General features: G+C 60.4%; 54 protein-coding genes, 1 other RNA gene and 1 pseudogene (1 of these 56 running past the window's edge). 24 read left to right on the forward strand and 32 right to left on the reverse strand.

The genetic code is table 11. The annotated features are described in order from the left end of the window. Positions 1-197 precede the first annotated feature (197 nt). From ACPYOI_RS10245 to coxB, 7 genes are all read right to left on the reverse strand, one after another. Positions 198-1376, reverse strand: a complete 1179-nt coding sequence (locus tag ACPYOI_RS10245; protein ID WP_481415895.1) for a phosphoserine transaminase — start codon at positions 1374-1376, stop codon at positions 198-200. Between the two features lie 188 nt (positions 1377-1564). Then, complete coding sequence (locus ACPYOI_RS10250) at positions 1565-2401, reverse strand: outer membrane beta-barrel protein (RefSeq protein WP_481415894.1); 837 nt, start codon at positions 2399-2401, stop codon at positions 1565-1567. A 209-nt stretch (positions 2402-2610) separates the two neighbouring features. Then, positions 2611-2943 (reverse strand): cytochrome C oxidase subunit IV family protein, encoded by a 333-nt coding sequence (locus ACPYOI_RS10255; RefSeq protein WP_168831584.1) that lies wholly within the window; start codon positions 2941-2943, stop codon positions 2611-2613. 8 nt (positions 2944-2951) lie between these two features. Beyond that, positions 2952-3674 carry a heme-copper oxidase subunit III family protein gene (locus ACPYOI_RS10260; protein WP_481415893.1) on the reverse strand — a complete coding sequence of 241 codons (723 nt, stop codon included), beginning with the start codon at positions 3672-3674 and terminating at the stop codon, positions 2952-2954. Positions 3675-3684: 10 nt separating this feature from the next. After that, a complete protein-coding gene (locus tag ACPYOI_RS10265) occupies positions 3685-4392 on the reverse strand; it encodes a cytochrome c oxidase subunit 3 (RefSeq protein WP_481415892.1) in 708 nt (235 codons plus the stop codon). Then, positions 4389-6167: a cytochrome c oxidase subunit I gene (gene ctaD, locus ACPYOI_RS10270; RefSeq protein WP_481415891.1), complete on the reverse strand. Its 1779-nt coding sequence runs from the start codon at positions 6165-6167 to the stop codon at positions 4389-4391. Before ctaD ends, ACPYOI_RS10265 begins: the two co-directional genes overlap by 4 nt. Positions 6168-6198: 31 nt before the next feature. Next, positions 6199-7023, reverse strand: coding sequence for a cytochrome c oxidase subunit II (coxB, locus tag ACPYOI_RS10275; RefSeq protein WP_481422846.1), 825 nt, complete (start codon positions 7021-7023; stop codon positions 6199-6201). A gap of 403 nt (positions 7024-7426) precedes the next feature. On the opposite strand from coxB, the gene ACPYOI_RS10280 reads away from it, so the two are divergent. Then, positions 7427-8035, forward strand: coding sequence for a class I SAM-dependent DNA methyltransferase (locus tag ACPYOI_RS10280; protein WP_481422847.1), 609 nt, complete (start codon positions 7427-7429; stop codon positions 8033-8035). A 48-nt stretch (positions 8036-8083) separates the two neighbouring features. On the opposite strand, the gene glmM is transcribed toward ACPYOI_RS10280, so the two are convergent. The 11 genes from glmM to ybgC form a co-directional block, all read right to left on the reverse strand. Continuing rightward, the gene (glmM, locus tag ACPYOI_RS10285; RefSeq protein ID WP_481422848.1) at positions 8084-9436 is read right to left on the reverse strand and encodes a phosphoglucosamine mutase; all 1353 of its coding nucleotides are present in this window, start codon (positions 9434-9436) and stop codon (positions 8084-8086) included. A gap of 242 nt (positions 9437-9678) precedes the next feature. Continuing rightward, on the reverse strand, positions 9679-11610 hold the full coding sequence (gene ftsH / locus ACPYOI_RS10290; protein ID WP_168831576.1) for an ATP-dependent zinc metalloprotease FtsH: 1932 nt from the start codon (positions 11608-11610) through the stop codon (positions 9679-9681). A gap of 98 nt (positions 11611-11708) precedes the next feature. Further along, positions 11709-13112 carry a tRNA lysidine(34) synthetase TilS gene (gene tilS, locus ACPYOI_RS10295; protein WP_481415887.1) on the reverse strand — a complete coding sequence of 468 codons (1404 nt, stop codon included), beginning with the start codon at positions 13110-13112 and terminating at the stop codon, positions 11709-11711. Between the two features lie 11 nt (positions 13113-13123). Further along, on the reverse strand, positions 13124-14143 hold the full coding sequence (gene ybgF, locus ACPYOI_RS10300; protein ID WP_481415886.1) for a tol-pal system protein YbgF: 1020 nt from the start codon (positions 14141-14143) through the stop codon (positions 13124-13126). Positions 14144-14305: 162 nt separating this feature from the next. After that, positions 14306-14836, reverse strand: coding sequence for a peptidoglycan-associated lipoprotein Pal (gene pal, locus ACPYOI_RS10305; protein ID WP_168831573.1), 531 nt, complete (start codon positions 14834-14836; stop codon positions 14306-14308). A gap of 158 nt (positions 14837-14994) precedes the next feature. Then, positions 14995-16305 carry a Tol-Pal system beta propeller repeat protein TolB gene (gene tolB, locus ACPYOI_RS10310; protein ID WP_168831572.1) on the reverse strand — a complete coding sequence of 437 codons (1311 nt, stop codon included), beginning with the start codon at positions 16303-16305 and terminating at the stop codon, positions 14995-14997. A 21-nt stretch (positions 16306-16326) separates the two neighbouring features. Then, entirely contained in the window at positions 16327-17460 is a 1134-nt protein-coding gene (locus ACPYOI_RS10315) for a hypothetical protein (protein WP_168831571.1), read from the reverse strand. Positions 17461-17468: 8 nt separating this feature from the next. Continuing rightward, positions 17469-17921 (reverse strand): protein TolR, encoded by a 453-nt coding sequence (gene tolR / locus ACPYOI_RS10320; RefSeq protein WP_168831570.1) that lies wholly within the window; start codon positions 17919-17921, stop codon positions 17469-17471. Positions 17922-17938: 17 nt separating this feature from the next. Continuing rightward, positions 17939-18658, reverse strand: coding sequence for a protein TolQ (gene tolQ, locus ACPYOI_RS10325; protein ID WP_481415884.1), 720 nt, complete (start codon positions 18656-18658; stop codon positions 17939-17941). 407 nt (positions 18659-19065) lie between these two features. After that, positions 19066-19719 (reverse strand): flavin reductase family protein, encoded by a 654-nt coding sequence (locus tag ACPYOI_RS10330; protein ID WP_481415883.1) that lies wholly within the window; start codon positions 19717-19719, stop codon positions 19066-19068. Between the two features lie 87 nt (positions 19720-19806). After that, the gene (gene ybgC, locus ACPYOI_RS10335) at positions 19807-20268 is read right to left on the reverse strand and encodes a tol-pal system-associated acyl-CoA thioesterase (RefSeq protein ID WP_481415882.1); all 462 of its coding nucleotides are present in this window, start codon (positions 20266-20268) and stop codon (positions 19807-19809) included. Positions 20269-20383: 115 nt separating this feature from the next. Between ybgC and ACPYOI_RS10340 the strand changes: the two genes are divergently transcribed. The 6 genes and pseudogenes from ACPYOI_RS10340 to ACPYOI_RS10365 form a co-directional block, all read left to right on the forward strand. Further along, complete coding sequence (locus ACPYOI_RS10340; protein WP_481415881.1) at positions 20384-21604, forward strand: NAD-dependent epimerase/dehydratase family protein; 1221 nt, start codon at positions 20384-20386, stop codon at positions 21602-21604. Positions 21605-21812: 208 nt separating this feature from the next. Next, positions 21813-22628, forward strand: coding sequence for a glycosyltransferase (locus ACPYOI_RS10345; protein WP_481422849.1), 816 nt, complete (start codon positions 21813-21815; stop codon positions 22626-22628). Beyond that, a complete protein-coding gene (locus ACPYOI_RS10350; protein ID WP_481415879.1) occupies positions 22625-23518 on the forward strand; it encodes an NAD-dependent epimerase/dehydratase family protein in 894 nt (297 codons plus the stop codon). Before ACPYOI_RS10345 ends, ACPYOI_RS10350 begins: the two co-directional genes overlap by 4 nt. A 108-nt stretch (positions 23519-23626) precedes the next feature. Further along, positions 23627-24223, forward strand: coding sequence for a 5-formyltetrahydrofolate cyclo-ligase (locus ACPYOI_RS10355; protein ID WP_481415878.1), 597 nt, complete (start codon positions 23627-23629; stop codon positions 24221-24223). Between the two features lie 3 nt (positions 24224-24226). Further along, complete coding sequence (locus ACPYOI_RS10360) at positions 24227-25051, forward strand: TIGR00282 family metallophosphoesterase (protein WP_168831563.1); 825 nt, start codon at positions 24227-24229, stop codon at positions 25049-25051. Between the two features lie 112 nt (positions 25052-25163). Beyond that, a pseudogene (locus ACPYOI_RS10365) lies at positions 25164-25709 on the forward strand (MBL fold metallo-hydrolase); the annotation flags it as partial. Positions 25710-25745: 36 nt separating this feature from the next. Here the strand turns inward: ACPYOI_RS10365 and ACPYOI_RS10370 are convergent. After that, entirely contained in the window at positions 25746-26249 is a 504-nt protein-coding gene (locus ACPYOI_RS10370) for a pyridoxamine 5'-phosphate oxidase family protein (protein ID WP_481422850.1), read from the reverse strand. A 175-nt stretch (positions 26250-26424) separates the two neighbouring features. Between ACPYOI_RS10370 and ACPYOI_RS10375 the strand changes: the two genes are divergently transcribed. The 3 genes from ACPYOI_RS10375 (at position 26425) to ACPYOI_RS10385 (ending at position 28546) form a co-directional block, all read left to right on the forward strand. Beyond that, entirely contained in the window at positions 26425-27171 is a 747-nt protein-coding gene (locus tag ACPYOI_RS10375) for a YebC/PmpR family DNA-binding transcriptional regulator (protein ID WP_481415875.1), read from the forward strand. Positions 27172-27480: 309 nt separating this feature from the next. Next, complete coding sequence (locus ACPYOI_RS10380; protein WP_481415874.1) at positions 27481-27972, forward strand: invasion associated locus B family protein; 492 nt, start codon at positions 27481-27483, stop codon at positions 27970-27972. Positions 27973-28018: 46 nt separating this feature from the next. Continuing rightward, complete coding sequence (locus ACPYOI_RS10385; protein WP_481415873.1) at positions 28019-28546, forward strand: SH3 domain-containing protein; 528 nt, start codon at positions 28019-28021, stop codon at positions 28544-28546. 45 nt (positions 28547-28591) lie between these two features. Here ACPYOI_RS10385 and ACPYOI_RS10390 read toward each other — a convergent pair whose 3' ends face one another. The 5 genes from ACPYOI_RS10390 to ACPYOI_RS10410 all read right to left on the reverse strand — a co-directional run bounded on the left by ACPYOI_RS10390 (position 28592) and on the right by ACPYOI_RS10410 (position 36725). Beyond that, the gene (locus tag ACPYOI_RS10390) at positions 28592-29971 is read right to left on the reverse strand and encodes a virulence factor family protein (RefSeq protein WP_481415872.1); all 1380 of its coding nucleotides are present in this window, start codon (positions 29969-29971) and stop codon (positions 28592-28594) included. After that, complete coding sequence (mprF, locus tag ACPYOI_RS10395; protein ID WP_481415871.1) at positions 29968-32571, reverse strand: bifunctional lysylphosphatidylglycerol flippase/synthetase MprF; 2604 nt, start codon at positions 32569-32571, stop codon at positions 29968-29970. Before mprF ends, ACPYOI_RS10390 begins: the two co-directional genes overlap by 4 nt. A 282-nt stretch (positions 32572-32853) precedes the next feature. Beyond that, on the reverse strand, positions 32854-34974 hold the full coding sequence (locus ACPYOI_RS10400; protein ID WP_481415870.1) for a mechanosensitive ion channel family protein: 2121 nt from the start codon (positions 34972-34974) through the stop codon (positions 32854-32856). A gap of 106 nt (positions 34975-35080) precedes the next feature. Further along, positions 35081-36100 carry a phosphogluconate dehydrogenase (NAD(+)-dependent, decarboxylating) gene (gene gnd, locus ACPYOI_RS10405; protein ID WP_481415869.1) on the reverse strand — a complete coding sequence of 340 codons (1020 nt, stop codon included), beginning with the start codon at positions 36098-36100 and terminating at the stop codon, positions 35081-35083. 130 nt (positions 36101-36230) lie between these two features. Next, positions 36231-36725 (reverse strand): SRPBCC domain-containing protein, encoded by a 495-nt coding sequence (locus ACPYOI_RS10410; RefSeq protein ID WP_481415868.1) that lies wholly within the window; start codon positions 36723-36725, stop codon positions 36231-36233. Between the two features lie 56 nt (positions 36726-36781). On the opposite strand from ACPYOI_RS10410, the gene ACPYOI_RS10415 reads away from it, so the two are divergent. After that, positions 36782-37108, forward strand: coding sequence for an ArsR/SmtB family transcription factor (locus ACPYOI_RS10415; RefSeq protein ID WP_481422851.1), 327 nt, complete (start codon positions 36782-36784; stop codon positions 37106-37108). 37 nt (positions 37109-37145) lie between these two features. Here ACPYOI_RS10415 and ACPYOI_RS10420 read toward each other — a convergent pair whose 3' ends face one another. Then, the gene (locus ACPYOI_RS10420; protein ID WP_481422852.1) at positions 37146-38342 is read right to left on the reverse strand and encodes an MFS transporter; all 1197 of its coding nucleotides are present in this window, start codon (positions 38340-38342) and stop codon (positions 37146-37148) included. 276 nt (positions 38343-38618) lie between these two features. Here ACPYOI_RS10420 and ACPYOI_RS10425 point away from each other — a divergent pair, with 276 nt between their 5' ends. After that, entirely contained in the window at positions 38619-39020 is a 402-nt protein-coding gene (locus tag ACPYOI_RS10425) for a hypothetical protein (protein ID WP_168831645.1), read from the forward strand. A 71-nt stretch (positions 39021-39091) separates the two neighbouring features. On the opposite strand, the gene ACPYOI_RS10430 is transcribed toward ACPYOI_RS10425, so the two are convergent. Further along, a complete protein-coding gene (locus ACPYOI_RS10430) occupies positions 39092-40021 on the reverse strand; it encodes a LysR substrate-binding domain-containing protein (protein ID WP_481422853.1) in 930 nt (309 codons plus the stop codon). Positions 40022-40104: 83 nt separating this feature from the next. Here ACPYOI_RS10430 and ACPYOI_RS10435 point away from each other — a divergent pair, with 83 nt between their 5' ends. After that, the gene (locus tag ACPYOI_RS10435; protein WP_481422854.1) at positions 40105-40275 is read left to right on the forward strand and encodes a hypothetical protein; all 171 of its coding nucleotides are present in this window, start codon (positions 40105-40107) and stop codon (positions 40273-40275) included. Position 40276: 1 nt separating this feature from the next. On the opposite strand, the gene ssrS is transcribed toward ACPYOI_RS10435, so the two are convergent. The 3 genes from ssrS to ACPYOI_RS10450 form a co-directional block, all read right to left on the reverse strand. Next, positions 40277-40435, reverse strand: a non-coding RNA gene (gene ssrS, locus ACPYOI_RS10440) — 6S RNA. Positions 40436-40497: 62 nt separating this feature from the next. Then, positions 40498-40875: a cell division protein ZapA gene (locus ACPYOI_RS10445; protein WP_168831549.1), complete on the reverse strand. Its 378-nt coding sequence runs from the start codon at positions 40873-40875 to the stop codon at positions 40498-40500. Positions 40876-40890: 15 nt separating this feature from the next. Further along, positions 40891-41166 carry a DUF4164 domain-containing protein gene (locus ACPYOI_RS10450; protein ID WP_086995076.1) on the reverse strand — a complete coding sequence of 92 codons (276 nt, stop codon included), beginning with the start codon at positions 41164-41166 and terminating at the stop codon, positions 40891-40893. Positions 41167-41507: 341 nt separating this feature from the next. Here ACPYOI_RS10450 and tkt point away from each other — a divergent pair, with 341 nt between their 5' ends. The 7 genes from tkt (at position 41508) to ACPYOI_RS10485 (ending at position 50911) form a co-directional block, all read left to right on the forward strand. Then, positions 41508-43481 carry a transketolase gene (gene tkt, locus ACPYOI_RS10455; RefSeq protein ID WP_481422855.1) on the forward strand — a complete coding sequence of 658 codons (1974 nt, stop codon included), beginning with the start codon at positions 41508-41510 and terminating at the stop codon, positions 43479-43481. A gap of 60 nt (positions 43482-43541) precedes the next feature. Beyond that, a complete protein-coding gene (gene gap, locus ACPYOI_RS10460) occupies positions 43542-44552 on the forward strand; it encodes a type I glyceraldehyde-3-phosphate dehydrogenase (RefSeq protein WP_481422856.1) in 1011 nt (336 codons plus the stop codon). Positions 44553-44691: 139 nt separating this feature from the next. Further along, on the forward strand, positions 44692-45189 hold the full coding sequence (locus ACPYOI_RS10465; RefSeq protein WP_481415861.1) for an N-acetyltransferase family protein: 498 nt from the start codon (positions 44692-44694) through the stop codon (positions 45187-45189). 289 nt (positions 45190-45478) lie between these two features. After that, complete coding sequence (locus ACPYOI_RS10470) at positions 45479-47350, forward strand: potassium/proton antiporter (protein WP_481422857.1); 1872 nt, start codon at positions 45479-45481, stop codon at positions 47348-47350. 71 nt (positions 47351-47421) lie between these two features. After that, positions 47422-48621, forward strand: coding sequence for a phosphoglycerate kinase (locus ACPYOI_RS10475; RefSeq protein WP_481419988.1), 1200 nt, complete (start codon positions 47422-47424; stop codon positions 48619-48621). A 216-nt stretch (positions 48622-48837) separates the two neighbouring features. Further along, positions 48838-49863 carry a class I fructose-bisphosphate aldolase gene (locus tag ACPYOI_RS10480; RefSeq protein ID WP_481419987.1) on the forward strand — a complete coding sequence of 342 codons (1026 nt, stop codon included), beginning with the start codon at positions 48838-48840 and terminating at the stop codon, positions 49861-49863. Positions 49864-49993: 130 nt separating this feature from the next. Further along, positions 49994-50911, forward strand: coding sequence for a PhzF family phenazine biosynthesis protein (locus tag ACPYOI_RS10485; RefSeq protein ID WP_481419986.1), 918 nt, complete (start codon positions 49994-49996; stop codon positions 50909-50911). Here ACPYOI_RS10485 and ACPYOI_RS10490 read toward each other — a convergent pair. After that, a complete protein-coding gene (locus tag ACPYOI_RS10490; protein WP_481419985.1) occupies positions 50908-51072 on the reverse strand; it encodes a hypothetical protein in 165 nt (54 codons plus the stop codon). The two genes, ACPYOI_RS10485 and ACPYOI_RS10490, sit on opposite strands and share 4 nt — an antisense overlap. A 105-nt stretch (positions 51073-51177) precedes the next feature. Here ACPYOI_RS10490 and ACPYOI_RS10495 point away from each other — a divergent pair, with 105 nt between their 5' ends. The 3 genes from ACPYOI_RS10495 (at position 51178) to rcdA (ending at position 53629) form a co-directional block, all read left to right on the forward strand. After that, the gene (locus ACPYOI_RS10495) at positions 51178-52524 is read left to right on the forward strand and encodes an MFS transporter (RefSeq protein WP_481422859.1); all 1347 of its coding nucleotides are present in this window, start codon (positions 51178-51180) and stop codon (positions 52522-52524) included. 21 nt (positions 52525-52545) lie between these two features. Next, entirely contained in the window at positions 52546-52737 is a 192-nt protein-coding gene (locus ACPYOI_RS10500) for a DUF1192 domain-containing protein (RefSeq protein ID WP_481419984.1), read from the forward strand. A gap of 376 nt (positions 52738-53113) precedes the next feature. Next, on the forward strand, positions 53114-53629 hold the full coding sequence (gene rcdA / locus ACPYOI_RS10505; protein WP_168831538.1) for a protease adaptor protein RcdA: 516 nt from the start codon (positions 53114-53116) through the stop codon (positions 53627-53629). Positions 53630-53774: 145 nt separating this feature from the next. Here the strand turns inward: rcdA and rpmE are convergent, their stop codons facing one another. Beyond that, positions 53775-53996: a 50S ribosomal protein L31 gene (gene rpmE, locus ACPYOI_RS10510; protein ID WP_168831537.1), complete on the reverse strand. Its 222-nt coding sequence runs from the start codon at positions 53994-53996 to the stop codon at positions 53775-53777. Between the two features lie 191 nt (positions 53997-54187). On the opposite strand from rpmE, the gene ACPYOI_RS10515 reads away from it, so the two are divergent. Next, complete coding sequence (locus ACPYOI_RS10515; protein WP_481422858.1) at positions 54188-55990, forward strand: ABC transporter transmembrane domain-containing protein; 1803 nt, start codon at positions 54188-54190, stop codon at positions 55988-55990. A gap of 4 nt (positions 55991-55994) precedes the next feature. On the opposite strand, the gene ACPYOI_RS10520 is transcribed toward ACPYOI_RS10515, so the two are convergent. Beyond that, positions 55995-56423, reverse strand: partial view of an adenylate/guanylate cyclase domain-containing protein gene (locus ACPYOI_RS10520; protein ID WP_481416090.1) — the 3' end only. The gene runs 789 nt beyond the window's last position; the window shows 429 of its 1218 coding nt (coding positions 790-1218); the start codon falls outside the window, past its right edge; the stop codon is at positions 55995-55997.

The raw sequence follows: 56423 nt of genomic DNA on the forward strand, positions 1-56423 counted from the left end.
CCTTGTCCTTGCCGAGCTGCGGCTGGAAATCGACTTCGACGCCGCGATCACGGAAGATCTGGACGGCGGTTTCCGACAGTTCGTCGGATACGAGAACGCGAGGTGCCATTGGAGGGCTTCCTTCAAAAGTGTTCAGCGATAGATGAAAATCGGGAATGCTGGGCTCCGCTCAGCGAGCGGAGCCGGATGCGATCACATCAGGCAGCAGCCTGGGAAAGCGCCGCCTTCTGCGTTTCGAAGGCCCAGGATAGCCAAGGCATCAGCTTCTGCATGTCGGCGGTCTCGATAGTGGCACCCGCCCAGATGCGCAGACCCGACGGCGCGTCGCGATAATGGCCGATGTCGTAGGCGACACCTTCCTTCTCGAGCAGCGAGACGAGGCCCTTGGCGAAGTTCGCCTGCTCGTCGTCGGAAAGCGCAGTAATGTCCTTGTCGACGATCTTCAGGCAGATCGACGTGTTGGATGCCGTTTCCGGCTTGACGGCGAGATTGGCGATCCAGTCGTTGGCTGCGATGAAGTCGGCAATTACCTTGGCGTTCGCATCGGCGCGCGCCATCAGAGCCTTTAGGCCGCCGAGCTGCTTGGCCCAGAGGAGCGCATCGATATAGTCCTCGACGCAGAGCATCGAAGGCGTATTGATCGTCTCGCCGGTGAAGATGCCTTCGATCAACTTGCCACCGGATGTCATGCGGAAAATCTTCGGCAGCGGCCAGGCCGGCGTGTAGGTAACAAGGCGCTCGACGGCCCTCGGCGAAAGGATGATGATGCCATGCGCACCCTCGCCGCCCAGGACCTTCTGCCAGGAGAAGGTGACGACGTCGAGCTTGGCAAAATCGAGGTTCTGCGCGAAAGCGGCAGAAGTCGCATCGCAGATCGTCAGACCCTTGCGATTATCAGGAATGAAATCGCCGTTCGCAACGCGAACGCCGGAAGTGGTGCCGTTCCAGGTGAAGACCACGTCGCGGTCGAAATCCACGGTGGAAAGGTCGGGAAGCTCGCCATAGCCGGCTTCAAGCTTGCGCACGTCCTTGAGCTTCAGCTGCTTCACCACGTCGGTGACCCAGCCTGCGCCGAAGCTTTCCCAGGCGAGCATGTCGACGCCGCGCTCGCCGAGCAGCGACCAGAGCGCCATCTCAACGGCGCCGGTATCCGATGCCGGAACGATGCCGATGCGGTAATCCGCCGGCACTTCCAGAACTTCGCGGGTAAGATCGATGGCCTGCTTCAGCTTCGCCTTGCCGACCTTCGCACGGTGCGAACGCCCGAGAGGCGCGTCGGAAAGAGCGTCGAGCGTCCAACCAGGGCGCTTCGAGCAGGGGCCAGAAGAAAAGTGGGTATTTTGCGGACGTACGTCCGGCTTTGCGGTCTTCGCCATGTGCTATCCTTCCAGATAGATAGCTCCTCGTTGGGGAGGAGTGTCCCGCCGCCGTGGATATAGAGGGTCGCGACCGTAGTCAACTGGGAAGTGTCGCAGCTGGAGGATTTTTTGACGCAGGCACGATGAGACGAAAACGAAAAAGCCGCCCCGAAGGGCGGCTTTCAAATGGTTCGCGGAGATCGCTCTTACTTGTAGACCGGCTGCTGCAGCGGGATTTCCGGCGGCGGTTCGTAGGAGGCCTGCTGGCAACCGCCGAAAAGATAGCGAGCGCCGATGCGGGCTTCGTGCACATTGAAGCCCTTGTCACGACCGGGACCGCCATTTTCCGCAAAACCGAACATGTTGCCGCCGTTCACATGCAGGAAACGATAACCGACATCGGCCTTGACGTTGCAGGTGACATCGATCGAGGCGCCGGCCATGAGTCCGTAGCTGAACCGCCAGCCGCTGCGGCCATGATGGGTGACTTCGTCGTCGCATCCCGAACCGTCGTCGGCGCAAGACGTGTTATGCAGGTCCTTCCACTTGACGTAGGTGCCGCCGATACCGGCGCCGACGTAGGGCGTGAAATAGCCATAAGTCCCGAGATCGACATAGGCATTGGCCATCAGCGACCAAGCCGTGAGCGAAGATACGTCGCTCGAGGTGCAAGCAACAGCTGCAAAGCCGCACGTGCCTTTGGTCGAGCCACGGAAATCAGCCTCACCCAGATAGTCAAGCGTAAGGTCCGTGCGGAAGTAGTTGTTTACCTGGTAACCAACACCGCCGCCCGCCGTGAAGGCATCGCGCAGATCGGCGGTAGTGAAGTCGACCTCATTGCCGTTGCTACCCTGGAAGTAGCGCGCCCCACGCAGATCGGTCCAGCCATATCCCACGTCGCCACGAAGATACCAGCCCGTGGCTTCGGTGACAGTGACTTCCGGCGGGATTTCCGGAACCGGCTCGACAGGAGCGAGATCGGCCGCGAACGCATTTGATGTGACAAGCAATGCGGCAAGGATGCCGGACAAGCTTCTTTTCATGATCCACTCCAAGATCCGGTTGCATCGGCAGAGTGGACACCCCCGCCAATGTGATACGCTTTTCATGGATAATGAATGGGAAATGTTAAAAGCCACTTAACTGTAAACATTAACTATGACTATTGCCAATCGACGGGACTCTCCGCTGTTAGACTAGCGGAAATTCGTTGCTGCTGAAGTGTTGAAGCCCGGTGACTTCCGGCAGGACCCTAAAGCCCCGCACTGGAAAACGTTAGCCGCGTAAAGATCGTATAGTGCGATTCCGAGACCATCATCGCGACGAAAACGAGCACGAGGACGGGCGGGACGAGAATTGCGTAGACGAGTGCCAACCGCTCCCAGGCCATGTGCATGAAGACGGCAACGATCAAACCGGCCTTCAGCATCATGAACAATATGATCAGGAACCACCGCGGATAACCCTGGATGCCGAAATAATCGACAAGGTAGGAAAAGGTGCTGAGAACGAAGAGCAGCCCCCAGACCAGGAGATAGAGCTTGACGGGGTGCTGCTGTCCAGAATGCGTTTGCGCCTGTGCCATGGCAATCCTCACCACAGATAGAAGAATGCGAAGATGAATACCCAGACGAGATCGACGAAGTGCCAGTAGAGGCCCATGATCTCGACGCTCTCGTAGTTGCCCTTGCGGCTGGTGAAAAAGCCACGCCGCTCCGTGTCGAAATCACCCCGCCAGACCTTGCGGGCAATGATGAGGAGGAAAATCACGCCTATTGTGACGTGGGTGCCGTGAAATCCGGTAATCATGAAGAAGGAGGAGCCGAATTGCGCCGCGCCCCACGGGTTCCCCCAGGGCCGCACACCCTCCATAATCAGTTTCGTCCATTCGAACGCCTGCATGCCGACGAAAGTCGCGCCGAGGGCAGCCGTGAGCAGCATGAGGGCCGCGGTGCGGCCGCGCTCGCGGCGATACCCGAAATTGACGGCCATCGCCATGGTGCCGCTGCTGCTGATGAGGACGAAGGTCATGATCGCGATCAGGATCAGCGGAACGTCCTGCCCTCCGATGTGAAGCGCGAAGACTTCGCTCGGATTGGGCCACGGAACCGGCGTCGACATGCGCGCGGTCATGTAAGCAAGCAGAAAGCAGCCGAAGACGAAGGTATCGCTGAGGAGGAAGATCCACATCATGGCCTTCCCCCAGGAGACGCGCTTGAACGCCCGCTGGTCCGAGGAGATATCCGCCACAACCCCACGCAACCCCTCGGGTTGTTCGAGCGTTTCTCCGGTTTGTACTTGCGTGAACTGAGCCATCTTTCATTCCTCACGAAATCAACTGGCGGCAAAGGTCGACGAAGTCATTCGCCCAGCCTGCAAAGAGTGCGAAGAGAACCAGCCAGACGAAGAGCATGAAGTGCCAGTAGATGGCGCACAGATCGAGGCTGAGGAGCAATCTTCGACGAGGAAAGCGACCGTCGAAGGCGTGCGCCGTCGTGCGGCCGAGCACCGCCAGGCCGCCCAGGATGTGGAGCCCATGCAGGCCGGTCAGCATGTAGAAGAAACTGTTCGCCGGATTGTCGGCAAGCACGTAGCCTGCCGCCACAAGCTCCCGCCATGCCATGACTTGCCCGGCAATAAAGAGCACCGCCGTCGACAGTCCCAGGAGAAGCGCAACCAGCATGACGTCGGTCCGGCCACGCCTTGCCTCGAATTTGGCCCATTCGACTGATGCACTGCTGAGCGCGAGCGCAGCGGTATTCACCCAAAGCAGGCGGGGAACTGGCGTTGCCCACCAGTCGGCGGCCGTCATGCGCATGAAGTAGGCGCTGATGAGCAGCGCGAAGAGGGCTCCCACGACGCCAAGGAAAACACCGAGGCCGACCCTGGCGGGCTCGATCGGCAGCCGGCCTGCACCGCGCGTGTCGGGCGAGAGGCCCACTTCCAGCCACGGTTTGGATGCCAGCCGGTGGTGCGCCGACCACCAGAGTACAATGACGGCGATGATCGCCAGGAAGATGACGATGACGGTCATGAGGCTGCTCCGTGCGCCATCCTGCCAGTGCCCGGGTCGTTCTGCGCAAGGAAATCCTGGCCGCTGCCCGGCACGCTGTAGTCATAGGCCCAGCGATAGACCACCGGCAGTTCCTTGCCCCAGTTGCCATGGACCGGAGGGGTTTGCGGTGTCTGCCACTCGAGCGTCGTCGCATGCCACGGATTGCCGCCGGCCTCCCGGCCCCTGAAAAGGCTCCAGACCAGGTTGAACAGGAAGACGATCTGCGCCGCCCCGACGATCAGCGCCATGACGGTGATGAAGATATTCAGGGTATGGGCGGATGGTGGAACGAATGCCGTTTCGCCGAGCTCGTAGTAGCGGCGTGGCACACCGATCAGCCCGAGATAGTGCATCGGGAAGAAGATCGCATAGGTGCCGACGAACGTGGTCCAGAAATGAATATGTCCCATCGTCTCGTCCAGCATGCGTCCGGTCACCTTCGGATACCAATGATAGATCGCACCGAAGATGACGAGGATCGGCGCCACGCCCATGACCATGTGGAAATGCGCGACGACGAACATCGTGTCCGACAGCGGCACATCCACGACGACATTGCCGAGAAACAGTCCCGTTAGGCCGCCGTTGACGAAAGTCACGATGAAGGCGAGCGCAAAAAGCATCGGCAGCGTCAGGTGAATATCGCCCCGCCAGAGCGTCAGCACCCAGTTGTAGACTTTGATCGCGGTCGGCACTGCGATGATCAGCGTCGTCGTGGCGAAGAAGAAGCCGAAGTTCGGGTTCATGCCGCTGACATACATGTGGTGCGCCCAGACGATGAAGCTGAGTCCCCCGATGATCAGGATCGCCCAGACCATCATGCGGTAGCCGAAGATATTCTTTCGGGCATGCGTGCTGATGAGATCGGAAACGATGCCGAAGGCGGGAAGCGCCACGATATAGACCTCGGGGTGGCCGAAGAACCAGAAGAGATGCTGGAACAGGATCGGGCTGCCGCCGGCATGCGGGAGCTGCTCGCCCATCTCCACGATGGCCGGCATGAAAAAGCTCGTCCCGAGCACCCGGTCGAACAGCATCATGACTGAGGCGACGAAAAGTGCGGGAAAGGCAAGGAGCGCCATCACCGTCGCGGTGAAAATCCCCCAGACCGTCAGCGGCATGCGCATCAGTGTCATGCCACGCGTGCGGCCCTGCAGCACGGTCACGACATAATTCAGGCCGCCCATCGTGAAGCCGATGATGAACAGGATCAGCGACGACAGCATCAGGATGATGCCCCAGTCCTGCCCGCCGGGCGTTCCAGAGAGAATGGCTTGCGGCGGATAGAGCGTCCAGCCAGCCCCGGTCGGTCCGCCCGGAGCGAAGAAGCTCGCGACCAGCACCAGCACGGCCAGTAGATAGACCCAGTAGCTCAGCATGTTGGCGTAGGGAAACACCATATCCCTCGCCCCGAGCATCAGAGGAATGAGGTAGTTGCCGAAGCCGCCGAGAAACAACGCAGTGAGGAGATAGATCACCATGATCATGCCATGCATGGTGATGAACTGGTAATAGTGCTCCGGATCGATGAAGGCGAAGTAGCCGGGAAAGGCGAGCTGGATGCGCATCAGCCAGGACAGCACGAGCGCCACAAATCCGATCGACATGGCCGTCACGGAATATTGGACGGCGATAACCTTGGCATCCTGGCTGAAGACATACTTCGTCCACCAGCTCCTCGGATGATAGAGTTCCACATCCTCGACTTCCGCAGGCGGGATGATCTCCCCGGCGCCCGATCGAATATCGACCATGATATCTATATCCTCCCTGTTCCTCCGGTAGCTATTGCGGCTGTTCGGCCGGCTGCGTCTCTCCCGATGCGAGCATCTGCGTGAAGGTCGGCTGCTGCTGCAGCCATGCCTGGTAGGCCGTCTCCTCATCGACCATGACCGTGCCGCGCATCTGCGGATGCCCGACGCCACAGAGCTCGGCACAAAGAATCTCGAACGTCCCGGTGCGTGTCGGCGTGAACCAGAAATAGGTCACCATGCCGGGGATCATATCCATCTTGGCCCGGAACTCCGGCACGTAGAAGTCGTGGAGGACGTCGGTCGAGCGAAGCAGGACCTTGACCGGCTTGCCGATGGGCAGGTGCAGTTCACCTCCCTCGACGATCACGTCATCAAGACCCGCAGCGTCGCTCTTGGTCAGGCCAAGGGGATTGTCCGGGCTGATATCACGGGTGTCGAATTTCCCCAGCTTTCCGTCTGTCCCCGGCAGGCGGAAACTCCACTGCCACTGCTGGCCGACCACCTCTATCTGCTGCGCATCGGCCGGCACGGTGATGAACTGCTTCCAAACGAAGAGACCGGGAGCAAGCATGGCGGCAACGCCGACGGACGTTACCACCGCAAGCCATATCTCCAGCCGCCGGTTTTCCGGCTCATACATCGCCCGGTTTCCTGGCCTGTGCCGGAACCGGAAAACGCAATAGGCCATGAACGACACCACTGCGACGAAGACGATGCCGGTGATGATGAAGGTGATGGTAAGGGTGCTGTCGATGTAGCTCCAGTTGGACGCGATCGGCGTCGACCACCACGGGCTAAGCAGGTGGAACGCGACGGATCCTACGACAATCAGAACCAGAACCAGCACGATAGCCATTGCCTGCTCCTTGAACCGCGATCCCGCCACCAATGAGCGAAATCCGCAATCCACCGCTGTATTTTTCAGCATTATCTCATGAACACGTCACGCCGACAATGACAACGGCGAAGCGATCCTGTGGGCGATCCCCTGCAGCATCCACCACATCCGTTCTGACCTATTGGGAAAATTGCTTCAGATCGGAGAAACGATTGTTGATCTCGCTGTCGTCCTTCAGCCCCGCAAACATCATTTGCGATCAAGAAAAAAGTTATGTTTCCCATCCGATAAGTCAATTCATCCTATCAGGTGGTACGACTTTTGGGATTGGAGCGCCGCAACCCCCTCTTTACTCCTTCGCTCGGACCGGTACGTGATGTATTTGACCAGCGAACATTCTCTTGAGGGCTTGCCTGAATAAATGAGTGACCCGAATCCTGCCGAAAATATCTCAGCGCTTTACGAGCGGCATGCTGCCGTGTGGGATGCGAGCCGCGGAAAAAACCTGTTCGAGCGCAGCTGGCTGGATCGATTTTCCAGCCTGCTACCGCACAGCGGCACGATCCTCGATATGGGCTGCGGCTCCGGCGAGCCTCTCGCAAGGCATTTCATCGAAAGCGGCTATGCCGTGACGGGAGTCGATAGTTCGCCCTCGCTGATTGCCATGTGCAAGGAACGTTTTCCCACCCACACGTGGCACGTCGCCGATATGCGCGCCCTGTCGCTCAGAGCGAGATTCGACGGGCTGATTGCCTGGGACAGCTTCTTCCACTTGAAGCCAGAGGATCAGCGGCGGATATTTGCCGTCTTCGCGGCGCATGCGGCGGATGGCGCGGCGCTGATGTTTACCAGCGGGCCTGCCTATGGCGAGGCGATGGGAACGTTCTGCGGCGAGCCGCTCTATCACAGCAGCCTCGACGGTGCGGAGTATCGCAGCCTGCTGCCGGAACACGGCTTCTCGGTCGTTGATCACATGGTCGAAGACCCGGCTTGCGGCGGCCAGACCGTCTGGCTCGCAAGGCGGACATGAAAAAGCCGGCGACCGAGCGCCGGCTCTCCCTCAACAATCGCAAACGATTCAAGCCGCCGTTCTGACGCCCGAGATCGTGCCGATCAGTTCGTTGACGATGCGCTCGATCTGCGCCCTGTCGTCGCCTTCCGCCATCACGCGGATCAGCGGCTCGGTGCCCGAAGGACGGATAACGAGGCGGCCGTTCTTGGCAAGTTCGGCTTCCGCATCGGCGATCGCCTGCTGCACCTGCACGTCTTCCAGCGGCTTGCCGCCGGAAATGCGGACATTGCGGAGAAGCTGCGGCACCGGCTCGAAACGGCGGCAGACTTCGCTGACGGTCTTGCCGGTTCGCTTGACAGCAGCGAGGATCTGCAACGCAGCAACCAACCCGTCCCCGGTCGTGCCGTAGTCCGAAAGCACGATATGGCCGGACTGCTCGCCGCCAACGTTGAAATTGTTCTGGCGCATATGCTCGACGACATAGCGGTCGCCGACCTTGGTGCGGGCAAGGCCCATTCCCTTGCCTCTGAGGAAGCGCTCCAGGCCAAGGTTCGACATGACGGTCGCCACGATACCGTTGCCGCGAAGCTGCTGGCTTTCCGCCCAGGTTTCGGCGATCACCGCCATCAGCTGGTCGCCATCGACCAGCGCACCGTTTTCGTCCACGATAATAACCCGGTCGGCATCACCATCCAGAGCGATACCGATGTCCGCCCGCACCTCATCGACCTTCTTTTGCAGAGTGACGGGGCTGGTGGAACCGCAATTCAGATTGATGTTAACGCCATTCGGCTCGTTGCCGATGGTGACGACGTCGGCACCGAGTTCCCAGAGCACCGCCGGTGCGACCTTATAGGCGGCGCCATTGGCGCAGTCGATCGCAACCCTCAGCCCCTGCAGCGTCACATCACGCGGCAGCGTGCGCTTTGCATGCTCGATGTAACGGTCGTGCACGCCATCGACTCGCTTGGCGCGGCCGATGTCGTCAGACTTTGCGAGCTGGGTATAAAGATCCTTCTCCAACAGTTCTTCGATCTGCGATTCGATATCGTCGGAGAGCTTGTATCCGTCGGGACCGAAGAGCTTGATACCGTTGTCCTCGTAAGGATTGTGCGAAGCGGAGATCATTACGCCCACATCGGCGCGCAGCGAGCGGGTGAGCATGGCAACGGCGGGCGTTGGGATCGGGCCAAGCAGGAAGACGTCGAGGCCAGCGGCCGTGAATCCAGCAACCATGGCGTTTTCCAGCATGTAGCCGGAAAGGCGCGTATCCTTGCCGATCACGACCCGGTGGCGATGATTGCCATTGCGGAAGATCGTGCCGACAGCAATGCCGACGCGCATCGCCAGATCCGGCGTCATCGGGAACACGTTCGATTGCCCGCGAATACCGTCGGTGCCGAAGTAACGTCTTTTCATATGTACCTCTATATTGTTTTTCAGCGAGCCAAATAAGGCCGCGGAACCTCCCGCAAAATCAGCCGAGGACTATCAGTCCCAATACAAAGCGAAATTGCGGCTTCCCATGATAGCGGCATGCCATAAATCGTAGGCGCCATCACGTAAATTACAAAGAAAATTGATTATATCCCGTTACCAATAGAAAAAGGCCGGACCTCTTGCTGGAGAATCCGACCTTTGTCCATTCGAGTTACTTCGCGTCAGTGCGGCTGGGGCTCGAGGCCACCTTCCGCCTCGTCGCCCTTGGACGCGGGGCGCGCACCAGCCTTCGGCACGGCCGAACCGCGGCTCGGAGGCGCATCGTCGCCGAGATCGCGAGCGGGCTTTTCGCCGCGCAGCAGCGCCTTGATTTCTTCGCCGGTCAGGGTCTCGTATTCGAGCAAGCCTTCGGCAAGCGCTACGAAATCATCGTGCTTTTCGGTGAGGATATCGCGGGCCTGCGTGTATGCCTCGTCAATCAGCCGGCGGACTTCGTTATCGATCTTCTGGGCCGTCGCTTCCGAAACATTCTTCGTCTGCGAAACGGAGTGGCCGAGGAAGACTTCCTGCTGGTTCTCGCCGTAGGACACCTGACCAAGCTGATCGGAGAAGCCCCACTGCGTGACCATGGCGCGGGCAAGCTTGGTGGCCTGCTCGATATCCGAAGATGCGCCGGAGGTGATGTTCTCCTTGCCGAACGTCAATTCTTCGGCGACGCGGCCGCCCATCATGATGCAGAGGCGCGAGACCATCCACTTGTAGCTCATCGAATAGCGGTCGCCCTCGGGAAGCTGCATGACCATGCCGAGAGCCCGGCCACGCGGGATGATCGTCGCCTTGTGCAGCGGATCGGCAACGGCAACGTTGAGCGCCGTGATAGCGTGACCGGCTTCGTGGTAGGCCGTCAGCTTCTTTTCCGCCTCGGTCATTGCCGAAGAGCGGCGCTCGGCGCCCATCATGATCTTGTCCTTGGCGTCTTCGAACTCCTGCATGGTGACGACGCGCTTGTTGCGGCGTGCGGCCATGAGGGCAGCTTCGTTGACGAGGTTCATGAGGTCGGCGCCGGAGAAACCGGGCGTGCCGCGGGCAAGAACCTTGAGATCGACATTCGGCGCCAGCGGAACGTTGCGGGCATGAACCTTGAGGATCCGCTCGCGGCCGACGATATCCGGGTTCGGAACGACGACCTGACGGTCGAAGCGGCCCGGACGCAGCAGCGCCGGGTCGAGAACGTCGGGACGGTTGGTCGCGGCAATCAGGATGATGCCTTCGTTGGCCTCGAAGCCGTCCATCTCGACCAGCAACTGATTGAGCGTCTGCTCACGTTCGTCGTTGCCGCCGCCGAGACCGGCGCCGCGGTGACGGCCGACGGCATCGATTTCGTCGATGAAGATGATGCAGGGAGCGTTCTTCTTGGCCTGCTCGAACATGTCGCGGACGCGGCTTGCGCCGACACCGACGAACATTTCGACGAAGTCGGAACCGGAAATCGTGAAGAACGGAACGTTGGCTTCGCCGGCAACGGAGCGGGCGAGCAGCGTCTTACCCGTGCCCGGAGGGCCGACGAGCAGCACGCCGCGCGGAATCTTGCCGCCGAGGCGCTGGAATTTCTGCGGATCGCGCAGGAATTCGACGATTTCTTCGAGGTCCTGCTTGGCTTCGTCGACGCCAGCGACGTCATCGAAGGTCACGCGGCCATGCGCTTCGGTCAGAAGCTTGGCCTTGGACTTGCCGAAGCCCATCGCGCCGCGCGAGCCGCCCTGCATCTGCCGCATGAAAAACAGCCAGACGCCCAGAATGAGCAGCATCGGCAGCAGCGTACCGAGATAACTCAGGAAGCCGGACGAACCATCGGTTTCCGGACGGGCCGAAACGACCACGTTCTTCGACTGCAAGCGATCGAGAAGGCTGTCATCGACGACAGGAGAATAGGTCTGGAAGGTGGTGCCGTTTTCAACATAGCTTCCCGAGACACGATTGCCGGTGACGACAACCTCCTTGACGCGGCCCGCATCGACCTCACGCATGAACTGCGAGTAAGGGATATCACGCGAGCTGGTTTGCGCCGGCGTCGTCTGGAACATGCTGAAAAGGGCAATCAGCAAAAGCGCTATGATTGCCCACAAGGCGAAATTTCGTAAGTTAGGGTTCATCGAACTCCCCAGCACTGGAACAGCAGCCTCATGGCAACCGTCTTATTTGGCCTCTAACATAGGGTTGCGCTGTGCCATTGCCAAGGCGATCCACTCTGTCAGTTGGTTTTTCCGTCAATAAGACCTAAAGGCGGGCTTGGATAGGGGCGCGTTCCAAAAGCCGCCGCGAGGCTTCCAGCAAAGATGAAGTCGAATCGTGTCAAAAAGCGGTCGAACGGTGCAAAATAAGGCGTGACGCTCACATCGAGGTGACAATCAGCGGGCAGGTTTTCAGCGACCCGAACATATGGTTGCGCTGCCAGTGCTCGCTTGAGGGCAGCCTTGGGCAGGTGCGCGGCCTTCGCGCCCTCAAGCTCGCGCTCGCCCGAGAACTCCAGTGCATTGGTCACAGGCAAAGTAAAGACAGAGCAGTTGGCGCGATGACCTGCATCCAGCGCCGAACGCGTATCAATCTCCAGGCTGAACGGCGAGTTATTCTTGATGACGAACCGCCCGTCCCATATCCCACACGCTCCCTGCGCAAGCACCAGTGGCAACATGCCGCGGCCCTCGCGGGTCAAGTAAAGGCCATCGCGCCGGAGATCGAATACCACCCGGCCGACTGTCATCCGGCCAGGAATGCCGGCAGTCACGAAGTCGACGATGCGCTCCATCTGCGCGCGTCCGGGAGGAAACGGCTGCCCCCCGAAGACTGCAACCAGGCGGCCGAGGGCGTAACTTATTACCGGCCCGGATGCCGAAAGACCGTCTCGGGCAACATGCCCCAACCCTTCGACAGGAAGTTTAAAATACTGGCCGGCCCAGGCCACCGCCTGGCTCGCAAGTGCCAAACGGGCATCTGCAGCCGCCGGCCCGTCTTGGACAGTCCCCTCGCCCGCCAATGCCGCGCGCGTCCGCACGCGCTCGTATTTCATATTTTCATTGCTCGGATCATCAAACCACGTGGCACCGCGCGCCGTAAGATATGCCCGGATATCGGCACGCATACAGGATAGAAACGGCCGGGCAATCCAGATGCGGCGATCGAACAGAACCGCATCGGCGATCCCCGTGGAAAGGCTGTCGCTGCGCGTGCGGCGCATCGCCAGGGTCTCGCGCTGGTCGTCCAGCGTATGCGCGGTCACGACCAGATCAGCCCCCAGTTCCGCCGCTGCGTCGGCCAGCAACTTGTAGCGCGCTTCGCGTGCGGCAGCCATGATGCCGGTCTTCGGTTTGGCACCGCGCCAAACGCGGCTTGCGTGCGGAATGGCGAGTGACCTGCAGAGGGCTGCGACCTGGCGCGCCTCATCTGCAGAACCTGCGCGCAGATCGTGATCGATTGTCGCGGCGCATAGGGAAATTTTCGGGTCGGGTTCGGCCTTCAATGCCTCGGAAAGGGCCAGAAGCAGGCCGGTCGAATCGCTGCCGCCAGAGATCGCGACGAGGATGCGCGTGGGGCTGGCAAGCGAATGGAGTAAGCGGCGCGCCGCTACCTCCGGTGAAAGAACGGCTTCCGGAGACAAACCGGAAACCCTTAGCAGGCGAGGCGCTTCTGTTCGCTCGCGACCTTGCTTATGACGGCCCGCGAGGCTTTCGGATAGCGCTTGCTGACTTCTTTAAGCGTCGCGCAGGCGGTATCGACATTGTCGAGAGCCGCCAGCGACATGCCGAGCTTCAGCAACATTTCGGGCGCCTTCTCGGAGGAACCGTATTTCTGGTGAGCATTCAGAAAGGTCTTCGCCGCTTCATTGTACTTGCCTTGGGAATAAAGCGCCTCACCGAGCCAGAAATTGGCATCAGCAGCCCGGGCGCTGCCCGGATACTGCGCGATATACTGGGTGAATTGCTGTTCAGCGACGGCATAGTCGCCGGAAAGGACATGACCGTAGGCCGCCTTGTACTGATCGGCCTCGCTGCCGAGAGAGGCGGTCTGTTGTTGCGAGGTAGGGGTGTTCACATCCGGCAGCGGAGCGGAGCCGACTTCCGCATTCTGGTTCACACTGCCGCCGATCGGGTTACCGCTCTGATCGAACTGGATAGAGCCCAGCTGCTGCGGCGGACGGCCGAGATCGCCGTTCGACGGAACGCCGTTGGAGGGAGCCGTTTCGGCTCCCTGCGGTGTCTCGATGATTGTCGCGACATCATCGCTCCGGCGCTGTGGCCGTGCGTCGGCCTGGCCCGAAGCCGGAGCCTGTATATCAGCCTCGCTCTTCTTCGTGCTCCCCTTCGATCCGGCGGAGCCGCCGCCCTTTTCCAGGTCCTGGAACCGGAATTCGTTATCCTCCTGCGTCTTGCGCAGCGATTCCTGCATCTGCAGGATCTGGTAGCTCATTTCCTCGATGCGGCCGTTGAGCTGACGCAGTTGCTCTTCCAGCTGTTGCACGCGCATCTCGGTGCCGCTGCTCTGCACGTCGACGACAGGCGGCGTCTGCGCCTGGCTCTGCGCGGGCCTGCCGCCAAAGTTCAAGCCTAGAAACGAAGCGGAATAAGCCGCTCGCTCGGTTCCGGTTACGGCCGCGAGGCAGAGCAAGCCTGCCACGACAAGTTTCTTCATAGGTATCGTCCTGTCCCAGTGATTCTTCGCGCCCCAAGGCACGAACAGGAGATTTTGCTAATTGCTCTCAAAAAGCAACGGAGTCTGGCCAAAGTGTGTTCAAAAAGAAAAGGCGACCCGCAAGCGGACCGCCTTTCCAAAAAGTAATGTAAAATCCGGTTATTACATGCCGGCGCCGCCGAGAACCGTAACTGCACGGCGGTTCTGCGACCAGCAGGAAATATCGTCGCAGACGGCGACCGGGCGTTCCTTGCCGTAGGAGATCGTCTTCATGCGCTGAGCCGGAACGCCGCGCGAAGCGAGGTAGTCCTTCGTTGCAGCGGCGCGGCGTGCACCCAGCGCCAAGTTGTATTCACGCGTGCCGCGCTCGTCGGCGTGGCCCTCTACCGTGATCGCATAGTTCGGATAGCGAGCAAGCCACTGTGCCTGACGGTCAAGCGTCTGGGCAGCATCCGCGCGGATCGATGTGGAGTCGGTGTCGAAGAAGATGCGGTCGCCGACGTTGACCGTGAAGTCCTGAGCCGAACCCGGCGTTGCTGCACCGGCACCGAGGCCGAGATCGCCGGCGCTGTTGGCCATGTTCTTCTTGTTGGCGCAGCCAGCAAGCGCCAAACCGGCGACGAGTGCGATCATGACTGGGTTGCGGGCGAAATTCTGCATGCGGCTCATTGCCGGGGTTTGAATTCGGCTCATGGCCGGTCTCCTTGCGACTTCATTTAGGGTTGCCGGACTGTAACTGTTCTGGGTTAACCGGCGCTCAAAAAGTATGGTTAACGAACTACTGATTTGTCCCTGTAATCGCCAAATTCCAACACTTTGCGGCGACAAGAAGGCGGAATCTGGCCCATCCACTACTCAAGCAGCGGCGACCAGGCGGGGTCGGATGCATACGACGGCGTCTTGATAAGCTGTTCGTTGTAGCCCGTCAGGTCTATCGAATAGAGTTGCGGGCCACCCGCACCAGCCGCCTGACGGAAGAACATCAGCACACGGCCGTTCGGCGCCCAGGTGGGACCCTCGTTGTGGAATCCCGTGGTCAGAATACGCTCGCCCGAACCGTCCGGCTTCATCACGCCGATCGAGAACTTGCCGCCCGACTGCTTGGTGAAGGCGATCAGGTCGCCGCGTGGCGACCAGACCGGCGTCGAGTAATTGCCGTCGCCGAAGGAGATGCGCGTCTGGCCGGAACCGTCGGCATTCATGACGTAGATCTGCGGATGTCCGCCACGGTCGCTTTCGAAAGCGATCCTGCCGCCGTCCGGAGAGAAGGAGGGCGACGTGTCGATCGCCGCAGTGGAGGTCAGGCGCGTGGTGGTGCGGGAACGCAGGTCCATCGTGTAGATATTGGCGTTCCCCTCCTGCTGAAGGCTCATGATGACCTTCTGTCCGTCCGGGGAGAAGCGCGGGGAGAAGGTCATGCCCGGGAAGTTGCCGACGACCTCGCGCTGTCCGGTCTCGAGCTGCAGCAGATAGACGCGCGGCTGCTGGTTAGCGAAGGACATGTAGGTCACTTCCTGCCGGTTCGGCGAGAAGCGCGGCGTGAGTACGAGGTCGCTGCCATCCGTCAGCATGCGGACGTTGTAGCCGTCCTGGTCCATGATGGCGAGCTGACGCTTACGCTGCTGCTTCGGGCCGGATTCGGAAACGAAGACGACGCGGGTATCGAAGTAACCCTCTTCGCCGGTGATCTGCTTGTAGATCGCGTCGGCGATGATATGGGCGACGCGGCGCCAGTTTTCCGGCTGCGTATAGAACTGCTGGCCCGTCATCTGCTGGCCGGCGAAGGAATCCCAAAGGCGGAACTCGGCACGGAGACGGCCGTCCGCTTCCTGGGTGACACGGCCGGTGACGAGCGCCTGGGCATTGATCACCTTCCAGTCCTCGAAGCGCGGCGCCTGGTCCGGATTGGAGATCTTCTCGATGAAGGCATTCTTGTTGATCGGCGCAAACAGGCCGGAACGCTGCAGGTCGGCTGCGATCACCTGCGAAACCTGCGCACCCATGTCGCCTTGCAGGAAGTCGGTGATGGCGATCGGCAGCGGCTCAACGTTGCCCTTGTTGATGTTGATCTCGACAAGCGCGTGGGCCGGCGTTGCAATAGCAGCCGTCGCAGCCATGCCGAGCGCCACCATGAAGGCGCGGAAGAGGGAACACTTGGTCATGAGGGGCAAGCCTTTCAGCATTTAAAGAGCCATCTGACTGGGGTCGAAGTTCACGATGACTTCGCTCCACGCGTCATATTTGTCTTTCGGAAGGTTGGTGAACGGCGCGGACCGTTTGACGGCACGATAGGCACCGCCGGCAAGCGCCCGGCGCGTAGCATCATTGCCGCCGGTCGCTTCGACCTCGGGGTCACCGATGATCTCGCCATTTTCGTCCAGCTTCATGTGGACGGTGATGCGGACCTGGTCCATGTCCGCAAGGCCGGGTATGATCTGCCAGTTGCCAGCAATGGCATTACGCAAGGCGTCCATTTCGCTCATGCTGAGCTTGGAGCCGGTGTTGTTGGACTTCTTTGCACCCAACGAGGCCACTTCGGTCGAACGCTTGGCGCCGCCATTCGAAGGATCCTGCTTGTTCAGCAGCGCCGCTATGTCGTCGGCGTTGAAGTCGCTCTCCTTCGAGGAAGACGCCTTGGCCTTTTCCTGTGCCTTGTCGGCTTTCTTCTTGTCCGGCTGTTTCTCGGCAGTCTTCGGCTGTTCCTGCGGTTTTTCCGGCGGCTTTTCAGCAGGCTTCTGCTCCGGCGGCTTCACCTGCGGCTTGGCGACCGGCGTCGGAACATTGTCCGGCAGCGCTTCGGCGTCCGGCTTCGGCGGCTCGGGCTTTGCCTGCTCCTCCGGCGGCTTTTCCTCGGGCTTGGGCGGCGTCACTTCTTCCGGCTTGGTCTCCGGAATCGACGCGACCTCCTTCGGCTGATCGACGACCGTGTCTTCCTTCATGATCTCCTTCACCTCGTTGGGGACGGGATCATTCTGGGGGAGCGGCTTTTCGGTGGCTTTCGGCGCTGCCGTGCTTTCGTTGTTGTTGGGCTTGGCGTTCGGGATCGGCGGCGTCTTCAGATCGACCTTGTTGTCGCCGAGGTTTTCGGCATCGGGAACGTCCGCGGGCCTCGACGTCGGTTTCGGCGCGGGCTTGTCATTGGGCTTCGCCGTCTTGTCGCCCTGCTGCATCTGAGTAATGGATTCGACGGGAACGAGATCGACCGGCATCGCTTCGAAGTCGTCGACCTTGAAGGATTCCGGCGTGCCAATCGTCACCAGCGCCCAGGTGAGCACGAGTCCATGCAGAACCGCAGATGTGACGACACTGGCCTTCATCTTGCTTGCTACTGGTCCTTCTTCTGCTGCGTCACGAGGCCGATGTTCTTGAAGCCCGCACCCTGGATGCGTGCCATCACGTCGGCGATCACGCCGTAAGGAGCAGTGGCATCGCCGCGCACAAAAATGCGTTCGTTATAGCCGGTGGTCGCGATCGCCTCGAGCTTGGCGGCGATCTCGTCGGTCGGGATCGGTGTTTCCTGGAGGAATACCGCACCGTCGTTCTTGACTGAAATGGTGATGGGCTGGGTTTCGGAATTCAACGCCTTGGCCTGCGTTTCCGGCAGGTCGATCGGCACGCCAACAGTCATCATCGGCGCAGCCACCATGAAGATGATGAGCAGCACGAGCATAACGTCGACGAGCGGCGTCACGTTGATTTCGGAAATAACCCCTTTGCTCCGGCCACCGCGACGGCGGCGGCCACCGCTTCCGTTGTTGCCTCCAACAGCCATACCCATCGTCGTGTACTCCGTGGTTACTGTGCGGCCTGACGCGGCTGCAGCTTCTCGTCGATCTGGCGCGAAAGGATGGCGGAGAACTCATCCGCAAAGCCTTCCATGCGGCCGGAGAGCTTGCCGGCGTCTGCGGAGAACTTGTTGTAGGCGATAACTGCCGGAATAGCCGCGACAAGGCCGATTGCGGTTGCAAGCAGCGCTTCCGCGATACCGGGAGCAACGACCGCGAGGTTCGTCGACTTCGAACCGGCGATCGCCTGGAACGAGGTCATGATACCGACCACGGTACCGAACAGGCCGATGAAGGGACCGGCCGAGCCGATCGTCGCAAGCGATCCGAGACGAGCCGAGAGGAATTCGGATTCACGAGCGAGCGTCACGTCCATCGCACGGTCGATTCGCATCTGCAGGCCGATCGGCGAACGCGCGCCGCGTTCAAAGGATTTCTTCCACTCGCGCATGGCGGCAACAAAGATCGCGGCAAGGCCGGTGTTGTTGCGTTCCGAAAGCGTGCGGTAGAGTTCTTCGAGCGATTGACCGGACCAGAAGACCTGTTCGAATTTGTCGAACTGGCGCCGCGCGCGGCCGTAGGCAAGATATTTGTCGATGATGATCGCCCAGGTCCAGACCGAGGCTGCGATGAGCCCGAGCATGACCAGCTTGACGACGATGCCAGCCTGCATGAACAGCGACCAGAGGCTGACGTCGGCCGTTGCTGCTGCCAATCCTACTTGTTCCATAGATCCAAAATCCCCGAATCCAAACGCCCGGTGCTTGACCGGGCGGCACAGAAAGTGATCTCGCAAGAATTGTCTGGCGACCGCCGCCCAAAGCCCTGGTCAAGCTTAAAGCTCTTGTCCGCCTTCCTTGCCGTCAAATTTGGTCAAAGGAAGGCGTGCACCGCACAATCTCTGACTTCTGCAGTAAGACACCATTATGGTTAACAGATAGTTAGTGCCGGACTACGACAGCGAATGTGTGCGTTGAAGATTAGTGCAGGACGAACGTGATCGGAGCTTTGGAAAGGCGGGCCAAACTCCACTTGCGATGCGTAATTCCTTCACATGAAATTCAAGTTTTTACAAGCCTGCGCTCTTGCGATTGCTCGCGACCGAGCCCAAGACCAGCCAACGCTCCGTCTTCCGCTTCATATGCTTTCAGCTCTGAAGTTCTTTCCCAGATCATCACCCAGGCCGAAATAGTGCCGGAAGACATAGAAGAGTGGTGTCCATCGGGTCGTATTGATGTGATTGGTGCCAGGCACGACGATTTGCGAATGGGCGTGGACGCGCAGGACCTGCACTTCGATGATTAGATAGCCGGCAGGGTGGACGGGATCGGCCGCACTCCCCTCACCGTGAAAGGCCACGACCTTCGCCTCGCACTGCATCGGACACTCTGAGATACGGGGAGGATGCAGCAATTCCGATGCCACCGACCCGAAACCACCGAGGGCAAACTTGTCGGCGGCGTATTCGTAACCCATCCGTGCCTTGTAGTCTGGCACGGGATTGCGGCCTGTTGCCCGCGCGATCCGTTCCACCCGGTGCCAGTGTTTCGCGGCCGGAAAATTGAGTGTGCATTCGCCTTCTCGTCGAAGATTTTCAGCCCCTTGCCCTGAGGCGGCCAGACCCAGGACGACCCGGTCTCCGAGAGACCATGCCGAGGACATGGGCGTGATATTGGCGGTGCCGTCGGGATTGAGCGTGCTGATGAGCACGACCGGCGTTCCGAAATACAGGACGGAAGGCGTTATCGTCAGATGATCTGCGCCTGAGACGGAGGGAATCAAAGCAGACATGGGCGGCTCCTTCAGGAATTTCCAAAGCCGCAAGCTAGCGTCTGCAGAGTGAGAATGCTTCGATCGCCGTCGAACTATAGCGGTCGACTATCGAATGAGTGCGTTCGCGCTGATCATGAATTTCGTGGCCAGCGCCTCCGGAAGCCGCCGCGGCCTTCCCTTGGCGTTGATGACCGCAATGATCACCTTCGCCGCTATCAGCGGCGTTTCGCCGCAGCGGATCTCCTGCTGGAGCACCATTTTCGCACCGCCGGCCTTTTCCGTCCGCGTGACGATCGTCAGGATATCGTCCATACGGGCCGGGCTCCTGAAGTCGATCTCCATGCGATGAACGACGAAGACGAGCCCCTCCTCGTCGGCGCTGATCAACTCCCGCTGCTCGACGCCGAGGCAGCGGAGATAATCGGTACGGCCGCGCTCCAGGAAATGCAAATATCGTGCATGATAGACGAGACCGGAGAAATCGGTGTCTTCGTAATACACGCGCTGGTTCAGGCTGTGTCCCGTTTCCGTCAGCTCGCCAGAAATCGAAAAACCGTTATCCGCCATAATTTTCTCCAAACTCGCATGCCTGTTGGCGACAGGCCGCAGCGCACTAGTTTTGAATAATCGTCATAGTTCTTAGATATTTCCGATAGTAGATGAAGACGCAGGAGGCAATGCGATGAAGATTGCGGTGATGGGCGGAGACGGGTTCATTGGCTGGCCAACATCGCTTCATCTCTCAGACGCGGGACACGACGTCCACATTCTCGACAACCTATCGAGGCGCTGGATCGACACCGAACTCGGCGTGCAATCGCTGACACCGATGGACTCCATTCAGGAGCGCACGCGCATCTGGCATGCCGAAACGGGGCGGCGCATCCATTTCAATCTGATCGACCTCGCCAAGGACTACGAGCTTCTTAAGAATTGGCTTGCCGAGAACCGGCCGGAAGCGATCATCCATTTCGCCGAGCAACGCGCCGCGCCCTATTCGATGAAAAGCGACCGGCACAAGAACTACACCGTCAACAACAATGTCAGCGCAACGCATAACCTGCTGAATGCGCTCGTTGAGTTGCAGCTGGACGCCCACCTCGTCCACCTCGGCACGATGGGGGTCTATGGCTATTCGACGGTCGGCGCGGCTATCCCCGAGGGCTATCTGACGGTCGGCGTCGATACGGCGGCAGGCGATACCGTAAACCAGGAAATTCTCTACCCCTCCAATCCCGGCTCGATCTACCACATGACTAAGTGCCTAGATCAGCTGCTCTTTCAGTTCTACGCAAAGAACGACGCGCTGCGCATCACCGATTTGCACCAGGGCATCGTCTGGGGCACGCACACGGAGCAGACGCGCCGTCATCCGCAACTCATCAACCGCTTCGACTACGATGGGGACTATGGCACGGTTCTCAACCGCTTTCTCATCCAGGCGGCGATCGGCTATCCAATCACTGTGCATGGGACGGGCGGCCAGACGCGAGCCTTCATTCACATCCAGGATTCGGTCCGCTGCATCGAGCTTGCGCTGAAGAACCCGCCGGCCCGAGGCTCGCGGGTCGAGATCTTCAACCAGATGACCGAGACGCACCGCGTGCGCGATCTTGCAGAGATGATCGCCAGGATGACCGGCTCAAAGATCGCCTGGCTCCCGAACCCGCGCAAGGAAGCGCCGGAAAACGACCTGATCGTCACGAACGACAAATTCCGCGACTTGGGCCTAGAGCCGACCACGCTTGAGTCCGGCCTGCTCGCCGAGATCGTCGATGTCGCCAAGAAATTCGCCTACCGAGTCGATCGCTCGCGCGTTCCCGCCGTTTCCGCCTGGACGAGGGACATCGCCGCGACGCTCAACCACGATCCGGAAGGCAAGCGGCTGAAATCGGTGTCGTGAGAATGGCCGCCACACAGTACGCATTTTTGGTAATACCGTTGCGGCAAGCCTCTTCTCCCCGCCGGGGAGAAGTGCCGGAGCGCCAGCGAGGCGATGAGGGGGTGAAGAGCGCAGGCGACAACATGTGCCACCTGCGGCCCCCCTCATCCGGCTGCCGCCACCTTCTCCCCGGCGGGGAGAAGGGATTCGCGGAAGCACCTGAGGACCCATGCCTTTGCCTTTCGCCTATATAACCCTCGTCACGAATGCCGACTACGCCATGGGTGCGACGGCACTTGTGCGTTCCCTGCGGCTGACGGGAACTGCAGCCGACATCGTCGTGCTGCACACGGGCGGAGCGGATGAAAAAGCCCTCACCCCGCTTGCCGAGCTCGGCTGCCGTCTGATCGAAGTCGAGCACCTGCCGCTCTCCGACGCCTTCAATGAGCGGCATGCGCGCGGCCAACTGCATTCCGCCGCCCCCTTCACGAAGGGCCGCAAGCCGGATTTCCATTCGCCGCTCGACAATTTCTGCAAGCTCCGCCTATGGCAGCTCACCGAATACGAGGGCGTCGTCTTCATCGACGCCGATGCCATCGTTCTGAAGAACATCGACAAACTCTTTGGCTACCCGGAGTTCTCCGCGGCGCCGAATGTCTATGAAACGCTTGCCGACTTCCACCGCATGAATTCCGGCGTCTTCGTTGCCAGGCCTTCGGAAGAGACCTTCGGCCGGATGCTCGCCATGCTCGACCAGCTGGACGCATTCTGGCGGCGCACGGATCAGACCTTCCTCCAGGCCTTCTTTCCGGATTGGCATGGCCTGCCGGTCTATTTCAACATGCTGCAATATGTCTGGTTCACCATGCCCGCGCTTTGGGACTGGAAGAGCATTTCGGTCCTGCATTACCAATATGAGAAGCCCTGGGAGACGAACCATCCGAAAGCGGACAAGCTCAAGCCGCTGATCGATCTCTGGCACGCCGTCTATGCCGGCAATGACCTGCCGGATCTTGCGACCATGATGAACCCGGAGGCGGCATGAAAGTACTGGTGTCCGGTGGAACAGGTCTGGTCGGACGCTATGTCGTCGAGGAGCTGCTTGCCGCCGGATATCCGGTCGTCGTTGGCGGACGCCACGCTCCATTGCCCCGCCTGTTTTCCCGTCCGGTCGAATTCGCGCCGCTTTCGCTCGATCCCGATAAGGACCATAGCGAGGCTTTCGACGACGTCTATTTCTTCGTGCATGCCGCCTTCAGTCACCGGTCCGGAAAATACCGGGGCGGCGAAGGCGACGATCCAGAGGGTTTCCGCAGGCTGAACCTCGATGGCACGGTGAAACTCTTCGACACTGCCAAGCGCGCCGGCACCCGCCGTTGCATCTTCATCTCCAGCCGCGCCGTCTATCGGGACTCAGCGCCAGGGACCGTTCTGAAGGAAGATATGCTGCCGAAACCGGACACCCTTTACGGAGAAGTAAAGCACGACGGCGAGCGCGCGCTGGCCCATCTGAGCGACCCCGGCTTCCCAACTGCCAGCCTGCGCGCAACCGGGGTTTACGGCGATCTCCTGCCGAACAAATGGACCAGCCTTATCGATGACTATCTGAGCGGCAGACCGGTACCCGTTCGAGCCGGCACGGAAGTTCACGGCCGCGATCTCGGCCGTGCCGTGCGGTTGGTGCTGGAGACGGAAACCGCCCGCATCTCCGGCGAGGCGTTCAACGTTTCGGATATCGTCGCCGATACGCGTGACATCCTGTCGGTCGTAAAGCAGGAAACGGGCTGTCCCAACCCTTTGCCCGCCGCAGCCGACAAGGCTGCCGTCAACCGGATGAGCACCGATAAGCTGGAAGCGCTCGGCTGGCTGCCGGGCGGCGAAGCGTTGTTCGAACAGACGCTCCGGCAGCTCGCGGGCGCAATACAGCGCCAGTGACGTGCAATATCCCTTGCCGCCCGCAAGGGTCCTTGGTCTCACTGTAACAACAAAGCTTACGCCGCTTTCATGCATTGCAATGACCGGCCAGCCGTTTATGGTCCGTCTATGCAGCCGACGATACCAAAAGAACTGAAAGCTCAGATGCGCGCCGAACGGCTTGCGCTGCGCGACGCGATCCCGCCGGAAGTGCGGATCGAAAGAAGCCTCGCAATGGCCGAGCATGCGGGCGAGGCGGTGGCTTTTGACCCCGGCACGATTGTTTCCGGCTTCATGCCGATCCGCTCGGAAGCCGATATCCGGCCCCTGATGGGACGGTTCCAGGCGCGCGGCGCCCGCCTTTGCGTTCCAGCCATCCTCGACAAGCAGACGATCGTCTTCCGTGAACTCGTTCGCGGCGCGCCCCTCATTGCAACAGGTTTCGGTACCTCCGGACCACCAGCGGATGCGGCCGTCCTTGATCCTGAAATCATGCTCGTGCCGCTTTCGGCCTTCGATGATCGCGGCCATCGCATCGGCTACGGTGCCGGCTATTATGACCGCGCGATTGACCGTTTGCGGCAAAAAGGCATGCATCCGAAGCTGATCGGCATTGCATTCGACTGCCAGGAAGTGGCACATGTGCCCGACGAGCCGCATGACATAAGCCTGGATGCCATCCTGACGGAAAGCGGCCTTCGCTTTTTTGCTTCTTGGATCGGATAAGGAATGCGTCTGCTTTTTCTGGGTGACATGGTCGGCAAGACGGGACGCACGGCCGTATGGGATCGCCTCCCCGGCCTCGTGTCCGACCTGAAACTCGACTTCGTGATCGTCAACGGCGAGAATGCCGCCGGCGGTTTCGGCATCACGGAAGACATTTTCCTCGAGACGGTCAATGCCGGTGCCGATGTCGTCACCACCGGCAACCATGTGTGGGATCAGAAGGATGCGGTCGCGTTCGCGGGACGCCACGACCAGTTCCTGCGCCCCGCCAACTATCCGCAGGGAACGCCCGGCCGTGGTTCCGGCCTCTTTTATGCCCGAAACGGGGCTCGCGTGCTCGTGGCAAACATCATGGGCCGCGTTTTCATGCACCCGGAACTTGATGACCCATTCAAGTCCGCCGAGACGATCCTCGACGCCTGCCCGCTGAAGGAGCAGGCCGACGCAATCATCTTCGATTTCCATGCGGAAGCGACCAGCGAAAAGCAATGCTTCGGCCACTTCGTCGATGGTCGCGCCAGCTTCGTCGTCGGCACGCATACCCACGTGCCGACCGCCGACCACCAGATCCTGAACGGCGGCACCGCCTATATGTCTGACGCGGGCATGTGCGGCGACTACGACTCCTCACTCGGGATGGACAAGGAAGAGCCGCTCAACCGCTTCATCTCGAAGATGCCCAAGGGCCGCATGGAGGCGGCCACCGGCCCTGCAACCATCTGCGGCGTCGGCGTCGAGATTTCGGATGCCACCGGCCTTGCAGAAAAGATCGCGCCACTGCGCCTCGGGCCGCGGCTGGCGGAAACCATCCCGGACTTCTGGCGCTAAGGCGTTGAGTTTGCAATGACGCATTTGTGAGCGGCCCTACCTGATTTCGGCTGGACCGTTGCGACGGCTTGTCGCATCCTCCCGGCAACGTGAAAGCGCCGGAGGGGGTGGCATGAAGCCGCAATCACTTGTCCTCGCTATCGCATGCCTTGTGCCGCTCGCCCTGCCCGGCGCAGCCGCCGCGCAAGAGGATCAGAAACCCGTCAGCCAGTGCCAGGCGATCGCACAGGCGCTTCCCAAGGCCACCTATGCGAGTTTTTCCGGCAACACGCCGATCATACCCGCGGTTTCGGAAGGCGAGGATGTCCAGCTGACCTATCTCGGGCATTCCACCTTCGAAATCGAAACACCGGGCGGCATTGTCATCGCAACGGATTTCAACGGTTGGTACCGGCCGGACGTGACGCCCGACGTGGTGACGATGAACCGGGCGCACTCGTCGCATTACACATTGACGCCCGATCCAGCGATCAAACACGTTCTGCACGGCTGGAGCGATGTGCCTGGAGAAAAGGCCGAGATCCACCTGATGGTTGGAGACGCTTATATCCGCAACGTCACGACGGATATTCGCGGCGGCTACGGCGCAGCTCAGCAGGATGGGAATTCAATCTTCATTTTCGAAATCGCCGGTCTCTGCATCGGCCATCTCGGGCACCCGCCAGAACCTACAACGTCTTGCTAGCGCCAAGCATCAGGCAAATTGCAGATGCCGTTTGATGCCCACTTCCGGCATCTTCTCATCGTCGAGATTGGCCTTGGCGATTTCCCACCCGAATTTCAGCTTGCTTCCAGTGGAGACCCAGATCTCGGCATCGTCGACATGCATGGCAAGCATCGTCAACTTCGGATCCTTCTTGCCATCCTCGTACCAGGCGGCAACCACCGAATTCCAGTATTCATCGATCTTTGAGGGGTCCGGACGCAGCTCGATCTTGCCTGCGAGGCAGGCATGATAATCGTGATCCTTGCCGACGACACAGAAATGCGCACGCGTTCCCGGTTTGACGGCGCGGACAATGTCGGCATCCGACTTGGTGTAGAACCAGATGGTGTTGGTCTTCGGGTCGGCATACGGGGCCATCGGCTGCATGTGCATGTCGGCTCCATCGATACCTAGCATGCCCGCAGATATGTTGTTTACCTGATCCCAAAGCTGCTTTGCGGGCTGTTCGCGGGCTTCGCTAAAGCTTGCCATTGCCTTCCCTTCCATTCTAAATCCCAACGTTTCAAAAACGTCAGGTCTTTCGCTTTGTTCCGCTGCTTTTCAGCCCGCCAGGCGGGCCGGAGCAAACTGCTTTTCCCTTGAATGCCGCCCGTTTCGCTCTTATAAGGCCGTCCATTCCGAACAATGAGACGTGAACAGGGGTGCCATGGCTGGCCATTCACAGTTTAAAAACATCATGCATCGCAAGGGCCGTCAGGATGCCGTGCGGTCGAAAATGTTCTCCAAGCTCGCGCGCGAAATCACCGTCGCGGCTAAGGCCGGTCTGCCAGACCCTACCATGAACGCCCGCCTGCGCCTGGCCATTCAGAACGCCAAGGCCCAGTCGATGCCGAAGGACAATATCGACCGCGCCATCAAGAAGGCCGCTGGTGCCGACGGCGAGAACTATGATGAAGTTCGCTACGAAGGTTATGGTCCGGGCGGCACGGCGATCATCGTCGAAGCACTGACTGACAACCGCAACCGCACCGCGTCCAACGTCCGCTCGATCTTCACGAAGGCCGGCGGCGCGCTTGGTGAAACCGGATCGGTTTCCTTCTCCTTCGATCACGTTGGCGAAATCACATACAAGCTGTCCGCCGGCGATGCCGACACCGTCATGGAAGCCGCGATCGAAGCTGGCGCCGACGACGTGGAGACCGACGAGGAAGGCCACACCATCACCTGCGCCTTCGAAGCCCTCGGCGAAGTCGCCAAGGCGCTGGAAGGCGCGCTCGGCGAAGCCGAAACCGTCAAGGCCGTCTGGCGCGCGCAGAACAACGTGCCGGTGGACGAAGAAAAGGCGCAGTCGCTGATGAGGCTCATCGACAGCTTGGAAGACGACGACGACGTGCAGAACGTCTATTCGAACTTCGAGGTTTCCGAGGAAGTTCTCGCCAAGCTTTCAGCCTGAGCGCTGCCTACAAACAATAACAAGAGACCCGGCTCCGCAAGGCGCCGGGTCTTTCGCGTTTCGGGCCCTCATCGGCCCAGGCTCTTCTCCGAGTTCCACCTTGCACCGGGTATCTGCACCAGCCGGCGCTGCTATCGAGGCGTCTCAGCAATAGCTCCCTGGGTCATTTCCGATCATCACCGGTCACAGCTTGGTGAACCGGCGCCGTTTTTTAACAGGTCGGTAACCTTGCCGCCCTTGTATGCCCCTGCTCATTCCAGCCGGTCTGTTCCAGACCAGCGTCTCTCAAACATCGGCGGGGAAAATGCCATGAAAAGACTTGCTCTCGTTCTCTCTTTCACATTGCTCGGCGCATTGTCAGCACAGGCTGAGCCAAGAATGATCGAGCGTTTCAACGACTGGGGCGTTTATTCATATGAGTCTGGCGATGGCACGGCCTGCTATCTGCTGACGGTTCCGAAGACGAAGGCACCCGCCAACGTCGACCATGGCGACAATTTCTTTCTGGTCGCGCCGGGAAACGACCGGATAAAATACGAACCGCAGGCGAGAATGGGCTACGATCTCAAGCCGGGATCGCGGCTGAAGGTGCAGATCGGCGATCAGACTTTCTGGATGGTCGTCAAGGATAAAACTGCCTGGGTGCAGAAAGAAGACCGCGAACCGGAAATGATCAGCGCAATGCGCGACGGCAGCGAGATGACCCTCGAAGCGACGTCGCGCCGGGGAACGGAAACGACTTACACCTACTCGCTCGATGGCGTTACCGCCGCGTTGAAGCGCGTCAGCAGGTGCAATTGAGTTGCCCCGCCCTGTTCTTCGGCGGGCAGGCCCGGCGTGCTTCGTCTTGCTGTGCTTTGCGGCGCTCGCTCTCCTGCACCGGCCAACGACCGCCAACCCTTTGCAGGCGCCTGCAGCCGCTGCAGATATGGCGAAAGGACGCGAAACGGGGTTGCCCATACCCCGTTTCGTGTCGCTCAAGGCGAACGGCGGTCGTATGCGCATCGGCCCGTCGTTGGATTATGCCGCGAAATGGGTCTACACCAAGCGAGGTGTCCCGCTCGAAATTACCGCTGAATATGACAACTGGCGCCAGGTCCGCGACTGTGACGGCGTGTCGGGGTGGATGCACCGCGCGCTCCTCTCGTCGCAACGGACGGCCGTCGTGGGGCCGTGGCTGAAAGCTCCGGTCGCCCTGCACGCAACGCCGGGCGACAGCTCGCAAATCACGGCGAGGCTTTCCGCCAGAGTTCGGTTGCAGATCAATAGCTGCGATGGCGATTGGTGCGCAGTGGCCGTGACCGGCCATGCGGCGCGCGGCTTCCTCCACCAATCATCAATTTGGGGCGTCTACCCCCATGAAATCATAAAATGACGAGATCTTCGACCCGAGATTCTGGCGGTACATCATCTCCGCGGCCTAGTCGGCCAGGCGTGTCCTCAGAGCGTCGACGATCTTCTTCGTGAGCAGATCGTAGTCTTCATCGAAATGATGATCGCCCGGCAGCTCGACGACATCTGCCCCGGTATCCTTTAGCGCGGGGCAGGCAACTTCGTCTTCGTCTTCCTTGCCGTAGATGCACTGCACAAGCTTGGGGTCGATGCTCTTCAGATCGCTAACCGGATCGCCACCCGCGCCCTCGGTCTGCTGGCCGAGCCAACCCATGACCGAAATCACGTAATCCACCTGATGCGACAGCGACAGTAGCGAAATCTGCGAGATCAAGGCCTTGTCGGCTGCCTTCAGCCTGTTGTAGGTCGCCGGCACCACATCGGCACCAAAGGAATAGCCAATCAGGAGAACGTGCTTCACCTTCCATTGCTTGCGGTAGAATTCGATGATTCTCGTCAGGTCGTCGGCGGTCTCCTGGGGCTTGCGTTCCGACCAGAAATAGTGAAGCGCGTCGATGCCGACGACCGGAATGCCCTGTTTCTGTAGCGCCGCGCCGACTTCCTTGTCGATGTCGCGCCAGCCTCCGTCTCCGGAGTAAATGACTGCCATCGTGTCCATGGCAGGTTTGGCATCGAGCACGGCAAGGGGGAGACCAAGCGGATTGCCGGCGCTTCCGGACGCCGCGATCAGGTCGTCCAGCGTATCGGAGAGCGTCGTCTGTGCATCGTCATCCGCATCGCGGATATCGATCGCCGGATGCGCCTTCTTGAGCTCTTCGACATGCTCCCGTCCGTCCTTGGGCGCATCGGCCGTGAAGGCAGCAATGATCGGGTCCGGCAGACTTCCGTCGGTTAGGCCATAGATCATGCGGTCGCCGACCGTTTTCTTGCTGGCGGGCGTGCAGAGCTGCTGAGTCAGCGGAATCCCCGCGACCGGATCAACCGCCAGCGTTTGCCCGATCGTCGCATCCGGCGTCTGCGCGGCAATCGCCAGCGCCAATGCGCCGCCCTCACCGATGCCCGCGATGATCGGCAGATGATAGGCACTGTTGCCCGCTGCGCGCTGGATCTGCTGGCTTAGAGACTCGATGTCGGAAACAAGATAGATGCATCCGTCGTTCTCGCTGACATCATAGTTTCGAAGCGCCTCCATGTAGGACGGAAAGTCGACGCCGACGACCACAGCGCCCTCTTGCACCAGTGTGGCAGCCTCGGCCTTTTCCTTGTCTCCCCAGCCAGCGCCATCCGAAATCAGCATCACGACGCCTTTTACCTCGCCGTCCGGCAGGAAGACATGAGGCGAAGGAATAAGCCCGGTTTCGAAGCTCTGGTTGGTTTCCTCGGCGGCCACGGCCGGAGCCGCCAGCGCGAAAGTGCACGCGGCTGCGAGGAGATACTTTCTGATCATTTCCTGACGACTCCCTTTAATCCGCCACCAATCAGAAAGGTCGCGTCCATCAACGCGATCATCGGATTGCCCCCTCCGGATACCGCCAGATAGCGCGGCTGCCAGTGCGGATGAAATTTTGCTTTGAACGCCCGAAGGCCTTTGAAATTGTAAAATCGCTCGCCGTGCTCGAAGACGGTGCTGCCGATGCGGTCCCAGACGGGTGCCGTCTCGCGTTTGGACATGCCGGAAAGCGGGGCCATGCCGAGATTGAAATGCGAGTAGCCCTCGCCGCGCAGATATTCCATGATCTGCACGAAGAGAAAGTCCATCGAGCCCTTCGGCGCATCCGGCGAAAAACGCATTAGGTCGATCGTGCCTTCCGACTTCGTCTCGGTGATAAGGATATTGGCGAAGGCAACGATTTTGCCATCCTTCTTCAACACACCAACCGGCTGGGCGCACACATAGTCAGGCTCGAACGCGCCGAGCGAGAAGCCTTTCTCCTTGGCGTGGTGATGTTCGAGCCAGGCGTTCGAGACCACCGAGAGTTGATCGATGACATCAGGCACCGCCTCGGGCTGAATGACATCGAACTCCAGCCCGTCGCGCTGCGCGCGCGCCGCCGTCTGCCGAAGATTGGCCCATTTGCCGCCCTTCATTTCGAAACGGGTCAGATCTGCTACTGCCAATTCGCCGAGCTTGAACGCGCGCAGCCCCGCATCGGCGCAGTGAGACAGGATTGCCGGAGAGATCTGATAGAATACGGCCCTGCAGCCGGCAGCGCCCGCGGCCTCGACGAAGCGCCAGATAAGGTCCGGTGCCGCTTGCCTTTCGCCGACGGGATCGAAGAGCGCGATCCAGGAGCGGCCCTGCCGGCCATACATGATGAAGGCATCGCCTTGCTCGGAAAACATGATGCTCTTATCGCTCATCCGTACGAGATTGGCGTCGGCCGAATTTTGCCTCCGGACGATGTCAACGGCGCGCCGCAGTGCCTCTTCCGTCGCCGGCTCCGGCTTGAAGGCCGCCGGGCGAAGGAGGCTGGAGATCGCTATTGCCGTCGAAATGATCGTCAGCCCGAGAACCGCACGCAGGCCGCGAGGCGCCTCGTCGGCGAATTCGAACTGCCACCAGAGCTCGTTGCTGTATTCGACATCGCGATAGACGAAGAGCAGGATGACGACCGCGCCGACGCAGATCACGCCGATCGCCGTCAGCCAGGATGCCGTCAGCGTCTGATTCAGCAACGAGGCATGGCGGGTAAAGAGCCGCCGGCTGACAAACAGGCTGAAGACGAGAAAGGCAAGGAACATCGCCTCGACGAGCGCGATAGCCTTCAGCAGCGAAAGCAGTAGCGCTACGGCGGCCGAAACCACCGCCACCAGCCAGGCGCCATCCAGTCGCTGGCTGAGACCACGAGCAGCGACGACCAGTGCCAGGCCCATAAGGCTGGAAAGAAAATGGGCGCCTTCAACGATCGGCAGCGGCAAAACGTCGGCCAGGAAGGCCAGGTTCTCGTCAGGGGTCGGCGTGACGCTTGAAAAGATCAGCATTATGCCGAGCAGGAGGGTCAGGGCCGAGAGAAGCTGCGGCGTCAGCCGTCCTCCGACGCGCCTGATGCTGGAGGCAGCCGGATGATGGACGACGCGGCGAAGCTCCGTCATTGAGACGGCAAGCACTGCGATCAGAAGCGGCAGCACATTGTAGATCAGCCGGTAGAGAACCAGCGAACCGAGCACCGCATCGATATTCACCGCGCGGCCGAGCGAAGCGATAATTATGGTCTCGAAAACTCCGAAACCGCCCGGAACATGGCTTAGCACCCCGAGCCCGAGGGCAATTGCATAAACCGCGAGAAACACCGGCCAGCTAACCGCCGTCTGCGGCAGCAGCACGTAAAGAACCGTTGCCGAAACACCGATATCGAAGGCCGTGACAAGGAACTGCCTTGACCACGTGCGCGAGTCGGGCAGGTGGATCGCGAACGGACCAACGTTGAATGCACGCCCGCCACGTCCAAGGAACACGACAAGGCCGAGAACAGCGATGATGGCGCCCGCGACCAACCGCAGCAGCAGCGCACTTGTGCCGATCAGAGGAGCAATCTGGCCGGCGATGATCATCAGCGCGATCGCTGAAACACCGGCAAGGCCAAGCCCGAAAGACAGCGTCACGAAGGCAATGACGCGGCCGATATCGTCAGGCGTCAATCCAAGGCGCGAATAGGCACGGTAACGGATCGCACCAGCGCTAAGCGCTCCGAAGCCCGCCGTATTGCCAACGGCGTAAGCGCTGAATGCCGTCAGCGCCACGTGCGGAAAGGGCAGCCTCTTGCCGATATACTCCAGAGCGTTGAGGTCGTAGAAGACGAGCGACAGAAAGCTCAGTCCGGTGAACAGAAGCGAAAGCAGGATGGCGCTGACCGGTGTGTTGGCAAGCGCGTTCACAACGTCGTCATAGCGCACTTCGTTGGTGAGCTGGACGATCGCATATGCGACCATGCAGAAGACCAGCAGCGTGGCGATCGCCACCAAATGGTTTCGATAACGCCGCAAGAGCCCCCGCGCGCCCCGGCTTTCCTCGACTTCCATCTCTTCCAAGCTGCCGTGACTCGCCATCTCTGCCCTACCGCACCTCCGGGTGTTTCGCTCCCGAAGATGTAAAACACGCGGCTGAAAGCTCTATGAACTATGCCTGAGAACCCCGTGACCGCCGTGCGCCTGATTCCACTTCAATTGGGGCGAAATTAGCACCGTCAGGCTTACCTGGATCTTGCATTTTCGTAAGGCTTGGCGACCGGTTTCGAAAAGCAGATGGGGTCGCCGGAATAGGTGCCCCCCACGGCCGTTTAGGCGCGTGGCGGAATGTCTTGGCAAGGCTTCGGCGAACTTCTGCTCGCCTCAGACCGCCGGCTCGCTGGCCGGATCCGATTTTTGTGCGAAATGCCGTGCGGCTACCGCATGCGTCTCAGCTTCGCGGCCCTCGCCAGCAACCTGCACGGTCGGCACGGCGAACTCGATGCCGTTTTCCTTGAAGGCAGTTCGGATCATGGCAAGCGCATTGCGCCGGATGACGAATTGCTCACCGGGCTTGGTCATCATCGCCAGGCGAATGACAATGGCGAAATCGCCAAACTGCTCGACGCCCTTCATCTTCAAGGTTTCGATGATGTGCGGCCCGAATTCTGGATTGTCGAGAAGCTGCTGGCCGATCTGCTTGATCACCTTTTTCACCTTCACGAGATCGGTGTCATAGGTGACATTCAGTGTGATTTTATCGATGGTCCAGTCGCGGTTGAGGTTCTTGACTGCTCCGAGTTCGCCAAACGGCACCGTCGTCAGTGGGCCACGGTGATGGCGGAGTTTCACGGAGCGCAGGCTGAAAGCCTCGACGACCCCCTTGTGGCTGCCGCTCTCGATATATTCCCCCACCCGGAAGGCATCGTCCCACAGATAGAACATGCCGCTGATGACGTCCTTGACGATTGTCTGCGCGCCGAAGCCAACCGCAACGCCGACCACGCCGGCGCCGGCGATCAAGGGACCGATCTGCACCCCCAGCCCTGAGAGCACCATCAGAACTGCGATGACGGCGATCACGACCGCAAGGATGTTGCGGAAAATCGGCAACAGCGTCCGCAGACGCGCACGCTTGGCCTTTTCCTCGTCGGTGGCGCCTTCATCGACGCGTGCTTCCTCAAGCCTGCCGTTGATGTAGGCTCGCGCCAGGTGCCATAGCAGATCGGCAACGAGAAGAATGACAATACCGCCGAGTGCCCCTCGGGTAAGGCGATCGGCCATCGTCTCGCCCATGGCCATCCGGTTGGCCGCGAGCCCGAGCGCACGCCCGAGCCAAAGGGCCGCGGCTGCTATGATGATGGCGCGGACGCCGCGATCCAACAGCGCCGTTGCGAACGGGCGGTGCGCCAGGAACCCCGCTTCCGCCTGGTGGAGCGACCGGACAGCGAGCGTGGCGACAGCCAGCACGCGCGGCAGCAGCACGGCATAGATGCCGATCCAGAGCAAAAGATTGAAACCAGTGACCCAGAGAATCCAGAGCAGAGCGAAATAGAGCGTCAGCCCCCAAGAAACCGCCACGCTACGCGGCCGATCCTCCGACGGACGCGACCAGACCGCTTCGGCGGCAATCAGGAACAGACCGATGCCGAGAGCGTAGCCGACGAGATAGCGCGCTCCGGTGGAAAAGCCGAGCGGAGCCAGCAGCTGGATCGCAGCCCATCCGAAAGCGAAGTAGATGACGAAGATGGCGCAGCGGCGAAACCAGAACGAGGCTTGCACCCGCGAGACGTTGCTGCCGCTGTCGGCGCGCGGAAGCGTGACGAGCGTGACCAGCAGATGTCCAAGCGCGATGGTGAAGCGCGCGACGATGAGTGCGATCGCAATGGCAATCACCATCGACCGGGTGACCGGCGGCCAATCGAACGCCAGTAACGGCACAAGCGTCGCAACGGCAAAGACAATTGCCGGCATCATACGATGAAGGAGGTTCGCTGCGGCGTGGTGAACAACCGTCGGGACCTCGCCGTCGCGGCGGATCCGCGGTCGCGGCGCGATGAGACGGAACAGCATTTCAGCCACCGCTCCCGCCAGCAAAAGAACAAGTACTTCCGTCGTCACCAACGCCCAACCAGCCGGTGCAATTTCCTGTTCTACGATCGCCGAAGCGGATGTCACCTCCTCAGGCAAATCCATGGCGGCGCCGGACACCATGTTCACATGCCGACGCGCCTGATTAACAAGATCCGAGAGCACCGACATCTCTTCGGCTTCAGCTGAGAGGGCTGGCGGCGCGGCAGTCGTCTGCCTCGCCATCCATTCCTTCACCTGCGGCGTCTGCATGAGCTTGAGTAGCTGCTGCACCTCGACCGGCGGCTGGATTGCAGGTGCCTGAGGCGTTGTCGGGGCTGCGGTCTGCGCACTGGCGGCGCCGGCAGCAGCGATAACGACAAGCAGTGGAATCAAAAAACGCAGCACCCCATACGCACCAATTCTCTTACCCATCGCCTTGCCCCCCGATGTTGGTACCTCGACCATACATCGTGCCGTATGAAAGAAAAACCCGCGCAGCGGGTGCTACGCGGGCTCCAGATCGGTCCTGCGGGATATCTTATCCTTTAGGCTTTTCCACGTGGCCACCGAAACCGGCACGCATGGCAGAAAGCACCTTGTTGGCGAACTCGTCATTGTCGCGCGAGGAGAACCGGCCATAAAGCGCGGCACTCAGCACCGGCGTCGGGACGCTTTCGTCGATTGCCGCCATGATCGTCCAACGTCCTTCGCCGGAATCCGAAACGCGGCCGGCATATTTCGACAGCGCTGGATCGGCATGCAGCGCATCGGAGGTCAGATCAAGCAGCCACGAGGTGATGACACTGCCCCGCCGCCACACTTCAGCAACATCCTGGAGGTTGAAGTCGTAACGATAATGCTCCGGATGGGAGAGCGGTGCCGTTTCTGCATCCGCCTCATGGGTTGCTGCGCCGATATTCGCATGTTTCAGGATGTTCAGCCCCTCGGCATAAGCGGCCATCAGACCATATTCGATGCCGTTGTGAACCATCTTGACGAAGTGACCGGCTCCGTGCGGGCCGCAATGCAGATATCCCTGCTCCGCCGTGCTGCTCGGGTGAGGCTCGCGGTTTGCTGACGGGGGTATGCTGCCGGCGCCAGGCGCCAAGGACGCGAAGATGGGCGAGAGGCTCTGCACGATGCCCTTTTCGCCGCCGATCATCAGGCAATAGCCGCGCTCCAAACCGAAGACGCCGCCGCTGGTGCCGACGTCGACATAGTGGATGCCCTTGGTGATCAGCTCGGCGCCACGGCGAATGTCGTCATGGTAATAGGAATTGCCGCCGTCGATGATGATGTCATCATCGTGCAACAGCGGAACGAGCTGAGCGATCACCTTGTCTGTAATCGCCGCCGGCAGCATGAGCCACACTGCCCGGGGGCGCGACAGCTTCGATATGAACTCCTCCAGCGAGGCGCTGCCGACTGCACCTTTTTCGACAAGATCGGCCACACTTTCCGGCTTCGCGTCGTAGACGACGCATTCATGGCCATCCCGCATCAAGCGTTGGACCATATAATTGCCCATACGGCCCAAACCCACCATGCCAAGCTGCATCTCGAATCTCCTAATCGATATGATCGGGGAAACTAGCACTCGCGATCCAGCAGGCAAGCAAAGTCTCTGTCACATTAAAGCGAAGGCGGCTCCCACCGGTCGGCCGCGCGGACGAGATGGAGCCGCTCGGTCATTTAAGCGCCTCGTAATCCGGGGCCTCGGCCGGCTCACCGCGCATCTCGCTCAGGAACATGCCGTCACGCAGGTTGATGCCATATTCGACAAAGGCCTTCATGCAGCAGAGCATATTGGTCCAGCCCTCGCAGTTGAGATAGGTGCCGCGCCGGCCGTCCTCATCCTCATGCCAGCCATTCTCGGAGATCGTCACCATCGTCCCACCATCGTCCAGTGCTTCGAACTTCATCTCGACGATCGTCTTGTACCGGGCGTTGTTCGCATCGGTCCCTCCATCCCAGCGGAGGACGATCAGTTTGTCCGGAACGAGATCGACGACTTCAACCGGAGCATCCTTCCACCATGTCACCGTCGTGCCTTTGACAAGCGGCGCGCTGGCTCCGCCGACCGTCGTGAAATAACTCGAAAGCTTCTTCGGATTGACCACCGCATCGAAGACTTCTGCAGCCGGGCGACCGATCCGGCCGCCGACGCGAATACCGAGGGACATGGCCCTTCCTCCTCATTTCCATTGAGCCTGCGGCCATTATGTTATAAAAACATAACATGTCAAGCGAATCAGACGACGACCCCGTTTTCAAGGCTCTGGCGCACCGTCGCCGCCGCGAGATTCTGGATCTGTTGCAGGAAGGCCCACGCACGACCGGCATGCTCTGCGAGATCTTCGCGGACATGGATCGCTGCACGGTGATGCAGCATCTCAAAGTATTGGAGGAAGCCGATCTCGTGATGGCGAAGAAGGAAGGCCGCGAACGCTGGAACCACCTCAACAGCCTGCCGATCAAGCACATCTACGACCGCTGGATCAGCGCCTATGCCGGGCATGCTCTATCCGTCATTGACCGGCTGAAGAGTGACCTCGAAGGCCAATGAGAAACGGGCGCCGAAGCGCCCGTTCATGCTGAAAAGATCAAGCCGCGGCCTTCCGCAGCGATTCGACCCCCGAAATCGGACGGCGGTCGAGTGCCGCGCTTCGCAAGGTCAGAAGCAGCGCGACCGCGACGAGAATCGCGCCGACCCAGGGGGTGGCGGCGAGCCCGAGTGAGGATTCCACCACCATACCGCCGATCCAGGCACCCATGGCGATTCCGAGGTTGAAGGCGGCGATATTGAGCGCCGAGGCGACGTCGACGGCGGCTGGGCGGACCTGCCGCGCCAACTGCACGACATAAAGCTGCAGCCCGGGCACGTTGGCGAAGGACAGGAGGCCGAGCGCCGCAAGCGTCGGGATCGTCAGCCAGGGCGAAGCCGCCGTGAAGCCGAAAAGCACCAGCACGATCGTCTGCGCGACAAAGAGCCAGGTCAGCGCCTTCACGGGATCGCGGTTGGCGATACGCCCGCCAACGACATTGCCGACTGCAATGGCAAGACCGTAGAGGACAAGGATGAGGCTGACGGCGGAGGCGGAAAACCCGGTGACGTCCTGCAGGATCGATGCGAGAAAGGTGAAGGCAACGAAAGTGCCGCCATAGCCGAAAGCGGTCATTGCAAAAACAATCAACAGCCGACCGCTGCCGAGAACGCCGACCTGCTGCTTGAGTGTCGCGGGTTCAGCCTTGGTGAGGTTCGACGGCAGCAGCAGGGCAATTGCAGCAAAGGCGATCACGCCGAGCACGGCCACGGCAGCAAATGTCGCCCGCCATCCGAAGGTCTGGCCGATGAAAGTGCCGAGCGGAACGCCGGTGACGATCGCGACGGTCAGCCCCATGAACATCATGGCAATCGCGGAGGCGCGGCGGTTTTCCGGCACCAGATCAGCGGCGATCGTCGAGCCGACGGAGAAGAATACGCCATGCGCAAAAGCTGAGAGCACGCGTGCGACGAGCAGCGGCGCATAAGCCGGGCTAAGTGCCGCCATGGCATTGCCGGCAACGAAGAGCGCCATCAGCCCGAGCAGCAGCGGCTTGCGTTCGATCCGTCCGGTCAATGCCGTCAGGATCGGCGCGCCGAAGGTAACGCCAAGCGCATAAACGCTGACGATGAGACCGGCGAGCGGCAGAGTGATATGGAGGTCGCTGGCGACCGTCGGCAGCAGACCCACGATGACGAATTCCGTGGTTCCGATCGCATAGGCCGCGATCGTCAGAGCAAAAAGAGCAAGTGGCATGAATTGACCCGATCGATGACGCACCCGGGACTTGGGCGCCTGGTTCTTGTTCGGGTCCGAATGTGGGAGAGCGGCTTTCCTGAGTTAATCCGCTCGCAAAGCGCAACACTTGTGAATTGAATTCATCAAATTCCGTCATGAGCGGCCCAGCTCGACGCCGGAAGTTTGTAAGAATCGGAAATAGTTTGTTACTAAACCTTTATAAAAGCTGATGTTTTTCGACTTGCCGCGCACCGAGACATGCAGGATATTGCTTCCAACCTTGAGGAAGCCGTCATGATCAGAATGATTCAAGATCCCGCTGAACTGGCCGGTGAAGACATTACTGGCAAATATATCCTGCGGAAGCTGAACTATCACTGGTTCGCTTACGGCAAGGCGGCCATTGTAACGGCCTGCAAAGGAACAATCCTGTCCCTCGACCGCGAGGAAACGGTCTACTCGGAACGTTGGGGCCGCCGTGCCTATAGCGGTACGGGCAAGCGCTATCCTGGCGGCGTCTGTCCTATATCGGCGGTCGCGTGCGTCTGCGATACGCCGGACGATGTGAATGCGGTCATCCAGCTGGATGTCGAAGCGCAGGACGAATTTTATCAACTGATCGCCAAGGCAGAAGCCCGGGTGCAGGCTCTCGCCTCTTCCTCCCAGAACAGGTTGTTTCTGGCAGCAGCCGAATAGGGCTAAAGCTGGACCACTGCGTCCACTGAGGCGGCGACTATCGGCGCTTCCCGGCGTGCTGCATCAACGGGCTACCGGCGGAGTTGCTCCTGCCCGGTCTCGCCGACGAGCCACTTCCTGAAAAGCGCTACCGAAGATTTCTCCAAGGCGCCGGCCGGATAGAGCATGGCATAATTCAGTGCAGCCGGCTGCTGCTCGACAAAGCAACGTACGAGCTTGCCTGAATCGAGGTCTGCGCCCACGAGCGAGCTGCGGACAAGTGCAAAGCCCTCTCCCCTCCCGCAGGCTTCCAGCATATCCTCGAAAGCATCGAAGACCTGCGCATCGCGAACCGCCGCCACGATGTCAAAACCGGCAAGCTCCCCGGCTTTGGGATCGCCGCCAATCTGTTCGTACCATCGCTGCCAGTCGAGCACCGTGTGACGCATGCCGCGATAGAGAAGCAACGGCGCTGCGCGAATGGCGCCTCGGCTCGGAAGCCTGCGAGACAGCTCGGGCGCGCAGACCACGAATTCATCGTCGAGCAACATCGGTTCGGTGACGAGGTCGGGATCCCCGCGTCCAAGCCAGATTGCCAAATCGACGCTTGCGAAATCCGGTCGCTGATAAGCGACGGCCGTCCGGACCTCGATTTTGGGATAGCGGCGGCAGAATGATTCCAGCCGCGGCGCAAGCCATTGGCTCGAAAACTCCGGTGTCGTAGCGATGACAAGCGAAGCACTGGCGCTGGCCGCTCGTCCGTGATGCAGGACCGTTTCGAGCGCTGTCAACGCAGCGGAAATTTCCGGCTGAAGCTTGAGCCCGAGCGGCGAAAGCCGCGCTCCGTGCCGCCCGCGCTCGAAAAGCCGGCCACCCATCCAGCCTTCCAGCTGGGCGATCTGATGGCTGATGGCGGTCTGCGTCAACCCAAGCCGCTCCGCCGCGCGGCCAAAGCCGCCCGTCTCCGCGATGGCGCAGAAGGCCTGCAGTGTCGAAAGCGGCGGCAACGGGCGGTCTGACATGAAAATCTCTCATGAATATTGACAGCGAGTTTCATTATACGCCAGACCGGTTCGCACTTAAATTGGCGTCATGGAGAAAGACCATGACGCTTACGATGAAAATCCTGAATGTCTTGGTGCGGTTTCAGAGCGTCCTTGCCGATGCCAGGCTACGCGAACCCGCGGCACGCCCACAGGCCGCCGCCGCGCTGAGCAGCCATATCAAAAAAGATATCGGGATAGACGAGGGGCGGACATCGTCCGCTGAAAGATGATGCGCGATCCACGCAACCGATGGAAGCGTTCGATCCTGGGCGCCTACGAAAGTAGGTGGGCGCCGTATGTCCAGACCCACGAGCCCGGACAGGGACAGCTCCCATAGGATCGGGTAAGGCCCCGAGGATTCATTGTTCCTGTCGAGAGGCGCAGACCGCGAACACGAATATAGGGGTATTAGGGCGTCCGCACCAGTGGGTGCGGCAGCCATCCAGGCAATTTTAATTGAGCTCCGCCGGCGCGCGGCCGTTGAGTTTGTCGGTGATGCCGCGAATGCGGTTCGTCACCTCACCGATCGCTTCAGCAAGGCTTTCTTCCGTCCGCGCGGTGGCAGCGAGAACCGTGTCGCGATGGCCGCGCAGCGTTGCGAGTTCGGCTTCCAGCCCGGCCAAACGGCGGCTCAGCTCGGAGATCTCGTCCATCACCATGATCCCCGCCATGACGGTGATCCGCAAATCTCCGATTTCGCCAAACTGCCCCTTAAGATGGCCGACATAGCGGTCGAAGCGGTCGGCGAGGTCGGTCAGGTGTTCTTCCTGCCCCTCCTCACAGGCCATTCGGTAGGCTTTTCCATCAATCGTTACCGTTACCTGCGCCATAGCAGTGTCTTTCCATTAGCGGTCCAGGACCGCGCGGATCGTTTCCATCGCCGTTACCAACCTTCGCGAAACTTCGCGATTGACCTCTTCCAGCCGGTTGGCACGGAATTCGGCCTGGTCCAACTCCTGCGCGAGCTTGGAGCGGTCGGCATGAACGCGCCGAACCTCGCCTTCGATATCGCCCTGCTCGCGCTGGCGCTCAATGCGCATGTCCACGGCGTTTTCCAGCCCGGAAATAGCTTGCTTCAGCTCGTTGAGCGCCGCTTCCATGGTTTTACCTGTGGGAGTCATGTCGCTTTCCGTTCCTTCGCGCGAGACCTCTCGAATCGGCATCCAATGCAGGTCCAGTGATTTCAAAAGGATATGCAGCTAGCTGACGGCACGTCAATAAAAGCCGTGTCACGGCATGGGCCCTATCTTGTGGATGACTGGAATGTTCATACCAAGCAGGCGAGGACTCGTCTTTTGTACAACCACTCGGTCAAAAGTCAAAAATCGCCGTAACGTGACCCCGACATGGCCCGCCGTTTATTGACTTGGCCGTTCCAACTGCTATGTCTCACCGCGCTTTCATCGATGGTCTTCAGAAGGCTCAAGGCCATCTCCTGACACCGGAACCCCGTGGAAAAGCCATGACCTCTCCCGAACAACATGATCGCATGGCCAATGCGATCCGTTTCCTCTCCATGGACGCCGTCGAAAAGGCAAATTCGGGCCACCCGGGCCTGCCCATGGGTATGGCGGATGTCGCCACCGTTCTCTTCACCAAGTATCTGCGCTTCGACCCAAAGAAGCCGCACTGGCCGAACCGCGACCGTTTCGTGCTGTCAGCCGGCCACGGCTCGATGCTCCTCTATTCGGTGCTTTACCTGACCGGCTACCCCGACATGACGATCGAGGAGATCAAGCGGTTCCGCCAGCTCGGCTCCAGGACCGCCGGCCACCCGGAATACGGCCACGCGACGGGCATCGAAACGACGACCGGGCCGCTCGGCCAGGGCATTGCCAACTCCGTCGGCATGGCGATTGCAGAGCGGAAGCTGCGCGAGGAATTCGGCGCCGATCTGCTCGATCATTATACCTATGTCATCTCCGGAGACGGCTGCCTCATGGAAGGCATCAGCCAGGAAGCGATAGCGCTTGCCGGCCATCTGAAGCTCAACAAGCTCATCGTCTTCTGGGATAACAACTCGATCACCATCGATGGTGCCGTCTCTCTGTCTGACTCGACCGACCAGGTTGCCCGCTTCAAGGCGGCTCACTGGAACACGATCGAACTGGACGGCCACGACCAGGCCGCCATTGGCGCGGCGATCGAAGCGGCGCAGAAGTCCGATCGCCCGACGCTGATCGCCTGCAAGACCATCATCGGCTTCGGCGCACCGAACAAGCAGGGCACCCACAAAGTGCACGGCAACCCGCTCGGTGCCGACGAAATCGCGGCGACCCGCGAGGCGCTGAACTGGCACGCCGAAGCCTTCGTCGTCCCGGAGGACATTCTGGATACCTGGCGCAAGGCCGGCACGCGCTCGGTCGAGGCCGTCAAGGCCTGGGAAGGCCGTCTCGCCGCCTCCGACAAGAAGGCCGAGTTCACCCGCCGCTTCGCCGGCGAACTGCCACAAGGTTTCGACGCTGCCATCAGCGAATACAAGAAGAAGCTCGCCGAAACGAAGCCGACGGTGGCAACCCGCAAGGCTTCGGAAGATGCGCTCGAAGTCATCAACGGCTTCCTGCCTGAAACGCTCGGTGGCTCGGCCGACCTGACGCCGTCGAACAATACCAAGACCAGCCAGATGCATTCGATCACGCCGACGGACTTCGCCGGCCGCTACATGCATTATGGCATCCGCGAACACGGCATGGCGGCCGCGATGAACGGGATCTCGCTGCATGGCGGCCTGATCCCCTACGGCGGCGGCTTCCTCATCTTCTCGGACTATTGCCGCCCGCCGATCCGCCTGGCTGCGCTGATGGGCATCCGCGTCATCCACGTGCTGACGCATGACTCGATCGGTCTCGGCGAAGACGGCCCGACCCACCAGCCGGTCGAACAGCTTGCGGCACTGCGTGCTGTCCCGAACCTGATGATCTTCCGTCCCGCCGACGCGACGGAAACCGCCGAATGCTGGCAGATCGCCATCAAGACGAAGAACCGTCCGTCCGGCCTGGCGCTCACCCGCCAGAACCTCTCGGCCGTCCGCACTGAATACAGCGAGAAGAACCTCTCGGCACAGGGCGCCTACACGCTCGCCGGAGCCGACGACGCCAAGGTTACGATTTTCGCAACGGGCTCCGAAGTCGAGATCGCCGTAGCCGCACGCGCAGCGCTGGAAGGCAAAGGCGTTTCCACCCGCGTCGTCTCGGTCCCATGCACCGAGCTCTTCTTCGAACAGCCGGAAGCCTATCGCAAGGCGGTCATCGGCAACTCGCCGGTAAAGATCGCGGTCGAAGCCGCCGTCCGCGAAGGCTGGGACGCCTTCATCGGCCCTGAAGGCACCTTTATCGGCATGAAGAGCTTCGGCGCTTCAGGCCCTTACAAGGAGCTCTACAAGCATTTCGGCATCACGGCAGAAGCCGTCGTCGCCGCAGCAGAAGCCAAGCTCTAAGGGGAGCGCTCCGGCGCTCTCCACTCCACCGCAAGCCTTATATTCACGGAGTAAATGCTAATGACTGTAAAGGTTGCCATCAACGGCTTCGGCCGCATCGGCCGTAACGTTCTCCGCGCCATCGTCGAATCCGGCCGCACGGATATCGAAGTGGTCGCCATCAACGACCTCGGCCCTGTCGAGACCAACGCGCATCTGCTGCGCTACGACTCGATCCACGGCCGTTTCCCGGCAACGGTGAAGGTCGAAGGCGACACGATCATCGTCGGCAACGGCAAGCCGATCAAGGTGACAGCGATCAAGGATCCGGCGACGCTTCCGCACAGGGAACTCGGCGTCGACATCGCGATGGAATGCACCGGCATCTTCACCGCACGCGATAAGGCTGCCGCTCACCTGATGGCCGGTGCCAAGCGCGTCATCGTTTCGGCTCCTGCCGACGGCGCCGACCTGACCGTCGTCTTTGGCGTCAACCATGACCAGCTCACCAAGGAGCACACGGTCATCTCCAACGCCTCCTGCACGACGAACTGCCTCGTGCCGGTCGTGAAGGTTCTCGACGACGCCGTCGGTATCGACCACGGCTTCATGACCACCATCCACTCCTACACCGGCGACCAGCCGACGCTCGACACGATGCACAAGGATCTCTATCGCGCCCGCGCTGCGGCTCTGTCGATGATCCCAACCTCGACGGGCGCCGCCAAGGCCGTTGGCCTTGTTCTGCCGCATCTGAAGGGCAAGCTCGACGGTACGTCGATCCGCGTTCCGACCCCGAACGTCTCGGTCGTCGACTTCAAGTTCGTTGCCAAGAGGGCCACGACCGTCGGCGAAATCAACGAAGCGATCAAGGCTGCCGCAAATGGCAAACTCAAGGGTATCCTCGGCTACACCGACGAGCCGCTCGTTTCCCGCGACTTCAACCATGACAGCCACTCCTCGATCTTCGCAACCGATCAGACGAAGGTCATGGAAGGCAACTTCGTGCGCGTCCTGTCCTGGTACGACAACGAGTGGGGCTTCTCCAGCCGCATGTCCGACACGGCCGTTGCTTTCGCAAAGCTCATCTAAGAGCGTCGCGATACAGATCGTCGAAAGCGGCTCGGGCAACCGGGCCGCTTTTATTTTGAGCGATTGACTGCGCCACGCGTTCCGTTTCGAATAACACGAACTGCCCCCAGCTTACTCGGTAATAGGTGGATAGAAGACTATGGTGCATCTTGATATTCGACGTGCGAGCCCGGACGATGCAGAGGAACTCTGCGAGCTTCTCAATGAGATCATTGAAGCTGGCGGCACGACCGCCCTGGAAACCCCTCTTTCGATTGAGGAGCTGACCGACTGGTTCATTGCCGGCGAGTCCGCCTTGACCTGCCATGTCGCACAGGCGGGGGCGAGCATCGCCGGCTTTCAGTTCTTGAGCCTTTACGAAAATCTGCCTGAGGGATGGGCCGACATCGGAACCTTTTCCCGCAGGAGCCCGAAGATACGCGGCGTCGGCACTGCGCTCTTCGCCGCAACCCTTTCCGCCGCCGAGGAGCTCAATATCGAGTTCATCAACGCAACCATCCGTGCCGACAATACCGGCGGGCTGGCATACTATGAAAAGATGGGATTCCGTACCTATCGAACCCTCGAAAGCATACCGCTCCGAGATGGTACGCTCGTGGATAGAATCCAGAAGCGATATGCGGTGAAGAAAATTTAAGCCGCCTCTAAGAGCCTCAAACAAAAACTGCCTCGCTGGGTTCCCTGCCCTCCTCTCGCCTGATTTTCCTATAAATTCTTTATATAGATTCTTTCCCGTAGCATCCGCATCGGCCAGCCATCCGGCAAGCCGTTCAGCCGCATGGTACCGCAGGTGACCGAGGTTAAGCCGTTAGGCCTACCCTTCCGCCCTGTTTTGCCGTTTACTGATGCAGCGGAACAAGCGTGGAGGGATGGAATCGCTGCAAGGCGGGGCGCGCTGGCGGTGCGGGCGTTGAAAGGGGATTGACGTGGAAGCATTCTATATCGTCGTGCTGGTATCAACGGCGCTCGTGCTTCTTGCCGCCTTTTCGAGCTTGCTCGCCTTTCGCTTCGGTGCTCCGCTCCTTCTGCTGTTCCTGGCGATTGGCCTTGCCGCGGGCGTCGACGGGCTCGGCATCGAATTCAACAACAACTATCTCGCCTACACCCTCGGCTCGATTGCGCTTGCCGTCATTCTTTTCGATTCCGGTTGCGGCACGTCGATCCAGGCCTTCAAACTTTCTGCCGTCCCGTCGCTGGCGCTTGCCTCCGTCGGCGTGCTGCTAACCGCCAGCCTCTTTGCCGTGGCGGCAGTGTGGCTTCTTGGTTTCAGCTGGCTCGAAGGCTTGCTGCTCGGCTCGATCGTCGCCTCGACGGATGCGGCGGCCGTATTCTTCCTGCTGCGCATCGGCGGCATCAACATCCGTGACAAGGTGCGCTCGACACTGGAAGTCGAATCCGGCACCAACGATCCGATGGCAATCTTCCTTACCATTGCGCTGGTTGAACTGCTCGCCAGCGGCGAAGGCTATGCCGGCATGGATATCGGCATGCTCGCAATGTTCGTCGAGCAAATGGGCCTTGGCGTCATTCTCGGGCTGCTCGGCGGCATGATGATCACACAGGTGGTCGGCCGTCTGGACACCGACCGCGGCCTCACGCCGATCTTCGTGCTCGGTCTCGCCATGCTGGTCTTTTCCTTCACCGGCGCCGTCGGCGGCAGTGGCTTCCTGGCTGTCTATGTCGCGGGCATCTATGCCGGAAACCGCAAGCTGCCGGCGCTCGGCTCCGTCAAGCGCTTCCAGGACGGCCTGACCTGGCTGGCGCAGATCATCATGTTCCTCGTGCTTGGCCTGCTCGCCACGCCATCGCAGTTTCCGGCGATCGTCCTGCCTGCGGTTGCGCTTGCGCTCTTCCTGATTTTCGTCGCCCGCCCGCTCGCGGTCTGGCTTTCGCTGCTGCCCTTTGATTATACGCAGCAGGAGATCGGCTTCGTGGCTTGGGTCGGCCTCCGCGGTGCGGTCTCGATCCTGCTCGCCATCATGCCGATCCTTGGCGGGCTTCCGAACGGGCAAATCTACTTCAACACCGCCTTCATCATCGTGCTCGTCTCGCTATTGGTGCAGGGATGGACCATCAAGCCGGTGGCCAAGAAACTCGGCCTCATCGTTCCGCCACGCATGGGCGCGGTCGACAAGGTCGAGATCGATCTGCCAGGCGCGGCCAACCATGAACTGCTGTCCTATCGTGTCATAAAGGACAGTCCGGTCCTTCGCGGCGAGCGCATTCCGCGCTGGGCAACTCCTTCGCTCGTCATCCGCGACGGCAAGTCGATGCGCTATCAATATGCCGGCCGGCTGCGCGAAAACGATCTGGTCTATCTCTTCATCGCGCCAAGCTATTCGCGCCTGCTCGACCGGCTCTTCGCCAGTCGCGCGCCGGTGGACGCGGACGATGCGGATTTTTTTGGCGCCTTCGCGCTGTCACCGTCACGACCTGCTGCCGATCTTGACGCCGCTTATGGTCCGGGGTTGCTGAACGAATCCGAGAAAGGCCTGACGATCGCCGAACTGATGAAGCAGCGTTTGGGCGGCAAGGCGGAGTATGCCGATCGCGTCCGTCTCGGGTCTATCATCCTGATCGTCCGCGACCTGGACGACCAGGATCACGTCACCTCCGTCGGCATGTCTCTCGAGGCTGTCGAGCCCGCAATCACGCTGCCGATCTTCATCAATTTGCGCGATATCATCCAACGCGTGCGAGACCGCCTCAAGGGCCGCAATGCCGCCGAAGCGGCGGAAGCCGCACATGCATCGGGCGCGTCGGATCGTGACGAAACCGCGCGTCAAAACCATGGCTGAGCGCCTTGCGTCCTGAGGCATCCTTGCTATGGTCGGCCACCTTCCCAAGGCACTAACGAACGGATAGTCCAATGCCAGCTTTCAAGACCCTTGACGACCTCAACGACATCGCTGGAAAGCGTGTTCTCGTCCGCGTGGACCTCAACGTTCCAGTGAAAGACGGCAAGGTGACCGACACGACACGCATCGAACGCGTTGCGCCGACGATCCTCGAATTGTCGCGGAAGGGCGCCAAGGTCATTCTGCTTGCGCATTTTGGCCGCCCCAAGGACGGCTCCTCGCCGGACCTCTCGCTCTCGCTGATCGCGCCGGACGTTTCGCGCGTGCTTGGCAAGCCGGTCGCGACCGCCTCAGACTGCGTCGGCGAAGCTGCCGCTTCGGCCGTCGCCAAGATGAGGGATGGCGATATCCTGCTTCTTGAAAACACCCGCTTCCATAAGGGTGAGGAAAAGAACGATCCGGAGTTCACAAAAGCCCTTGCCGCCAGTGGCGATATCTATGTGAATGATGCCTTTTCCGCCGCACATCGCGCCCATTCTTCCACCGAAGGGCTTGCCCATCGGCTGCCTGCCTATGCCGGCCGCACGATGCAGCAGGAGCTCGAGGCGCTCGAAAAGGGCCTCGGCAATCCGGTTCGCCCGGTCGTCGCCATCGTCGGCGGCGCCAAGGTGTCCACCAAGATCGATCTGCTCATGAACCTGGTGAAGAAGGTCGACGCTCTGGTGATCGGCGGCGGCATGGCCAATACCTTTCTCGCTGCCCGCGGCACCAATGTCGGAAAGTCGCTCTGTGAACATGACCTCGCCGACACCGCAAAGCAGATCATGATCGAAGCCGCTTCCGCCGGCTGCGCCATCATCCTGCCGGAAGATGGCATCATCGCGCGCGAATTCAAGGCGGGCGCGGCCAACGAGACCGTCGATATCGGAGCCATTCCCGAGGACGCCATGGTCCTCGACGTCGGCCCGAAGTCTATCGAAGCCGTCAAGGCATGGATCGAGCGCGCGCAGACGCTTGTGTGGAACGGCCCGCTCGGCGCCTTCGAAATCGAACCCTTCGACAGGGCAACGGTGGCGGCGGCCAAATATGCTGCTGAACGCACCAAGGCCGGCAAACTCACCTCCGTCGCAGGCGGCGGCGATACGGTTTCGGCCCTGAACCATGCGGGTGTCGCCGATAACTTCAGCTATGTCTCGACCGCAGGGGGTGCCTTCCTCGAATGGATGGAAGGCAAGGTCCTTCCGGGTGTTGCCGTTCTTAGCGGTAAATGATCAGCCGGCTGAGCTGACAATCTAGCATGTTGATAGACCGGGGGGTTGCCTCCGCGGTCTTCGTTTACGTGAAGAAAAAACTTACGAACTTTCAAACGATTGAAATGATTTCAATCGTTTCAATGACTTAGCACTCCATTTTCCTTCCTATAAACTTCTGTTATCGCCGACCTATATTCATTGGTTGCCGATTTTTCTTGTAGTGGAGAACGTGAAATGAGCGAACGCTTGGAAGACATTGCAGCGAAGATGGTAGCGGATGGCCGGGGGCTGCTCGCCGCTGATGAATCGACCGGCACGATTGGAAAGCGCTTCGATACGATCGGTCTGGAGTCGACAGAAACAAGCCGGCGCGACTACCGCGAGATGCTCTTCCGCTCAGAAGAGGCGATGAAGAATTGCATCTCGGGTGTGATTCTCTACGAAGAGACGCTCTTTCAGAAGGCGGCTGATGGCACCTCCTTCGTCGACATCATCAAGGCTGCGGGCAGCATTCCCGGCATCAAGGTCGATACCGGCGCCAAGCCGATGGCAAACTTTCCGGGCGAAACGGTCACGGAGGGCCTGGACGGTCTCGCCGAGCGTCTGTCCAAATACTACGAGGCAGGCGCCCGCTTCGCCAAGTGGCGTGGCGTGATCGCCATCTCATCCTCGCTCCCGACCTGGGGTTCCATGAAGGCGAACGCCCACGCGCTCGCCCGCTATGCCGCGCTCTGCCAGCAAGCGGGGATCGTGCCGATCGTTGAGCCGGAATGCCTGATGGACGGCAAGCCGGGCGACCACAATATCGACCGCTGCGCCGAGGTCACCGAATGGACGCTGCGCACCGTTTTTGAGGAACTCGCCGACGCGCGCGTCAGCCTCGAGGGCATGATCCTGAAGCCGAACATGGTCATCGACGGCAAGAACGCCCGCAAGGCATCTGTCGCGGAAGTGGCCGAACGCACCGTTCAGGTGTTGAAGCGCACTGTTCCGTCCGCAGTAGCCGGCATTGCCTTCCTCTCCGGCGGTCAGACCGCCGAAGAAGCGACAGCTCACCTCTCGGCGATGAATGCCGCGTTCGAACTGCCCTGGAAGCTTACCTTCTCTTATGGCCGCGCCCTGCAGGACACGGCATTGAAGGCTTGGGGCGGAAAGCCCGAGAACGTCGCCGCCGGCCAGCGTGCCTTCAACCACCGCGCTGAAATGAACAGACTTGCCGCCAAGGGCACCTGGAAGCGGGAACTCGAACAGGCCGCTTGAGACGATGTGAAACCTGATGCGGGAGCCCGGCGCGCATGTGCCGGGCTTTTCCATTGTCACGGCGACAAGATTGCGCTTTGACGATCAAAAGCCCTCGCCCATGATCGCGGCCTCAGACTGGGGAGCCGCGATGAGTATCCTTTCGTTTACGACCGTCGACGTTTTCACCGCCAACCGTTTCGAGGGCAATCCGCTCGCAGTCGTGATGGGTGCGGAGCAACTCGGTTCCGAGACGATGCAGAAGATCGCGGCGGAGTTCAAATATTCCGAAATAACCTTCGTCCTTCCGCCCAGGGATTCTGCCAACACGGCGAATGTCCGCATCTTCACGCCGACCATGGAGGTGCCTTTCGCCGGTCACCCGAATGTGGGAACGGCCTACGTCCTCGGCCAGCAGAGTGAAGTCTTCGGCAAGCCGATCGGAGACACGTTGCGTTTCGAGGAGAAGGCCGGGTTGGTCGAAGTGACGCTCCGCCGCACCGAAGGCCGGGTCACCTCTGCCACGATCCGTGCGCCCAAATCGCTGCATATCGGGCCTGATGTGTCCGAAGAAACGATCACCCGGTGCATCGGCATCAATAGCGGCAAGATCGTCAAATCGAAGCATCGCCCGATTTTCGCCTCAGTCGGTCTCAGCTTCGCCGTCGCTGAACTCGATGGGTTGGAGACGCTCGGCGCAGCGAGGCCGAACCTCGCGCATTTCCAGGAGGCCGCCGGTCCGACCGCCGAAGGCAACCACGATTTCTCCCTGTTCGTTTATGTCCGCGCGCCGGAGAAACCCTGGAATATCCGTGCCCGCATGTTCGCCCCGCTCGACAACGTTCCGGAAGATCCGGCGACCGGCAGCGCTTCCGCGGCGCTTGCTGCTTATCTCGTCTCGCTCGCACCGGAGCAGACCATCAACCAGCGTGTGACGATCGAGCAGGGTGTCGAAATGGGGCGCCGCAGCATCATCGAAGTCGACGTCGTCAAGAAGGACGGCATGGTGACGGACGTCTCGATTTCCGGCGAGTGCGTGCCAGTAATGCTGGGTGAGATCACTGTCTAGGCGATCAGTTCGCGTCCGAGAAGCGCGACCGCCCATATCGCGAAGGCAATCAACGCGATCTTCCAAAAGTCCATCCGCCGTCGCAAACCGGGAAACCCGAGCGGCTTGATGACCTGTACGACCATGGCAAGGATGAGCAAAAGCGCCAGCAGCTTCGTCATGGCATTATTTTCCAATATTATCAGAATGTCACAGGACGGACATTATTCCGCGCGAACACAACATTTCTTCATGCCGTAACGGCATTCCGGGGCACAATCAACATTATTGGGACAGGGCGGGGAACAGCCTCGTCCTATGCATTTTTAAAGTCGAACTCGCCGAGAGTGGAAATGAAAAGAAATCTGCTGTCCGTCGCTGCACTGCTTTTCGGAACGCTTTTCCTCTTCATGGGCAACGGCCTTCAGGGCATCCTGCTTCCCGTCCGCGGTAATCTCGAGGGTTATCATACGACCACGCTCGGCCTGCTCGGGACATCCTGGGCGACGGGCTTCGTCGTCGGCTGCCTCGTGGCCCCTAAAATGGTGCGGCGTGTCGGCCATGTACGCGCCTTCTCGGGCTTCATCTCGATCATCGCCATCATTGCGCTCGTGAGCGGCATCATCATTGATCCAATCTGGTGGGTGGTGCTGCGCGCCGTCACGGGCTTCTCGACAGCCGGCACCTCGATGATCATCGAAAGCTGGCTGAATGAGCGCGCAACAAACGAGAGCCGGGGCGCGATCTTTTCGCTCTATATCGGCATCACGCTTTTGGGTGTGGTCGCCGGGCAGATGATGATCCCGCTCCAAGACGTACGCACGCCAGTGCTCTTCATGGTCTGCGGCATCTTCTATTGCATCGCCATGCTGCCTACCACGCTCTCGACCGCCGCCTCCCCGCAGCCGCTGAAGGCCGTGAAGCTTGACCTGCCTGCTCTTTACCGCAATTCGCCGGTTTCGTGCCTCGGCATCCTGCTGGTAGGCATCGCCAACGGCGCCTACGGCACGCTCGGCGCGGTCTTCGGCGCCGGTGCGGGATTGTCGGACACCAGCATCGCCGTGATGATGAGTTCCACCATTTTCGCCGGTGCGCTGATGCAGCTTCCAGCCGGCCGCCTTTCCGATCGCATTGACCGCCGCTACGTCCTGGCAGCCATGTCGGCGGTCGCCGCGCTTGCCGGCCTTCTGATCGTCGTGCTGCATCCCTCGTCGCCAGCCTTTCTTATCGGCCTTGTGATCCTCTATGGCGCGGTCGCCAACACCCTCTATCCGGTTGCTGTCGCGCATGCGAACGACTTCGCTTCGTCCGAGGACTTTGTGAAGGTTTCCGGCGGGCTTCTGCTGCTCTACGGCATCGGCACGGTGATCGGCCCGACGATCGGCGGGCCGGTGATGTCGATAGTCAGCCCGCATGCACTCTTCCTTGTCACCGCTCTCGCGCATGTTTTGATCACCGCTTACGCAATCATCCGTAGCCGTATTCGCGCTGCAGTGCCCGTCGGCGAGCGAGAGGCCTACACGACAATCCCGACCGGCACCTCCCCGATGCTGACGCCCGAAGGCATGTCGCTTGCCGAGCGCACATCGCCTACGCCTCCCGAAAGCGGCGATCCTGAGGTAAAGTACGGCTGAGAACCGAACGGAGGATTGCCCATGAGCTTCATCGACGACGACCGGCCACAAAAGAAAGTGGCTCACGAAATCGGAACCGATCTTTCCATGCTTTCCGTGGATGAATTGAAGGCGCGTGTGGAATTGCTGAAGGCGGAGATTGGCCGCATCGAGGATGAGGCGGCGAGAAAGGCTTCAGATCGCGCGGCCGCCGAAAAGCTCTTTCGTTCCTAGAGCTGGCACGAGGCTGCAGGACAGGCGAAAAACTGTTGCGCAAGTCCTAATAGGAAACAGTCTTAACGTAATATTAAGCTTTATGAGATATTACTGTTCTCATCCAGATCTCGTCTGGATCTCAGACAGTTTTCCACGCGGTGAATTGGTCTGATTTTTCTCCCTGTTTTACCTTGAGAGCCGCTTTTGCGGCTCTTCTTTTTGTGCCGGCGCTCGTTCACCACGAAACTGTGGAAGTTAACCCTTTCTTAAGAAACGCCTTGCGCATTTAGGCTAAAGATACCATCTTCAAGACACAAAGACCGGTCTTTGAAACTTTCGTTTCAGACTGACGTTACCTGAACATATGTAGATGCGTGCAACAGGAACCATTTGAATGTCGGAAATTGGTTTGAATACGATCAGTTTTGCGGGCCGCGCCGCCGCATCCTCACAGTTTAAGACGTTGTATGCGGAAGGCATGTCGCTCGTCGAGGAAACGGCTGCCTACCTCGACGGTACGGGACGCGCTGCATCCAAGGTTCTGCCACGCATGGCTTCCGTTCTCTACGCCGCCGAGTCGATGCGCCTGACGACCCGCCTCATGCAGATGGCGTCGTGGCTGCTCCTGCAGCGGGCCGTCAACAACGGCGAGATGTCCCGGGATCAGGTGCTTGCCGAAAAGAGCAAAGTTCGCCTCGACGGCTTCAACGTGGACCGCAACGCTCCCGGCTGGAATGACCTGCCGGAAGCTTTCCGTGATCTTGTCGAACGCTCATTGCGCCTCCAGAACCGCGTCGCCCTTCTCGACCGGGAAATCTATCGCCCGTCGGAAGCGCCGATCGTTCCCGACAATCAAAACAGCGTCCAGGCGCAGCTGCATTTGTTGCAAACCGCTTTTGGCAACAACTGAGTTGTAAGCGAGAACATTGAAAAGCCGGCCGTGGCGACGCGGCCGGCTTTTGCATTTTCGTCTTCCCGCTACTCTCCAGGACAACGGCAAACAAAAAGCCCGGCAAAAGCCGGGCTCTTTTTCAAATTCCGTACCGCGGAAGCGATTAGAGGCCGAGGCCGCCGAAGCGCTTGTTGAACTTGGAAACGCGGCCGCCGCGGTCCATGAGCTGCTGGTTGCCACCGGTCCAGGCCGGGTGGGACTTGGAATCGATTTCGAGGTTCATGACAGCGCCTTCCGAACCCCAGGTCGAGCGGGTTTCGTATTCGGTGCCATCGGTCATCACTACCTTGATGACGTGGTATTCGGGATGAATATCTGCCTTCATAACAATCTTCCTGCGATGCCAGGGTCCAATTTGACGCATGTCATTGCGGCAAGAGAACCGATTGAATAAATGAAGCCGCAGTCGCGAAGGCTACGGCTTCCCATTCGGATGCGCTGCCTATACATGAAGGCCATCCGGATAACAAGGGCCAACAAGCCGCCGACCCGCGGTATTGGGCGATTGGAGATGAATTGACAGACGCAGTCCAGGCCGCGGAAAAGAAGTCGCGTTCCCTCAAGCCCCTAGGAAGGCTCGCGCCTTATATGATGCGCTACCGCGGCATGGTCGCAGGCGCCCTGGTTGCACTCGTTGTTGCCGCCGTTACGTCGCTCGCCCTTCCACTTGCCGTACGCCGCATGATCGACCACGGCTTCACACAGGCTGACGGCAACTTCATCAACAGTTACTTCGCAATGTTGACGGTGATGGCTGTGGTGCTCGCGGCTGCAAGCGCCCTTCGCTATTACTTCGTCATCACGCTCGGCGAACGTATCGTCTCGAATCTCCGCCGTGATGTCTTCGCGCACGTGACCCGCCTGTCGCCATCCTTTTTCGACATCAACCAGTCGGGTGAGATCGTTTCGCGCCTGACCGCCGATACGACACAGATCAAATCGGCCGTCGGTGCGACCGCCTCGGTGGCGCTACGTAACCTCATCCTCTGTCTTGGCGCGATGGGCATGATGATCGTAACCTCGCCGAAGCTTGCCAGCCTGGCGCTCGGCGCAATCCCGTTGATCGTCTTTCCGCTCGTCGCCTTCGGGCGTTCGGTGCGCAAGCGCTCTCGCACCGCTCAGGATACGCTCGCCAAGGCTTCCGCCTTCGCCAACGAAGCGATCGCCGCGACCCGCACCGTGCAGGCCTTCAATGGCGAGGATGCTGCCGCAAGCCGCTATGGTGCTGCCGTCGAGGCGGCCTATAGCGCCGCACGCTCGGCAACCCGCTCCCGGGCGCTCCTGACGGGCATTGCGATCACGCTGGTCTTCGGCAGTGTCGTTGCCGTTCTTTGGGTCGGCGCCCATAATGTTCTGACCGGAACGCTTTCGGCGGGCACGCTCGGCCAGTTTCTGCTCTATTCGGTCATCGCCGCAGGCTCTCTCGGTGCCCTGTCTGAAGTTTGGGGAGAACTCTCGCAGGCGGCAGGCGCCGCCGAGCGGCTGAATGAACTGCTGGACGAAGTCTCGCCGATCAGAGCACCGGAAGAGCCCGAGACGCTGCCCGCTCCGGCCCTGGGGCGCGTCGAATTCTCGAACGTCCATTTCGCCTATCCGTCGCGTCCCGGCAAATCGGCGTTGCGGGGGCTGAGCTTCAGCGTCACGCCGGGCGAAACTGTCGCCATCGTCGGCTCGTCGGGCGCCGGCAAGAGCACCGTCTTCTCGCTGCTGCTGCGTTTCTATGATCCACAACAGGGGAGCGTCGCGATCGATGGTCTGGATGCACGCGAAGTAACACCGGCCGATCTGCGCGCGCGCATGGCAATCGTTCCGCAGGACGTCACCATCTTCGCTGCCTCGATCCACGACAACATCGCCTTCGGCCGTCCCGGCGCGACGCGCGAGGAGGTGCGTGCTGCCGCCGTCGCGGCTCAGGCGGACGAGTTCATCGCGAAGTTGGACAAGGGCTATGACACCGAGGTCGGCGAGCGCGGCATTACCCTTTCCGGCGGCCAGCGCCAGCGCATCGCAATCGCCCGGGCGATCCTGAAGAATGCGCCTATCCTGCTGCTCGACGAAGCCACATCCGCTCTCGACGCGGAGAGCGAAACACTGGTGCAGAAAGCGCTCGACGGCCTAATGATGGGTCGCACGACGCTCGTCATCGCCCATCGCCTCGCGACCGTCTTGAAGGCAGATCGCATCCTGGTCATGGACGAGGGCCGCGTCGTCGAAGAGGGCGCTCATCAGAGCCTGATCCGTCATGGCGGGATCTACGCCAAACTGGCGAAGCTGCAGTTCGAGACGGGTGCGAACGAGCCTCTGGCGATAGCCAAGTAGCTTCTCAGGATTCCGGAAACGCGTAGACATCCACCGGCTCGCCCAGTCCGCGCAGCGGGAAGGAGCCGAGGCTTTCCAAACCGGCTTCGCAGCCTGCCATTTCGACGAAGGCTTTCGACAGCAGCACGGGACGCTTGATCTCCTTCGTCAAGCTTTCCAGCCGCGACGCGATGTTGACCGCCGGGCCGATCACCGTGAAATCGAGGCGCTTGTGCGAGCCGATATTGCCGTACATCACGTCTCCGACATGTACGCCGATGCCGTAGCGGAGCTGCACAAGCCCCCGCTCCTTGTTGAACTGATTGAGCTCGACCATCGCGGCCTGAGCTTCCTTGATTGCACTGAGAAGGTTGTGGCAGGCTTCCGGCGTGGTCAGCGGAAAAATGGCGAGCAGCCCGTCGCCCATGAATTTCAGGATCTCGCCGCCATGCCT

The organism is Rhizobium sp. SVR5-2C (genome assembly GCF_056755115.1).

What these genes read in the sequence shown, in the direction of transcription:
- ACPYOI_RS10355 (WP_481415878.1), top strand. Translation starts at nt 23,627, where the DNA reads ATGCAGCCGACGATACCAAAAGAACTGAAAGCTCAGATGCGCGCCGAA.
- ybgF (WP_481415886.1), bottom strand. Translation starts at nt 14,143, where the DNA reads ATGAAGAAACTTGTCGTGGCAGGCTTGCTCTGCCTCGCGGCCGTAACC.
- ACPYOI_RS10260 (WP_481415893.1), bottom strand. Translation starts at nt 3,674, where the DNA reads ATGGCTCAGTTCACGCAAGTACAAACCGGAGAAACGCTCGAACAACCC.
- ACPYOI_RS10475 (WP_481419988.1), top strand. Translation starts at nt 47,422, where the DNA reads ATGCCAGCTTTCAAGACCCTTGACGACCTCAACGACATCGCTGGAAAG.
- tkt (WP_481422855.1), top strand. Translation starts at nt 41,508, where the DNA reads ATGACCTCTCCCGAACAACATGATCGCATGGCCAATGCGATCCGTTTC.
- ACPYOI_RS10360 (WP_168831563.1), top strand. Translation starts at nt 24,227, where the DNA reads ATGCGTCTGCTTTTTCTGGGTGACATGGTCGGCAAGACGGGACGCACG.
- gap (WP_481422856.1), top strand. Translation starts at nt 43,542, where the DNA reads ATGACTGTAAAGGTTGCCATCAACGGCTTCGGCCGCATCGGCCGTAAC.
- rpmE (WP_168831537.1), bottom strand. Translation starts at nt 53,996, where the DNA reads ATGAAGGCAGATATTCATCCCGAATACCACGTCATCAAGGTAGTGATG.
- ACPYOI_RS10485 (WP_481419986.1), top strand. Translation starts at nt 49,994, where the DNA reads ATGAGTATCCTTTCGTTTACGACCGTCGACGTTTTCACCGCCAACCGT.
- ACPYOI_RS10375 (WP_481415875.1), top strand. Translation starts at nt 26,425, where the DNA reads ATGGCTGGCCATTCACAGTTTAAAAACATCATGCATCGCAAGGGCCGT.
- pal (WP_168831573.1), bottom strand. Translation starts at nt 14,836, where the DNA reads ATGAGCCGAATTCAAACCCCGGCAATGAGCCGCATGCAGAATTTCGCC.
- ACPYOI_RS10255 (WP_168831584.1), bottom strand. Translation starts at nt 2,943, where the DNA reads ATGGCACAGGCGCAAACGCATTCTGGACAGCAGCACCCCGTCAAGCTC.
- ACPYOI_RS10450 (WP_086995076.1), bottom strand. Translation starts at nt 41,166, where the DNA reads ATGACTCCCACAGGTAAAACCATGGAAGCGGCGCTCAACGAGCTGAAG.
- ACPYOI_RS10500 (WP_481419984.1), top strand. Translation starts at nt 52,546, where the DNA reads ATGAGCTTCATCGACGACGACCGGCCACAAAAGAAAGTGGCTCACGAA.
- ACPYOI_RS10345 (WP_481422849.1), top strand. Translation starts at nt 21,813, where the DNA reads ATGCCTTTGCCTTTCGCCTATATAACCCTCGTCACGAATGCCGACTAC.
- ftsH (WP_168831576.1), bottom strand. Translation starts at nt 11,610, where the DNA reads ATGAACCCTAACTTACGAAATTTCGCCTTGTGGGCAATCATAGCGCTT.
- coxB (WP_481422846.1), bottom strand. Translation starts at nt 7,023, where the DNA reads ATGGCTATCGTGCTGGTTCTGGTTCTGATTGTCGTAGGATCCGTCGCG.
- ACPYOI_RS10420 (WP_481422852.1), bottom strand. Translation starts at nt 38,342, where the DNA reads ATGCCACTTGCTCTTTTTGCTCTGACGATCGCGGCCTATGCGATCGGA.
- ACPYOI_RS10465 (WP_481415861.1), top strand. Translation starts at nt 44,692, where the DNA reads ATGGTGCATCTTGATATTCGACGTGCGAGCCCGGACGATGCAGAGGAA.
- tolB (WP_168831572.1), bottom strand. Translation starts at nt 16,305, where the DNA reads ATGACCAAGTGTTCCCTCTTCCGCGCCTTCATGGTGGCGCTCGGCATG.
- ACPYOI_RS10280 (WP_481422847.1), top strand. Translation starts at nt 7,427, where the DNA reads ATGAGTGACCCGAATCCTGCCGAAAATATCTCAGCGCTTTACGAGCGG.
- rcdA (WP_168831538.1), top strand. Translation starts at nt 53,114, where the DNA reads ATGTCGGAAATTGGTTTGAATACGATCAGTTTTGCGGGCCGCGCCGCC.
- ACPYOI_RS10480 (WP_481419987.1), top strand. Translation starts at nt 48,838, where the DNA reads ATGAGCGAACGCTTGGAAGACATTGCAGCGAAGATGGTAGCGGATGGC.
- ACPYOI_RS10330 (WP_481415883.1), bottom strand. Translation starts at nt 19,719, where the DNA reads ATGTCTGCTTTGATTCCCTCCGTCTCAGGCGCAGATCATCTGACGATA.
- ACPYOI_RS10490 (WP_481419985.1), bottom strand. Translation starts at nt 51,072, where the DNA reads ATGACGAAGCTGCTGGCGCTTTTGCTCATCCTTGCCATGGTCGTACAG.
- ACPYOI_RS10415 (WP_481422851.1), top strand. Translation starts at nt 36,782, where the DNA reads ATGTCAAGCGAATCAGACGACGACCCCGTTTTCAAGGCTCTGGCGCAC.
- ACPYOI_RS10400 (WP_481415870.1), bottom strand. Translation starts at nt 34,974, where the DNA reads ATGGGTAAGAGAATTGGTGCGTATGGGGTGCTGCGTTTTTTGATTCCA.
- gnd (WP_481415869.1), bottom strand. Translation starts at nt 36,100, where the DNA reads ATGCAGCTTGGCATGGTGGGTTTGGGCCGTATGGGCAATTATATGGTC.
- ACPYOI_RS10315 (WP_168831571.1), bottom strand. Translation starts at nt 17,460, where the DNA reads ATGAAGGCCAGTGTCGTCACATCTGCGGTTCTGCATGGACTCGTGCTC.
- tolQ (WP_481415884.1), bottom strand. Translation starts at nt 18,658, where the DNA reads ATGGAACAAGTAGGATTGGCAGCAGCAACGGCCGACGTCAGCCTCTGG.
- ACPYOI_RS10245 (WP_481415895.1), bottom strand. Translation starts at nt 1,376, where the DNA reads ATGGCGAAGACCGCAAAGCCGGACGTACGTCCGCAAAATACCCACTTT.
- ACPYOI_RS10370 (WP_481422850.1), bottom strand. Translation starts at nt 26,249, where the DNA reads ATGGCAAGCTTTAGCGAAGCCCGCGAACAGCCCGCAAAGCAGCTTTGG.
- ACPYOI_RS10435 (WP_481422854.1), top strand. Translation starts at nt 40,105, where the DNA reads ATGACGCTTACGATGAAAATCCTGAATGTCTTGGTGCGGTTTCAGAGC.
- ACPYOI_RS10410 (WP_481415868.1), bottom strand. Translation starts at nt 36,725, where the DNA reads ATGTCCCTCGGTATTCGCGTCGGCGGCCGGATCGGTCGCCCGGCTGCA.
- glmM (WP_481422848.1), bottom strand. Translation starts at nt 9,436, where the DNA reads ATGAAAAGACGTTACTTCGGCACCGACGGTATTCGCGGGCAATCGAAC.
- tolR (WP_168831570.1), bottom strand. Translation starts at nt 17,921, where the DNA reads ATGGGTATGGCTGTTGGAGGCAACAACGGAAGCGGTGGCCGCCGCCGT.
- ACPYOI_RS10380 (WP_481415874.1), top strand. Translation starts at nt 27,481, where the DNA reads ATGAAAAGACTTGCTCTCGTTCTCTCTTTCACATTGCTCGGCGCATTG.
- ctaD (WP_481415891.1), bottom strand. Translation starts at nt 6,167, where the DNA reads ATGGTCGATATTCGATCGGGCGCCGGGGAGATCATCCCGCCTGCGGAA.
- ACPYOI_RS10425 (WP_168831645.1), top strand. Translation starts at nt 38,619, where the DNA reads ATGATCAGAATGATTCAAGATCCCGCTGAACTGGCCGGTGAAGACATT.
- ACPYOI_RS10340 (WP_481415881.1), top strand. Translation starts at nt 20,384, where the DNA reads ATGAAGATTGCGGTGATGGGCGGAGACGGGTTCATTGGCTGGCCAACA.
- ACPYOI_RS10350 (WP_481415879.1), top strand. Translation starts at nt 22,625, where the DNA reads ATGAAAGTACTGGTGTCCGGTGGAACAGGTCTGGTCGGACGCTATGTC.
- ACPYOI_RS10430 (WP_481422853.1), bottom strand. Translation starts at nt 40,021, where the DNA reads ATGTCAGACCGCCCGTTGCCGCCGCTTTCGACACTGCAGGCCTTCTGC.
- mprF (WP_481415871.1), bottom strand. Translation starts at nt 32,571, where the DNA reads ATGGCGAGTCACGGCAGCTTGGAAGAGATGGAAGTCGAGGAAAGCCGG.
- ACPYOI_RS10250 (WP_481415894.1), bottom strand. Translation starts at nt 2,401, where the DNA reads ATGAAAAGAAGCTTGTCCGGCATCCTTGCCGCATTGCTTGTCACATCA.
- ACPYOI_RS10445 (WP_168831549.1), bottom strand. Translation starts at nt 40,875, where the DNA reads ATGGCGCAGGTAACGGTAACGATTGATGGAAAAGCCTACCGAATGGCC.
- ACPYOI_RS10390 (WP_481415872.1), bottom strand. Translation starts at nt 29,971, where the DNA reads ATGATCAGAAAGTATCTCCTCGCAGCCGCGTGCACTTTCGCGCTGGCG.
- ACPYOI_RS10265 (WP_481415892.1), bottom strand. Translation starts at nt 4,392, where the DNA reads ATGACCGTCATCGTCATCTTCCTGGCGATCATCGCCGTCATTGTACTC.
- ybgC (WP_481415882.1), bottom strand. Translation starts at nt 20,268, where the DNA reads ATGGCGGATAACGGTTTTTCGATTTCTGGCGAGCTGACGGAAACGGGA.